Raw genomic sequence first — 56,247 nt, 5'->3', positions numbered from 1 at the left:
CGTGAACGCGCTTTTCCTTGGCGCTGGGGCAAAGGTTTGGGGCTATTCCAACGCGCTCTGGGCCGGGTTGATCTTTGCGGCGCTGATCCTGCCGGTCTTCTACTGGCGGCATTACATCGTCGACAAAGGGCATTTCCCGAAAGAGGCGATGGAAGATCTGGGTCTGAGCGATCACGGCGATCTTGGGCCGCGTCGCGCCGGGATCTGGCCCTACATGGCGCTGATCGCCGGGGCGGCGGTGGTGCTGTGGTCGAACTGGTTCTTTGTTTTGCCCGGCTGACGGCTGCGGCAAGGAACGAAATGGAAAGGGCGGCCTTGTGGCCGCCCTTTTGCTTTGGCGTCAGAGAATCGGATTTTTCCATCTGTCAGTCGGGCGCGGGCAGATCTGCCCAATCACCGGGCGGCCAAGAGGCGCCCCTTGCCTGAATCCTGGGGATGGGCGGCAACCTGCAGCAAAGTTTCCCTGAGAGGAAAACTTTTTGCACATGAAGGTTGATTTCAAGGGGGGATGGTTGGAAGGTAGAGGAAAGATAATGTCCAACGGGAGGGACAGGAATGACGAACTCTTGGCGCTTTTCAACGCTGGGTGACCGGCACCGCGCGCTCGGCTCGAATCTCGAGGACTGGAGCGGGATGGGAACGGCCTGGTCCTATGACAGTGATCCGGATGCCGAATACATGGCCATTCGCACCAAAGCCGGGCTGATGGATGTGTCGGGGCTGAAGAAGGTGCATATCACCGGCCCCGCAGCCAGCCATGTGGTGGAGCGTGCGACGACACGTAACATGGAAAAGCTGATGCCGGGCCGGTCGGTCTATGCGACCATGCTGAACGATCAGGGCAAGTTCATCGACGATTGCGTGATCTATCGCCTTGCGCCCAATGCCTTCATGGTGGTGCACGGGTCGGGGCAGGCGCATGAGCAGCTGACAATGGCCGCAACGGGGCGTGACGTTTCCGTCCGGTTTGACGACAACACGCATGACCTGTCGCTTCAGGGGCCGCTGGCGGTGGATTATCTGGAAAAGCACGTCCCGGGCATCCGGCAGCTGCCCTATTTCGCGCATATGCAAACGAGCCTGTTCGGCAAGCCCGCGATGATTTCGCGGACGGGATACACGGGCGAGCGGGGGTATGAGCTGTTCGTGCGCGGGCAGGATGCACCGATGATCTGGGATCGCATTCTGGATGAAGGCAAGGGGATGGGGATCATCCCCTGCCGGTTCACCACACTGGATATGCTGCGGACGGAAAGCTATCTGCTGTTTTTCCCCTTCGACAATTCCGAGATGTACCCGTTCGAGGATGAGGGCCCCGGCGATACGCTGTGGGAGCTTGGCCTCGATTTCACAGTATCCCCCGGGAAGGTGGGTTTCCGTGGTGCGGAAGAGCACTATCGGCTGAAGGGCAAGGAACGGTTCAAGATCTGGGGCCTGAAGCTTGATGGCACCAATGTGCCGGGCAACGGCGCGCCGGTGTTCCGGGATGGAAAGAAGGTGGGGCTGGTGACGCAGGCGATGTATTCGCCGCTGAACAAGCACAACATCGCCATCGCCCGCCTGCCTGTGGATTGCGCCAACAATGGCACCAAGCTGGTGGTGAACTGCGCTACCCATGGCGAGATTGCCGCAGTGACCCATTCGATGCCCTTCTACGACCCGGAAAAGAAGCGGCGGACTGTGAAGTAATAAGACAAACTGACAGGGCGCACGGCAGAGATGTCGCGCGCCCTTTCCACAGCCGGGGATAAAGCCGGGACTGACAGGGCAATGAGCAAGACCGTATTCGAAAAATCGATCCGCAGCCGCCCGGTTTATGGCGAGTTGCAGCCGCGTCCGGGAACGGCGCATTTGTGCGTGGCCGATGGCGAAGGGGCCGAGGCTGTCTGTGACCTGTTTGCCAAGGCTGGGGCGGATGCCGCCGCGATGTTGGCAAAGACGCATATCATCTATGTGCCCGGCCCGACCGGCACCGATCTGTTCGGCAGGCTGGAAGCGTTGGGCGCAGCCCAATGCCATCGCAGCCCCAGCTTCTGGGCCGCCGAGTCACGGCTGCGCAAGGTGCTGGCGGATGCGCATATGGGCTTGCAAGTCTATCTGGCGGGCACGGAAACGCTGATCGGGCTGGCGCAGCGCGATGTGATGGAGGCGGGGTTGCCGCATGATGCGGTGCAGACCGAACATCGCGGGTCGCTGTCGCGCCGGGTGCAATGCGTGCATTGCAAGGGCATCACAGAGAATGTGACGACCGATCCTTACACCTGTTCGCATTGCGGGCTGAACCTGTTCGTGCGCGATCACTATTCCCGTCGCCTTGCCGCATTTCAGGGGGTGAACATTGACGCAGAAGATCCGGGCACTGTGCCCCCGGCCGTGGAGCGTTTCAAATGAGCGTCGGTGCACCCAGAATTGATGTCACCGTGGCCGAGGTGGTGCAGATCAACGAGTTGATCACGCGGTTTCGGTTCGTGCGCACGGATGGTGGGCCGATGCCCACCTTTTCGGGCGGCGCGCATGTGGTGATCGACATGGACGATCACGGAACGCGGCGGATGAATCCCTATTCGCTGATGTCCGATCCGGGCGATGCTTCGGGCTATGAAATCTCGGTCCGGCGCGATGATGCGGGGCGGGGCGGTTCGCTTTACATGCACCGCCATGTGGTTGCGGGCATGCAGATGCAGATCAGCTATCCGGTCAACCTGTTTCCAGCGGACGCGCGGGCGAAAAAGCATCTGTTCCTTGCAGGGGGCATCGGGATCACCCCGTTCATGTCGCTGATGGCGCAATTGGCCCCGATGGGGCAGCGGTTTGAGTTGCATTATGCGGTACGGTCGCTGGCGCTGGGGGCCTATGTTGACCGGCTGCGCGCTGCCTATGCCGACCGCGTTCACATCTATGTGGATGAAAAAGGCGAGGCGATTGATCTGAAAACCCTGCTATCCACCCAACCTCTGGGCACGCATCTGTATGTCTGCGGGCCAAAGGGGATGATTGACTGGGTGAAGTCCACCGCCGCGGCTATGGGCTGGCCAAAGAACACGGTGCATTCCGAGGAGTTCCTTGCTCCGCCCGTGGGCCAGCCATTCGAGGTAGAACTGGCCGCCTCTGGCAAGACAGTGAAGGTGGGGGCTGCGCAGTCGATCCTTGAAGCGATTGAGGCAGCCGGGGTTGACGCGCCCTATCTTTGCCGTGGCGGGGCCTGCGGGCAATGCGAGACGGCGGTTGTCCGTTGCGACGGCCATATTCACCACCACGACCACTGGCTGTCGGATGACGAAAAGGCCGGACAGACCAAGATCATGCCATGTGTGTCGCGGTTCGAGGGCAGGTCCCTCGTCCTGGACCGGTAAGGAGAGAGCCGATGGGTTTCGAGTTCAACACCGAGACGTTCCGCAACGATTTCACCTTCCGCAACTCGCCCCGCGCGATTGCGCGCTTCCCGTTCCCCTTTGACCGCGACGATTACATGTATTCGGTCAACATGGAGCCGCACGTGCCCGGCCGCCCCGGATCGGTGTTTGAACATGCCTTTGATGTGGATGAACATTATCTGGCCGAGATGCGCGACCGCGATCTGGTGCTGAAGGAAGATCCGCTGCGCTGCCAATCCCTGCCGCATATGGAAATGGCGGGCTGGGATCTGCTGGAGCTGATCATGGAGAGCAAGGCGCGGGATTACCCCGACTGGTTCGAGCTGCATCGGCAGGGCAACAAGTGGCATTGGATCAACAAGCCGATGCAGATTGAGCAGAAGTTCACCTTCCTTGACTCCTCGACCCTGCCTTACGGCCCGATGGAATATATCACCCGTCAGACGCAGGGGGATTTCACGCTGCAGGACCAACGCGACGAAAACCTGTGGATCGAAGCCGGGATGGTGACCACGCAGGCGGATTGGTCGCTGGATTTCGACATCGGGATGGGGTTCCACGAATGGCACGCGCCGGTTCCCTTGGCGCATGAAAAGGGCGTGTTTGACCGGGCGCTGAAATTCCTGCTGAAATTGCAGCACGGCGCACCGGTGCGGCGGTTCAACTGGACGATGACGGTGGACCCGCTGCTAGACACCAGCCCCGAGAACTACCCCAAATGGGGACCGACGCGGGCCGAGATCACGCCTGAAAACGTTGGCCAGCGCATGCATCTGCGGGTGGAGTTGCAGACGCTGTGGCGGCTGCCCCGATCCAATGCCATCGCCTTTCCGATCCGCTGCTATCTGATCAAGTTCGACGAATTGGTCACGCAGCCGAAATGGGCGCGACGCCTGCACCGGGTGGTGCGCGACATTCACCCTGATCTGGCCGCCTATAAGGGCTTTTTGCGCAACCGCGAGACGATGGTGGCCTTTCTTTCCCAGTTCGATGATGGCGCCCCAACCTCGCCGGGCTGGTGGCCGGAAGACTGACGGAGCGCGGGGTGATGTCTGATCTTGCGGGGCCGACGACGCTTGGGTTTCTGCTGTTCCCCGGCTTTCCGATGGCCTGCCTGACATCGGCCATCGAACCGCTGCGGGCGGCGAATGAGATTGTCGGGCGCAAGGAATTTGCCTGGACGCTGATCGGAGAAGAGGCCACTCCGATCCGGTCCAGCGCCGAGGTGCGGTTTGATCCCGACGTGACTCTGACTGAGGCGCAGGGGATGGATTACCTGTTCTTCCTGTCGATGCCGCAATCACAGTTTGTCCATCCGAAGCGGTCCAATGCACAGGTGCGCTGGATGGAACGCTGCGGGGTTGTGTTGGGTGGGTTTTCAGGGGGCATCTTCCCGCTGGTGCGGTCGGGTGTGATGGGCGGTCATGTCTGTTCGGTGCATTGGTGTTATGATGCGGCATTCAAGTCCGAGTTTCCTGAAATGGCGGCCAGCCAGTCCGTGATCATCCGCGACCGCCGCCGCCATACGGCCAGCGGCGCCGGGGCGGTGTTCGACATGATGCTGCGGATGATCGAAGACAAACTTGGGCGCGACACGATGACAGAGGTGGCCTGCTGGTTTCAGCATCCGTTCGTGCGGACCGAGGATGTGGTACAGAAGGTGCCGGTGCAAAAGCAGGGTGGCACGGATGACATGTTGCCTGATGCGATCCGGCAGGCGATCCGTGTGTTTTCGGATCATATTGAAGACCCTGTGCAGATTGGGGATGTCGCTGAATCTCTTGGGATATCTGAGCGCCATCTTGAACGCAGCTTCAAGCAGGCGACAGGGCAAAGCCCGTTGAAATACTATCGTCTGATGCGGTTGAAAAAGGCACGGCAGAAGGTGCTCTATTCCACCCAGTCGATCACTGAGATTGCGCTGTCGGTGGGTTATGCAAGTTCCACCCCGATGACGCGGCATTATGCCGAGGCGTTCGGCGTGAACCCTGCGGATGAGCGGCGGCGGTTGGTGGGATTGCGTGGGTTGACGGGGGCTTTGCCTCCGTCGGAATGATCATGCCAACCCCAACGTGGCAATCCCGGCAAAGACCAGAGCAACGCCTGCCCATTGGGAAGGGCGCATCGGTTCATTTAGGAATCTCCACGCCAGCAGAATGGTGACGATCCCGAAGATGGACGAGGCGACGGCTGCAAACTCGGCATTGGGCAGCCCGCCCGCCAGAGTGACAGCGGTCAGGGCGCCGACATCAAGGCAGCCCATCAGGAACAGCGCCGGCCAGATGCCAGCTATTCCGCCAAACCCGGGGCGGCGCTGAGCGAGCCAGATCAGCGCGATGCCCAGCGAAGTGATCCTCGTGATGGCGGCGGCAGGCAGATGCGCGCCCGTTTCCGCGGACCATTGCGCAAGGCCGAAGGTCAGGGCGAAGCTGACACAGGCCAGCGAAGCCCATGCGGCGGCGGCAAGGCGGCTGCCTGAGGATGTGCCGCCTTCGCCGCGCGCGACGGTGGAGACGCCCAGAACGACGGCCAGCACTGCCAGCCAAACAAGCGGGCCGCTGTCCTGTCCGCGGGCGATGGCGAACAGGACCGACAGCACCGGATAGGCCCCGCAGATCGGGGCGACAAGACTGACCGGGCCGATGGTGAAGGCGCGGTAAAGGCCCAAATTGGCCACCACTGCCGTTACTCCGGCGGCACAGGCAAGGGCGGCTTGTTCAGGGCCGATTGCATCCCATCCGCCGGTCCAGAGTGCGACGGGCAACAGTGGTATCAAGCCAAAGGCCGTGACCACGGCGACCATGACCGCCACATCGGCCCGACCGCCGATGCGGCGCACGGTGAAATCGTGCAAGCCCCAGAACAGCGCGGCCAGAAGCCCGAGCGAGAGCGAGATCATGGCCTGTTCCCGTTGGATTGCATAAGATGCTCCGTGATGGTGCTTGCCCGATTTGACCGCTGTCGATATTCTTTTTGTGAAACAGTTTTTACGCTGATGCAACTCTGGTGCAGGAGAGGGCGATGCTTGATCTTTACCCCAAGGTGATCCCCGGCCCTCCGCGCCCGAGCCGCATCCTTACGCCCCTTTCAGCGCAGCCGCATTCTGGGCAAGAACGCTATGAGGTGCCGGGAAATGGCGCAATCCTGATCCGGCTGGGCGCGGGGGATCGGGTGACGGTCGGCAATCCCGAAGGCGGCCAGCGGGCGGAACTTGTGGCGGCTGATGACACGGGGCGGATCGACGCCGGTGTTCTGGGCGTCGCGGGCAATTCCGATGCGGCGGGGCTGAAGGCGCTGCTGGCAGCGGGGCCGCGGCTGGGCAGCGGAATGGGCGGGTTACGCCTTGGGCTGGAACGGCGCGGGATCGATCTGGCCAAGGCGGGGGCGATTGCGCTGTTTGCGGCGGATACGCCCGCCGGAACGGAGGAGAGCTTTACCGCCACCCGCGACGGCGCGTTGGTGATCGCCGCACCGGGGAGCGACATGGCACCCGATGCGCAAGACAGCGCCACGCCCATCACTGTGACGGTTCGCCGATCGACGTTGTTGATGGTCAAGCAGTTTGATCTGCCCGATCCGCTGGCCGATCCGGTGTTGGATCTGCGGGTGAAATCAGCCACCGCCGAGGCCTATTTCGTGAAGGCGGGCGATTATATCCAGATTATCGATGTGGATGGTCGCCAATGCACCGATTTTCAAGCCTTTGCCGCGCGGAAGCTGGACAAGGGGATTGAGCATGCGCTGGACGTGACCACGTCACGCACGTTGATGGGCCATGCCTATTCGATGCCGGGCCTGCATTCGAAATACTTCGATCAGGACATGCTGCCGCTGCTGGAGGTGGTGCAGGATACCGTCGGACGCCATGACGCTTTCGCCATGGCCTGCGCGGCGAAATACTATGACGACATTGGCTATCCAGGCCATGCGAACTGTTCCGAGAATTTCAACGGTGCCTTGGCAGAATATAACGTGGCGGCGCGTCCCGGCTGGATGGCGGTCAACCTGTTCTTCAATACAGGCATCGACGGGCACGGCGTGCTCTATACCGATGAGCCATGGTCGCGTCCGGGTGATTATGTGCTGTTTCGCGCGTTGACGGATCTGGTCTGTGTGTCTTCGGCCTGCCCGGATGACACGACGCCTGCGAATGGCTGGTATCTGAGTGATATTCATGTCCGCACCTATCCGGGGGCGGAAAAGTTCAGCCGTGCGATTGCATGGCGCGCCACCCCAGAGTCGGAGCCGAAGATGACCAAGGACACCGCGTTTTCCGAAAAGACCGGGGCGCTGACGCGCAATGTGGTGGAGTATAAGGGGTATTGGCTCCCGCAGGTCTATTCGTCCAATGGCGCGATCGAGGAATATTGGGCCTGCCGCGAAAAGGCGGTGGTGCTGGACCTGTCGCCTTTGCGGAAGTTCGAGGTCACGGGACCGGATGCCGAGGCCCTGATGCAATACACCCTGACGCGGGATGTGAAGAAGCTGAGCATCGGGCAGGTGGTCTATTCCGCCATGTGTTATGAGCATGGCGGGATGATCGATGACGGCACGCTGTTCCGCCTGGGACGCGACAATTTCCGCTGGATCGGTGGGGATGATTACGGCGGCATCTGGCTGCGGGAACAGGCCGAAAAGCTGGGTCTGAAGGTGATGGTGCGGTCATCGACAGACCAGTTGCACAACCTTGCCGTTCAGGGGCCCAACAGCCGCGAGATCATCCGCCGCATGATCTGGACCGCCGCGCATCAGCCCACAGTGGATGAACTGGGCTGGTTTCGTTTCACCATCGGCCGTGTCGGCGGGCCGACCGGTGCGCCGGTGGTGGTGTCGCGCACGGGTTACACCGGCGAACTGGGGTTCGAGGTGTTCTGCCATCCGAAGGACGGTACCGAACTATATGATGCTATATGGAACCATGGGCGCGATCTGGGGCTGCGGCCCATGGGCCTTGCTGCGCTGGATATGGTGCGGATCGAGGCCGGGCTGATTTTCGCAGGTTACGATTTCAGCGACCAAATCGATCCGTTCGAGGCCGGGATTGGGTTCACCGTGCCGCTCAAATCCAAGACCGATGATTTCATCGGGCGCGACGCGCTGATCCGGCGCAAGGAAAACCCGCGTTGGAAATTCGTGGGGCTGGAGATCGACGCCGCTGTCGATGTGGGCCATGGCGATTGCATCCACATCGGCCGGGCACAGGTGGGCGAGGTGACCTCTTCCATGCGTTCGCCGCTCTTGGGCAAGAACATCGCGCTGGCGCGGGTGGATGTGGCCCATGCCGAGGTGGGAACGGCGGTCGAGGTGGGCAAGCTGGACGGCCATCAGAAGCGCCTGCCAGCGGTGATCGTGCCGCTGTCGCATTACGACCCGAAAAAGACCCGGCCGCAAAGCTGAACGGCCAGCTTTTCCAGTGGCAGCGAGGCAGGGATTGCGGTAATCGGCGCCTATCCCGCTGCCATTTCCGAAAGGATGCATGATGAAGGCTGCTGTCGTTACCTTCCCCGGTTCCAACTGTGACCGTGATCTGGCGGTGGCCTTTGAACGGGCAGGGTGGGATGTGGTGCGGGTTTGGCACAAGGATGCCGATCTGCCGAAAGGTGTTGATGTGGTGGGCGTGCCGGGGGGCTTTTCCTTTGGCGATTACCTGCGCTGCGGCGCGATTGCCGCGCAATCCCCCATCGGTGCAGCGGTCAAGGCCCATGCCGCGCGCGGCGGCTTTGTTTTGGGCGTGTGCAACGGGTTTCAGGTGTTGACCGAGATGCAGCTTCTTCCCGGTGCGCTGATGCGGAATGCGGGGCTGAAATTCGTCTGCCGCATGCAGAAGCTGCGCGTGGAAACCACCGACAGCGCCTTTACAGCCGGTTATGCGCGCGGGTTGGAAATCACGGTTCCGGTGGCGCATCACGATGGCAATTTCACCATTGATGCCGATGGGCTGAAGCAGTTGCAGGATCAGGACCGCATTGCATTCACCTATGCAGGCAACCCGAACGGGTCGATGGCCGATATCGCGGGCATCCTGTCCGAGAATCACCGCGTGTTGGGAATGATGCCCCATCCGGAGCGGGTGGTGGATGCGGCGCAGGGCGGAACCGATGGCACGGCGTTGTTCACGGCGCTTTTGGGCGGGTTGGCGCTTGCCTGACGGGGGCTTCTGGCCCCTCTGCTTGAAGCGGGGGGCTGGGCGGGCCTAGATTACCGCCATGAGCGATGGCACCCATCCGATCCCTGATACCGAGGCCGCGCCGGGCATTTCCTGGCGGGTGAAACTGGCGATTGGCCTGATGGTGATTCTGGCGGTCGGCATCGTGCTGGTGACCAATCGCTGGCTGTCGGATCGGTTCACCGAGACGACCCGCAACCGGGCGGAATTGCGCATCGCACTGTATTCCGGGAACATGGTTTCCGAATTGCAGCGCACGTCGGTCGTGCCTTTGTTGCTGGCGGGCGATCCGGCGCTGATCGAGGCACTGCGCGCGCGGAACTATCCTGACACATCCCAAAAGCTGATCCGTGTGCAATCCGAGATCGGCGTTGCGTCGATCATGCTGATTGATGCGGATGGGCGCACCGTGGCGGCGACGAACCGCAACCTGTTGGGGACGAACCACCGCGCAGGAGCCTATTTCGTGGAAGCGGTGCGCAACAAGGACACGGTGTTTACCGCGCAGGCGCGGGAGGGTGGGGGGTTCGACTTCACCTATTCGCGGGCTGTGATGATGGATGGCAAGGCCGGCGGCGTGATCGTTGTGGCGGTCGATCTGATGAAATACGAACGCGCCTGGGCCGGATTGCAGGATGCGGTGATGGTCACCGACAGCGAGGGGACTGTGATCCTCGCGACGGAGCCACGCTGGCGTGGCCTGCCCATGGAAGAGGCTTTGGCGGTGCGGGATGCGCCATCGGCTTTGAGCCGGGCCATTCAGGCCACGGCGGATTGGGCGCAATCGCCGCCCGATGCCTATGTGCGTGGCGAGGCCGTGATGAAGACCGAGGCGCGGGTGCCATTCCGGGGTTGGCGGATGGTGACGTTCACGGCCTATGACTCGGTCCGGGAACGGGTAAACGGGATCCTCGCGCTGGAGATCATGGGCTTTGCCATTCTGATGGCGCTGACCTTCTACTTCCTGTCGCGCAAGGCCTGGTCGCAAAGCATGAGCTTTCAACGGGAGTCGGCGGAACTGCGGATGCTGAACGCGCGCTTGCAGCGCGAGATTGCGGAACGCGAAAAGGTGCAGAAAGACCTTGCCGTGGCGGAACTGACGCTGGCGCAATCGTCCAAGCTTGCCGCACTGGGCGAGATGTCGGCGGCGGTAAGTCATGAATTGAATCAACCTCTTGCAGCGATGAAGACCTATCTGGCGGGCGCGCGGCTGTTGTTGCAGCGCAAGCGTCCCGAAGAGGCGCTGTCGTCGTTCCAGCGGATTGATGATCTGATTGAACGCATGGGCGCGATCACGCGGCAGTTGAAATCCTATGCCCGCAAGGGCGGTGAGGCGTTTGAGCCGGTAGACCTGAGGGCCTGTCTTTCCAGTGCCTTGTCGATGATGGAGCCGCAGTTGAAGCTGCGGGTGGTCAAGATCACCCGGACCTTGCCGCGCACGCCGGTGATGGTGATGGCGGATCGGATCCGTTTGGAGCAGGTGATCATCAACCTGTTGCGCAATGCGCTGGATGCGACGCGGGACCGGTCGGACGCGCAGATCGACCTGATCCTGTCATCGGGCGATGTGGCGCTATTGGCGGTGCGCGACAACGGCACCGGGATCGTCGATCTGGATAACCTGTTTGAGCCTTTCTACACGACCAAGAAGCCGGGCGAGGGGGTGGGGCTGGGCCTTGCGATTTCGTCGGGGATTGTGACCGACCTGGGCGGGCGCCTGATGGCGCGCAATGCCGAGGGCGGCGGTGCGGTATTTGAGATGCAGTTGCCCCTTTTGGGCAGAGAAGTGGAAGCAGCGGAATGAGGATGGCATGGCGCGGGCAATGAAAGTGGCGATCGTCGATGACGAAGCGGACATGCGGCAATCCATCAGCCAGTGGCTGGCGCTTTCGGGTTTTGATACAGAGACTTACGCGAGCGCCGAAGATGCGCTGCGCGGCATCGGGCCGGAATTTCCCGGCGTCGTGGTCAGCGATATCAAGATGCCGGGCATGGATGGGATGGCGTTCCTGAAACGGCTGATGGGCATGGATTCCGGCCTGCCGGTCATCATGATCACCGGGCATGGCGATGTGCCGATGGCAGTGGAAGCGATGCGGGTCGGGGCCTATGATTTTCTGGAAAAGCCCTTCAATCCGGACCGGATGACGGAACTGGCCAAGCGCGCGACGCAGGCGCGGCGCATGACGCTGGACAATCGGGCGCTGCGCAAAGAGCTGTCGGACGGGTCGATCCTGATGAAGAAGCTGATCGGATCAAGCCCGGTCATGGAGCGGCTGCGCGAGGATATTCTTGATCTGGGTCAGGCAGATAGCCATGTTCTGATCGACGGGGAAACCGGCACGGGCAAGACGCTGGTGGCGCATGCGCTGCATGCCGTTGGGCCGCGCGGATCGAAGAAATTCGTGACCATCTCTTGTGCGGCCTGGTCCGAGGATCAATTGGCAGCCAAGCTGTTCGGGCCCAGCGAGGATGGGCAGATCCCGCTTGTGGAAGAGGCGCGGGGTGGGACGCTGTGCCTTGAGGATGTGGAAGCGCTGAGCCAGCCGTTGCAGGCGCGGCTGTTGACGGTGATCAACGATCAGGGCACGCCGCCCGAAACCCGCATCATCGCGATCTGCAACGAACATGCGCCGGACAAGACGCTGGAGGATCTGCTGCGGTCGGACCTCTACTACCGGTTGGGGGCAATGACGATCCTTTGCCCACCCCTTAGGGTGCGGGGCGAGGATATCCTGACGCTGTTCACCCGGATGTCAGAGCAGTTTTCCGAGGAATATGGCTGTGATGCGCCGCAGGTGACGGCGCAGGAGGCGGCGCAACTGTTGCAGGCGCCATGGCCGGGAAATGTGCGTCAGTTGGTCAATATTGCCGAGCGGGCGGTGTTGCAGAACCGGCGGGGATCGGGGTCGATTGCGAGCCTTCTGATGGCCGACAACGAGGCAACGGGGCCTGCCATGACGACGGAAGGCAAGCCGTTGAAAGAATACGTCGAAAGCTTTGAGAAGATGCTGATCGACAATACGATGCGGCGCCACAAGGGCAGCATCGTCGCGGTGATGGATGAGCTGTGCCTGCCGCGGCGGACGTTGAACGAGAAGATGGCGAAGTATGGCCTGAGCCGGGCCGAGTATACCTGAAGCCGCTTTAATCATTGGGAAAAACCGAAAATGGCTGTGCAGCGCGTGGTGCAGCGTGCTGTGCAGCAAACTGTATGCACGCAGCGCACGCTGGTATCGCATTAAGGTTAACTTTCGGTTGAGTAATTATTTCTGTTGGCAACCCCAGATGTTCAGTCTGCGCCCTGTGTGAAATTCACCCATTGTGTTTTCCGCTGCTTTGCCCCTAGGGTCACAGCAAGCGGGGTTTGCCCTGCCGTGGAATTCTCTGCCCCTATCGCCGGTGCCTGTTAGCGCTGCCGTGCCGGGTGGCAGTCGGATCGGCCGAGAGGTCGTCAATTTGCCCGTCATGTCTTTCGACGCAGCGGGCTTAATCAGGTGGGTGCCGCGAGGTGCCCGGAAGAGAACCGCGATGACGCGCGCGAATTTGATGACGAGAACCGAGGGATGCCCACAGGGCATGGCCCGGCTTTTCGCCCCGCGCCGTCTTGCCCAGACAAGCCGTCCTGTCCCGTCTGACCCAGATCCCGGAGCATGCTCTGGGCCGGATCGGCCGCGCCGGGGCGCATCAGGACATCATGGCAAAGAAAATGCTTATCGACGCCACCCATGCGGAAGAGACCCGCGTTGTGGTGGTGGATGGAAACAAGGTCGAAGAATTTGACTTTGAAACCCTGAACAAGCGTCAGCTTGCGGGGAATATCTACCTTGCAAAGGTGACGCGGGTCGAACCTTCGTTGCAGGCGGCCTTTGTGGATTACGGCGGGAACCGCCATGGATTTCTGGCATTTGCCGAAATCCACCCGGATTATTACCAGATCCCCGTCGCAGACCGTAAGGCGCTGCTGGATGAGGAACGCGCCTATAACCGGGCGCAGGACGAGGAAGACAACCGCCGGTCGCGCCCCAAGCCGCGCCCGCGCCCCGAAGCATCCAAGCCCGACTCGGTGAAAGTCTCCGAGATCGGCGGCATGGATGTTGTTGATCTGGATGAGGACGGGGAAGACGGCGACGGCGGCACGATGCTGGCCGAAACCGCTGCCCCGACAACGGCCCAACATTCGGAACATTCGCATGATCATGCACATGATCATTCGGGCGAGAATGGTGATGACAATGGCGCGCGCACCTATCGCGCCATGGACCATGCCAGCGACACCGATGACGAGATCGAGTCGGTGGCCGAAGAGGACGTGGCCGAGGAAATCAGCGCGCCGCGCAAGCCGCGCCCGCGCCGTTACAAGATTCAGGAAGTGATCAAGGTCCGGCAGATCATGCTGGTTCAGGTCGTGAAGGAAGAACGCGGCAACAAGGGTGCAGCACTGACCACCTATCTGTCGCTGGCTGGCCGCTATTGCGTGCTGATGCCCAACACGGCGCGGGGCGGCGGGATTTCCCGTAAGATCACCGTCGCGGCGGATCGCAAGAAGCTGAAGGAAATCGCGGGCGAGATTGAGGTGCCAGAAGGTGCCGGCCTGATCATCCGGACAGCGGGTGCCAAGCGCACGAAGCCCGAGATCAAGCGCGATTATGAATATCTGATGCGGCTGTGGGAACAGGTCCGCGAATTGACGCTGAAATCCATCGCGCCTGCGGCGATCTATGAGGAAGGCGATCTGATCAAGCGGTCGATCCGGGACCTTTATTCCCGCGAGATCGACGAGGTTCTGGTTGAAGGCGAGGCCGGCTATCGCACCGCCAAGGACTTCATGCGCATGATCATGCCCAGCCATGCCAAGATGGTGAAGCGCTATGACGAACAGATGCCGCTGTTCGCCCGGTTCCAGGTGGAAAGCTATCTGAGCGGGATGTTCAACCCGACGGTGCAGCTGAAATCCGGCGGGTATATCGTGATCGGGATCACGGAAGCGCTGGTATCGATCGACGTGAACTCGGGCCGGTCGACGCGGGAAGGGTCCATCGAGGACACGGCGCTGAAGACGAATATCGAGGCGGCGGAAGAGATTTCGCGCCAGTTGCGGCTGCGCGATCTGGCCGGGCTGATCGTCATCGACTTTATCGACATGGAAGAGCGGAAGAACAACGCTGCCGTCGAGAAGCGTTTGAAAGAAAAGCTGAAAACGGATCGGGCGCGGATTCAGGTCGGCCGAATTTCCGGGTTCGGTCTGCTGGAAATGAGCCGTCAGCGGTTGCGTCCGGGGATGCTGGAATCCACCACGCAGCCCTGTTCGCATTGCCATGGAACCGGGTTGATCCGGTCGGATGACAGCCTTGGTTTGCAGATCCTGCGGGCGCTTGAGGAAGAGGGAACGCGGAAGCGGTCGAAGGAGGTGCTGCTGAAGGCGCCTGTGGGGATCGTGAATTTCCTGATCAACCAGAAGCGCGAGCATATTGCGCTGATCGAGGCGCGTTATGGCATGAGCGTGCGGATCGAGGGCGATCCGATGCTGGTGAGCCCGGATTTCGTGATCGAGAAGTTCAAGACGGCCACCCGTGTGGTGCCGGAGATTTCGTCGGTGATTTCGGGCCATGCCGGGTTGATGGGCGCGCCTGTCGATGAGGATGAAGACGAAGATCTGCCGCTGGACGAAGAGCTGGACGAGGCCGAGGAGGCAGCGGAAGAGGCTGTGGCCGAGGGCAAGGCGGACGGGCGCGGTGAGCCGCGCGGCGACGGTGCGCCCAAGAAGAAGCGGCGCCGGCGTCGGCGCAAGAAGGGCGGGTCCGGCACAGGGGCCAATGCCACGAATGGTGAGTTCGAGGCAGCCGATGGCGAGGATGACGGCGACGACGAGGACGAGGATGACGACGCGGCCGATGAGGCCGTGAACGACACCCCGGCTGCTGTGGCGGAACCGGTGTCTGCGCCGGTGGTTGAGGCGGATGTCGAGGCTGTGGTTGCCGAAGCGGGACCGAAGCCGAAAGTGACGCGGTCGCGGGTGGGAACCTCTCCGTCGCGGGCGAAGAAGCCGGCGGCTGCCAAGGATGCGCCGAAGGATTCGGCAGAGGCCCCGGTGGCCGAGGCCGTGGCCGATGCGCCGTCTGAGGAAGAGAAGCCCAAGGCCAAGAAGCCCGCAGCACCCCGCACGCGCAGCACCTCTGCCGCCGCGACGGCCAAGCCCAAGGCGGCCCCGGCTGCGAAGGCAGGGACGAAGGCCAAGGCCGCGCCAGTGGCCGAGGTGTTCCCGGCTGATCCGGGCACCGCACCGGTGCAGCAGGAAGCGCTGGTTCCCGATCCGGGCGAGGCTGAGGTGGCGGCGATTGCGGCACCTGCTGCCCCCGCAGCGCCCGAGGCCAAGGATGACCCGAACAAGCCCCGGAAAAAGGGCTGGTGGTCGCTGGGCCGCTGAGGGGTTTCTGATGTTTTTGCGCGGGCCGGGGTTATTCCCCGGCCCGTTTGCTTTGGCGACAGGCGTGGTCAGCCGCGACGGATGCGATAGGCGGTGACACCGTTTGGCAGCGGGGTGGCGTCAAGGAAGCCATGCCCGGACTGGGTGCAGAAATGCGGCAGGTCGATTGCGGCCATGCGGTCGGTGGCGCGCAGGCGCAGGATTTGACCGGGTTGCATCGTGATCAGCCGCTTGCGCGCGCGCAGCACGGGAAGGGGGCAGAGCAGCCCTTCACAGTCAATCTCGATGTCCCAATCCTGTGTCATGGCGGGGAGATAGCGCAAGCGTTGCAGCAGGGCCACGGCAATGTGACAAACGGGCGTGGTGACGGGGCGCTGTGAAGCGGGTATCACGGGCGCATGTTCGGGTTTGACATCATAGATGCGGGATTGCTGCCTGCCATGCTGGTGGCGCTGACGGCGGGGGTTCTGTCGTTCCTCAGCCCCTGCGTGTTGCCCATCGTGCCGCCCTATCTGGCCTATATGGGCGGGATCAGCATGAGCGAGATGACCGGTGGCGCGGCGGCAGCGCGGCGGCGGGTGATGCTTCCGGCGCTGTTCTTCGTGCTGGGCCTGTCGACGGTGTTCCTTTTGCTGGGGTTCACGGCCAGTGCCTTTGGGGCGTTCTTTCTGACCAATCAGGAGATTTTCGCGCAGATTGCCGGGGCGGTGGTTCTGGTGTTCGGGCTGCATTTCTTGGGTGTGTTCCGGATCAGCTTGCTGGACCGCGAGGCACGGCTGGATGCGGGGGATCGGGGCGGATCGGCCTTTGGGGCCTATGTGCTTGGCCTGGCCTTTGCCTTTGGCTGGACACCCTGCATCGGGCCGCAGCTGGGCACGATCCTTTCGCTGGCCGCGCAGGAGGGATCGGTGCAGCGGGGCACCGTGCTGCTGGGCGTGTATGCGGTGGGGCTTGGGCTGCCGTTTCTGCTGGCCGCGCTGTTCATCGAACGGGCGATGGGGCTGATGCAGCGGCTGAAGCCCTATATGAAGTGGATCGAGCGGGCCATGGGCGCGCTGCTGGTGGTGGTGGGTCTGGCGCTGCTGACCGGGGCTTTCACCGATTTCAGCTGGTGGCTGCTGGAAACCTTTGACCGGTTCGGCATTCCCCTCTTGGGCTGAGGCATTCGACGCGGCATAGTGCCGGCGTAACGGGTGCGGGGTGTAAAATGGCGGGGCTGACGGCGAGGGATACGGGGCAGGTGCGCCGGCGGCGCGTGTTCTACATTCCCGGTTTCGATCCTTTGCAAACCCGGCGCTATCGGCAGTTCTATCGTACGGAAGGCCCGGCGCAGGCGGCGATATCCGGCTATGCGCTGGAGATCGGGCGCAAGCGCGAAGATGCTGCGCATGGCTGGTCGGTGCGTGCGCAGATCGATGGAGAAGGCGTCACGGCAGATGTCGAGGTGCTGGCCTGGGCCGATATCATTGGCGGGTCGATGCGGCGGACAATCCCGGCAACCTATGGGCAGATGCTGCGAACGGCTTGGATCTATGTGGCGTCGGGCGCGCTGTTCCGGTTGGGGCGTTTGCGCAAGGGGCCGACGCTGGCGGCGCTGTATCCGGTGGTGATGCTGACCTTGCAGGCGGTGCTGGCAGGGCTTTCGGGATGGGGGATCGGGCAAGGGGTGGCGATGCTGCTGCCGGGCTGGGTGGGCGTGGCAGGGGGCTGGGTGGCAGGGTTGGCGCTGGCCTGGGCCATGCTGCGGCTGTTCCAGCGGCTGGATCGCCGGTTTCTGGCCTATTACCTGATGCACGACTACGCGTTTTCTGCGGGCCTTTGGGGGGCCTATCCGTCGGTGCTGGAGGCGCGGTTGGCGGTGTTTGCTGCCCGTATCCGCGCGGCGCTGGAGGAGGAGGGGGATGAGGTGCTGGTGGTGGGCCATTCTTCGGGCGCGATCCTCGGTGTATCGATTCTGGCCGATCTAATCCGGGCGGGGGTGCCTGCGCGGGGACCGGTTCTGTCCTTTCTGACCTTGGGGCAGGTGGTGCCGATGGTGTCTTTCCTGCCCGAGGCGAAACGGCTGCGCGCCGATTTGGCCTTTCTATCGACACGGGAAGAAGTGACCTGGGTCGATGTGACCGCGCCGGGGGATGGCTGCGCCTTTGCCCTATGTGATCCGGTGGCGGTGAGCGGGGTTGCGCCAGAGGGCAAGCGCTGGCCTTTGGTGATTTCCTGCGCCTTTACCCAGACCTTCAGCCCCGAGCGGTGGCGGAGGATGCGGTTCCGCTGGTTCCGGCTGCATTTCCAGTACATGTGCGCCTTTGATCGGCCGGGGGAATACGACTATTTCCGCATCACGGCGGGGCCTTTGACGCTGCGCGCGCGCTATGCCGGGCGGGCGCCTTCGAAAAGCCGGATCGAGCGGGCGATGTCGGGCCATCGGAGCATGGCATGAAGGCCCCAAAGCCAGAGCCGAGACCGGACCGTGTGTCGCTGTGGCGATACCTGCGGCTGTTTAGAGAGGATATTCTGTCGGCGCAGCCTGCGCGGCTGTATCGCGCCTGGATGGCCGAGTTCCGCACGCCGTTCTTTCGCAGTTACATGTGCAATGATCCCGCGCTGGTGCGGCGGGTGTTGCAGGAGCGGCCGGATGATTTTCCGAAATCCGACCGCATCCGAGAGGGGTTGGCGCCGCTTTTGGGGCAGTCGGTTTTCGTCACCAATGGCGAGATGTGGAAGCGCCAGCGCCGGATCATTGACCCGGCCTTTGAAGGGGGGCGGTTGAAGGACACGTTCCCTGCCATGTGGGCGGCGGGGGAGGCGGCGGTAGCGCGGATGGGTACGGGTGTGGTGGAGGTGGAGGAATTTGCCAGCCATGCGGCGGCGGATGTGATCTTTCGGACGCTGTTTTCGCTGCCGATCGAAGACCGGGATGCGACGGCGGTGTTTCACGCCTTTCGCGCCTATCAACGCACCCAGCCGATTCTGAACCTTGCGGCCTTTGTGCCGTTGCCGCGCTGGATGCCGCGCCTGCACAAGGGCCGCACGATGCGGGCTGCGGCCGAGATCCGGCGGCTGATCACGCGGATGACCGAGCGGCGGGCAGGGGAGATTGCGGCAGGGACGGCACCCGACGACCTGGCCACAAAGATCATGGTGACTGTGGACCCGGTGACCGGAGAGCGGTTCGGCACCGAAGAGATGGTCGATCAGGTGGCGATCTTCTTTTTGGCCGGCCATGAGACCAGTGCGAGCGCTTTGGGCTGGGCGCTGTGGCTCTTGGCGGCGAACCCGGACGTGCAGGATCGGGTGGCGGCTGAGGTGGCGGGGCTGGAGAACGATTTCGGCGCCGTGGCGCGGTTGCGGTTCACGCGCGACGTGTTCCGCGAGGTGCTGCGGTTGTTCCCGCCGGTGCCAATGATGGTGCGCGAGACGACCTGCCCGGAAGAGTTTCGGGGGCGGGCGGTGGCGCCGGGCGCACAGGTGGTGTTGTCGCCCTGGCATTTGGGGCGGCATGAGCGGATCTGGGACACGCCGGATGAGTTCGACCCGGATCGTTGGGCGCGGGAAGAAACGAAGGTTGCGGCGCGGGATGGGTGGCTGCCGTTCTCCAGCGGGCCGAGGGTCTGCACGGGCGCGGGGTTCGCTATGGTGGAGGGGGTGCTGCTGCTGGCGCAACTGGTGCGGGCCTTCCGGTTCGAGGTGGTGGAAGGGCGGGTGCCGGTACCTGTGGCGCATCTGACAGTGCGGGCGCGGGACGGGGTTTGGCTGCGGGTTACCCGTCGGTGAGGCGAAATCTGACGCAGATTTCGCGTCGATTTCTGCACGCAGAAATCGTGTGAGCAGCAATCGGTTTGCCAGGCGGAATTTGCGTCAAATTCCGCTGCGATTTCTGCGTGCAGAAATCGTCAAACCACGCGACGGATGGGTTCTTGGTTGCAGATGATGATGAACTGGCCTGCATTTTCGAGAACTGTGAAGCCGCGGCGGCGAATTTCGGCCAGAAAGACATCCCTGCCAACATAGCGTTCCACGTCGCGCACCTGTCGGCGGATCACGCCGCCATCTCGTGCGGCCTGTGAATTGAAGAGGTGGGATATCCATCCTTCGGTCGTGTAGGGCAAAAGATTGCGGTTCATACCGGCATTTTGCCTCAGACCCGTAAACGCCCGGTTAACCGCGATAGCGGTTCAGCACGAAGACCCGGATCGCGGAAGCAAGGCCGACATCACCGTTGCGGCTTTCGTCCACTGCGATGGCAAGCTGGTTCAGCGTGACCCCACGCTCGGTCGCGATGTCGCGGAAAGCCTGCCAGAATTCAGCCTCCAGCGACACGCTGGTACGGTGGCCGCGCAGGGTGAGGGAGTGTTTGACGGGGCGGGCGGTCATATGCCGTCCTTGCCCGGGGTGTCATCCTTGCGGTGGGCGTCAAGGTCGCGGGCGGCTTTTTCCGCCCGCGCCTGACCCAGATCGCGTTCGGCCCTTGTCTGGCCGAACTTGGCGGCATTGGCGTCAGCCTGCGTGCGGGCGGCCTTGCGGGCCGCCTCTTTCCGTTTTGCGCGCAGGTTGACGATTTCGGCCATCAGCCTTTCGGTCCGATCATGTCTTCGGGGCGGACCACGCGGTCGAAGGTTTCGGCATCGACGAAGCCCAGCGCGATCGCCTCTTCCTTCAGGGTGGTGCCGTTCTTGTGGGCGGTCTTGGCGACCTTGGTGGCGTTGTCATAGCCGATGGTGGGGGCAAGTGCCGTGACCAGCATCAGCGATTCCTTCATCAGCTTGTCGATGCGCGGGATGTTGGCCTGCGTGCCCACGACCATGTTGTCGGTGAAGCTGCCGGCCGCGTCGCCCAGAAGCTGCATGGATTGCAGGACGTTGTAGGACATCATGGGGTTGTAGACGTTCAGTTCAAAATGCCCCTGTGAGCCTGCGAAACCCACGGCCGCATCATTGCCCATGACATGGGCGCAGACCATTGTCAGCGCCTCGGCCTGAGTCGGGTTCACCTTGCCGGGCATGATGGAGGAGCCGGGTTCGTTTTCGGGCAGGATCAACTCGCCCAGGCCGGAGCGGGGGCCGGAGCCGAGAAGGCGCAGGTCGTTGGCGATCTTGAACAGGGAGGCGGCGACCGTCTTCAGCGCGCCGGAGAACATGACCATGGCGTCATGGGCGGCGAGCGCTTCGAACTTGTTCGGGGCGGTGACGAAGGGCAGGTCAGTGATCTCGGCAATGCGCGCGGCGACGCGGGTGTCCCAGCCGACGCGGGTGTTCAGACCGGTGCCGACGGCAGTGCCGCCCTGGGCCAGTTCATAGATATCGGGCAGGCAGGATTTCACGCGGGCGATGCCCTTTTCAACCTGCTTGGCATAGCCACCGAATTCCTGCCCGAGCGTGAGGGGCGTAGCATCCTGCGTATGGGTGCGGCCGATCTTGATGATATCCTTGAATTCTTCGGATTTCGCGGCGAGCGCGGCGTGAAGTTTTTCCAGACCCGGCAGCAGCACATCGCGCGCCATCATGCCGATGGCGACGTGCATTGCGGTTGGGAAAGTATCGTTGGAGCTTTGCCCCATGTTGACGTGGTCGTTCGGGTGGACGGGCTTTTTGGTGCCCATCACGCCACCCAGCATTTCGATGGCGCGGTTCGAGATCACTTCGTTGGCGTTCATGTTGGACTGGGTGCCGGAACCGGTTTGCCAGACAACGAGGGGGAAGTTGTCGTCGAATTTGCCTTCGATCACCTCTTGCGCGGCGGCGGCGATGGCGTTGCCCAGTTCCGGTGTAATGTCACCCTGATCGATGTTGACCAAGGCGCAGGCCTTCTTGATGACGCCCAGAGCGCGGATGATGGCGACCGGCTGGCGTTCCCAGCCGATGGGGAAATTGATGATCGACCGCTGGGTCTGTGCGCCCCAGTACTTGTTGGCGGGAACCTCAAGCGGGCCGAAGCTGTCGGTCTCGGTACGGGTCGCGGACATGGGCCAAGTCTCCTGATTTCGCTGATGCCGGATTAGCGGCAGGGTGGGGCAAAATCAATCGGCATACCGTCGCATACCGTGCATTTGGCTGATCTTTCGGCGCGGGCCTGCCGTGCCAAAAGGGTCAGTGCTTGCGGAACTTGTCGAGGCTGACGATCTGCGCGTCCTGCTGGGGCGGGGGATCATCGTCGCCGTCATCGTCGCTGTCTTCGCTGTCATCTTCTTCGTCATCATCGCTATGGGTTTCGAAGCGCAGGCCGAATTCTACGGAGGGATCCACGAAGGTGCGGACGGAATCGAATGGGATGACCAGCGGTTCGGGCTGATTGCCGAAGTTCAGCGTGACGGAAAAGCCCTCATCCGTGACGATCAGGTTTTCGAACCAGTGCTGGATGACCACCGTCATCTCGGCCGGATAGCGGGCGCGAAGCCAGTCCGCGATGGCGACATCGGGATGGGTGGTGTCGAAGGTGATGAAGAAGTGATGCGCGCCGGGCAGGCCGTCGCGGGCAACATCTTGCAGGACATTCTGGATCAACCCGCGCATCGCCCGATGCATCAGATTGCCGTAGTCGATGGAACGAGCCATGCGCTGTCCTTTCCGCTGCCTGGGTTCATTTACGGGGGATTCGGCCCAGAAGGGAAGGGGGCCGATCCTTACGGCGGGTGGTTTGCGTCAAGACGCCACCGGGATGAGCAATCCGGCGGCTTGCAGGCCCAGGCCGCCAAGCGCGGCCAGCCCGAGGACAAGGGGAAGGGGCATATGGCGGCGCAGGAGGAGCCAGCCCGCCACCAGCGCCAGAGCGGCCATCGCGGGGCGGAAACTGCCCGGATCGGGGGTAAGCAGGTCGAGCGGGCCAAACGTAGTGCGCCCAACGGTGCCGAAAAAGACATGCGCAGCAAACCAGACCGACAGGTTGGCGATCACGCCCACAACGGCGGCCATGATGCCGGACAATGCGCCGGCAAGGCGTGGTTCGGCGGTGATGCGGGCGATCCAGGGCGCGCCTGCGAAGATCATCATGAAACTGGGCACGAAGGTCGCCCAGAGCGTGACGGCAGCGGCGGCAACGCCCATGGTCCAGCCGCCCTGACGGTGGCCGGCAAGGTATCCTACGAATTCGGTCACAAGGATCAGCGGGCCGGGGGTGGTTTCGGCAAGACCGAGGCCATCCATCATCTCACGCAGGGTGAGCCAGCCTTTGTCTTCGACCACGGCCTGCGCCATCCAGGCCAGCACCGCATAGGCACCGCCGAAGGTGAGGATCGCGAGTTTGGAGAAGAAGAGGCCGATCTCGGCCAGCAGGCCCGCATCCATGACCCAGAGCGTTGCGATTGGCGTGAGCCAGATTGCCAGCCAGAGGGCGAGGGTTTGAACGGTGCCGGTGGCCTGTGGGGCGGTGGGCAGCGGGTCGGTTGAGGCGGTTGTGCCGCGGGCGTTGATCCAGCCCCAGAGACCAGCGGCAAGAATGACCAAGGGGAAGGGCGCATTGGCGAGGAAGAGGGCGAGGAAGGCGAGCACCGCCACGATCAGCGCGGCGCGCCCCTTGAGCGCGCGTTTCGACACGCGCAGAAGCGCCTCGATCACGATCACGGCGACGGCGGCCTGCACGCCCATGAACAGCGCCTGCATCAGGGGAACGGTGCCATAGGCCGCGTAAAGCGCGGCGAGGGCGAGGACGACCAGCGCACCGGGGGCAACGAAGAGGCCGCCCGCGATCAGCCCGCCCAGCGTGCCGCGCAGCCGCCAGCCGGACCATGTGGCAAGCTGCATCGCCTCGGGCCCCGGCAGGAGCATGCAGAAGGAGAGGGCGGAAAGGTATTCCTTTTCCGTGAGCCAGCGTTTTTCATCGACCAGAACGCGGTGCATGAGCGCGATCTGGGCGGCAGGACCGCCAAAGGACATCAGGCCGATATGGCCGAAGGTGCGGAAAAGTTCGGAAAGCGGTGTCATGATCCGGACTTAGCCCGCCCGAAGTAACGGGACAATGACCAAGAAGAAACCCCGCCGGGGTGAACCGGCGGGGTGGGGTGGGGTGTGTGGTCTTTGCAAGCAGCGCCGGGGTGGGTTGCCCCGACAGAATCGGTTCTAGGCGCTGGAGGTTAAGGAAGGGTTAGCGTGATCCGCCGCATTACAGACCTTCAAAGGCGCAGAGGGCGTGGACTTCCATTCCCATCGCCTCGAGCCGTTTGCGACCGCCCAGATCGGGCAGGTCCACCACGAAGGCGCAGCCGACGACCTGCGCGCCCAGCCGTTCGATCAGGCGGATGCCTGCCTCGGCGGTGCCGCCGGTGGCCAGAAGGTCATCGACGAGAAGCACCTTTTCGCCCGGCTGCATGGCATCGTCATGCACCTCGACCACGGCTTCGCCGTATTCGAGGGTGTAGCTTTCGCTGATCGTGGCGCCGGGGAGTTTGCCTTTCTTGCGGATCGGGATGAAGCCGGTGGAAAGCTGATGTGCAACCGCGCCGCCGAGGATGAAGCCGCGCGCTTCGAGCCCGGCGACTTTGTCTATCCTGAGGCCTGCATAGGGGGCGAGGAGCTGGTCGACGCACATGCGAAAGCCGCGTGGATCGGCAAAGAGGGTGGTCACGTCGCGGAAGAGGATCCCTTCATGCGGGAAGTCGACGATGGTGCGGATGTAGTCCTTGACGGTTTTGGTCATGCGCTGGCCCTGCCGGAATGCTGTTCGCCTTGGTCTAACGCCCCGGGGCGGGGGCGTCGAGGGGGCGGTGCTTGCTGAGCGCAAGCGGCCCCCCCTTCAGCTATCCCCTGATGCCGGCGGATCGTGTGGACATGGGATTGAGTATCTGAGCCAGTATAAACGGGACTGGGTTGGATGGGTGCGGGGGTCAATCCGGGCGCGCGGCTTGGACGTGCATCCAGTCGTAGTTTTTCGCGCGGCCGAGCGAGACCCAGCCTTCGGCCTCCCATATCTCCCAGAAGGGGCGGTATTCGGGGCGGGCGAGGCGGGCGCGGTCGGCCCCCCAGTTCAGGCGGTTTTCGGTGTCGTCGAAATCATAGGCGATGCCCCAGGCGTGCATGGACCATTTCGACAGGCTGCCGCGCATCAGGCGGGGGTCGTAATCGCCGGAAAAGATATCCAGCCGGAGGTCGCGTATCTGTGCCTCACCATAGTGTTGGTGGATGCGCGCGAGGATGCGGGTCAGGCTGGCGGCGGTCTTTTCGTGGGCCCAGAGGAAGCTGCGGGTCTGGGACAGGTTCCAGGCGATGCGGAACGTCCAGGGGGAGGGCACCTTGACCAGGGGCGGACGGTGGCCTTCGGGCGTGCCGTGGGGGCCGTAAAAGGCGGTGACGGCGGATTCGGTCGGCCAGCCGTTTGGGTTCGCTGTGCCGGGGCGGATGTCGCGCCAATCAGGCAGGCGGCCCGTTGTGGCGCGCGTCATCAGGGAGGTGACGGCGTAATCGGTCTGCGGGCCCCACCAGCCATCTATCGCACCGGGGTTAAGGCCATCGGCCCGCGCTATCATTTGCAGCGCGGCGGTGGCCTGACGTTTGGCTGTCCAGCTTTGCCAATCTGGCGGGAGCGGTTGGCCGAGGAGGGGCAGCGCCTTGAGGACGGCGGCGTCGGTCAGCGGGCCGCGCTGGCCGTCGATCGCGCCTGTGTAGTGACCAAGGGCTGCGAGACGGGTTTGCAGGAAGCGGATATGGGGGGTGAACATCGGTCGCTTGGCTCCACGGATGACCGGGGGCCGGATGCGCCCCTACGGGCGTGGATTGCGCACTCTGTACGGTTAACCAGTGGTGAAGTCGGCGCGCGATCAGACGTTCAGGACGCGGCCTGCGACGGCATCGAGCATCGCCAGCAGGTCGGGATCGCGTTTGTCGGGCGCGGTCATCAAGGCCATGTCGAGCGCGCGGTCGCAGCCATGCGGGCAAGGCGCACGGTCGGGGCCCAGGAGAGCGGGCAGAGCTGCCACCAGCGCGCGGGCATTGCCCGCATTGGCGGTGAGTGTGCGGATGACGGCGGCCACATCCACCGCATCATGGCCGGGATGCCAGCAATCGTAATCGGTGACCATGGCGACGGAGGCGTAGCACAGTTCCGCCTCGCGCGCGAGTTTGGCCTCGGGCATGCCGGTCATGCCGATGACATCCGCGCCCCATGAGCGGTAGAGGCGGGATTCGGCCAGAGTCGAAAATTGCGGGCCTTCCATGGCGATGTAGGTGGCCCCCTGATGCACGGTCACGCCAGCCTGACGCGCGGCCTGGGCGCAATGGGCCGACAGGCGGGGGCAGGTGGGGTGGGAAAAACCCACATGGGCCACGCAGCCCGCGCCGAAGAAGGATTTGGGGCGGGCGAAGGTGCGGTCGATATATTGATCCACGATGACGAAATCGCCGGGGCGGTAATCTTCGCGCAGGGACCCCACGGCCGAGACGGCGATGAGATCGGTACAGCCCAGCCGTTTGAGCGCATCGATATTCGCACGGTAAGGCACGTCACTGGGCGCATGGACATGGCCGCGCCCATGGCGGGGCAGGAATGCGATGGGGAGGCCGCCCAAACGGCCGACCAGAACCTCATCCGAGGGTTTGCCCCAAGGGGATTTGACCTTGACCCAGCTTGCGCCTTCCAGACCGTCGATCTGATAGACCCCGGAGCCGCCGATGACGCCGATCATGGTTTGCATGGATGTCCCCGCCTGTTGCCGCAGCGCAGCTTAAGCGGTGGCGGTAGAGTGGGGAAGGGGGGAGTGGTTCAGGGACGGAGCAAGGGCGTTCCGCGCCGATCAAGCCAGACCATCAGCGCCCCGACAAGCACGAAGCTGAGCCAGAGGAGGCCGAGGTTTGCACCCGTCCGCCCCGCGCCGATCTGGGCGATATCGAGGAAGGGGTAGGGATAAACTCCATCCACCGCGCCCCGCGCGATGGCATAGACTGCATAGGCGAGCGGATAGAGCGACCACAGGACAGGATCTCGGTACTGCAGCGCACCGCGTGGGCGCAACAGCAGCCAGAAGGCCAGCATCGCGACCGGTGTTACATAATGCAGCAAGAGATCAGCGATCAGGTCACTGCGGCCGAGGTTCAACCATCCGTGCAGCAGGGTCACGTTGACAACGCCAACAAAAACCAAAGCCAGCGTCACCCCACCCAACAGGCGCGGCGACCCAAAGGCTGGTCGGCCAAGGGCAATGCCCGTCATCACCACGGCAAGCAGAAGATTTGTGGTGATGGTGAAGAAGCGCAGCATCGTCCAGACGGCCCAAATCAGCGATGCGCTGCGCGGCAAGACCCCTGCCACCTGCAGGACAAGGCCTGTCCAGGCGATCAGGGCAAGGATTGCGGCGGCCTTGCGTGCGGATGCAGATACGATGAGCATGGCCCCTCCGGTATGGCACAGAGTTAGCCGGGACGGTTGGAAAGCCAAGCCGGAATGCAGGCCGAGGTTAACCTTCGTCAGGGCGGCGGAGTTCCACCAGATCGCGCACGACGCTGTAGTCGCGATAGCCCAGCCGGGCGACAGGGTGGAAGCGGGTCACATCGAAGCGGCCATCGACGAGGCAATCGTCGCGCAGGTGGATGCCTGTCACCTCGCCCAAGATCAGGAAATTGTCGCGTCCGCGCAGGGCGATGATGTCGATCAACTCGCATTCCAGCGTGGCGGGGGCATCTGCCACGCGAGGGCAGGGGATGGTGGCGCATTCCGCCTTGGCCACCCCTGCATGAACGAATTCGTCCACCTCGGGCGGCAGGTCGGCGGATGTGGCGGACATGGCGTGAAACATCGCCTCGGCCACCACATTCACAGCAAAGACGCGGGTGTCGCGGATGTTGGTGAGCGAATCCTTTACCCCGGTCGAGGCAAAGGTCACCTGCGGCGGGCTGTAGGCGGCGGCGTTGAAGAAGGAATAGGGGGCGAGATTGTCGCCTTTCGACCCGCGTGTGGAGATCCAGCCGATGGGACGGGGTGTCACGATGGCGTTGAAGGGATTGTGCGGCAGGCCATGGCCTTGGGCGGGGCGGTAGAACATGGCGCGGCGCTTCCCGGTCGTGGTGATTTGATCCTGACGTATTCGCATGTTAGGCGCGTTTCCAGCAGATTCGGAGGCGCCCGCTTGTACCGTCTGGAAGAGGAAACCGAAGCCGACTGGTGGGAGGTGGAGGCGCTGTATGACCTGTGCTTTTCGCCGGGGCGGACGGCGCTTTCTTCGTACCGTTTGCGCGATGGCGTGCCCACCGTGGCGGCGCTGTGCCTGACCCTGCGCGATGGGGATGGCATCATGGCGGCTGCGATCCGCTATTGGCCGATCGAGGTGGGGGGGCAGGATGCGCTTTTGCTGGGTCCGGTGGCGGTGCACCCCACCCGGCAGGGCGAGGGGCTGGGGGGGCTTTTGATCAACGAAAGCCTGGCCGAAGCGCGGCGTCTGGGCTGGGAGCGGGTGATGCTGGTGGGCGATGCGCCCTATTATTCGCGCTTCGGGTTTTCCAAGCTGGACGGGGTGGAGATGCCGCCCCCCACCAACCCTGACCGGGTGCTGGGCTTTGCGCTGAAGATCGGGGCCTGGGACGGTGTGACAGGTGCGGTGACGAAGGCGACCTGAGGCTTGCGGTGGGGCGCGTGCAGCCCCACATTCACAGCATGGAAAACCTGCCCGCGATTGCCGCCCCTGACCGCAGTGCCGAGATCAAGGCGCTGGCACGCCGTTACCGCCGCGCCAACGGGCCGGTGATGACACTGGTCAACAAGTTGGGCGGGTCGCTGGAGGACAAGCTGGGGGCGCTGCCCGAAGGGGTGCGCGCGCAGATTGCTGCGGTGACCGAACGCGCGCTGCTGGCTGCGCATGGCATGGCCGGGGCCGGCGACCGTGCGCCTGATCTGGGACGGCAGGGGCCGATGGCGGCGGCGATGCTGACGGGTGCTGTGGGCGGCGCGGGGGGGCTGGCCACATCGGTGGCGGAACTGCCTGTGACCATCACGGTGATCCTGCACGCCATTCGCCGCGCCGCGCGAGAGGCGGGGTATGATCCGGACGATCCGGCGATCCGGGCGGAATGTTTGCGGGTGTTCTCGGCCGGCAGTCCGATGGCATCTGATGACGGGGTGAATACGTCTTTCCTGTCGGCGCGGCTGACGGTGACGGGACCGGCCATCGCGCAGGTCGCGCGCAGCGTGGCACCGCGTCTTGCTGCCGCGCTGGGGCAGAAGCTGGCCACGCAGGCGGTGCCGGTGCTGGGCGCAGTGGCGGGGGCAACGTTGAACGCGGCCTTCCTGCGCTATTACCGCGAAATGGCTGAGATCCGCTTTGCCCTGCTGCGTCTGGCGGAACAGCACGGCGCGGAGCCGATCCTGTCGGCCTTTGCCGATGCGGTGACACCGCCCAAGGTGACGAAAGCCTGACTGCCCTGCGCGCCTTTGGAATTCTTCTCTGTCCAAATATCCTCAGGGGGTGAATTGGCGCGGAACGCGCCAAGAGGGGGCGGAACGCCCCCTTGCTTTCTCACCCTCATTCCGGCCGGTTTGACAGCCAGTCCATCAGCGCCGGGCGCACGCTTTCGGCCCCGTCGGCAATGGCGCAGTCGATCACAGCGCGTGCCTCGGTCAGGTCCACCCGTCTGAGCAGCGCCTTGACCGGCCCGATGGAGGCAGGGCGCATCGACAGGGCGCGCAGGCCAAGGGCGGCGAAGGCCAGCGCTTCCACCGGGCGGCCGGCATCTTCGCCGCAGAAGGAAAGCGGCGTGCCGGTTTCCGCGCAACGCGCGATGATATGGGTCAGGAACTGCAGGAACGACACGTTGAGCGTGTCGTAGCGGCGGCGGACGCGTTCGTTTTCGCGGTCGGCGGCGAAGAAGAACTGTTTCAGGTCATTGCCGCCGATCGACACAAAATCCGTCAGCTCGAAAAACGCGCGGGGCGCGTAGGCGAGGCTTGGGGTTTCCAGCATCGCGCCGATTTCCACCCGCTGCGGCACGGGATGGCCCAGGCTGCGTTCTCGGTGCAATTCGTTAAGCACCTGCGCGCGGGCGGTCTGGAATTCCGACAGTTCGGTGATGAAAGGGAACATTACTGTCAGCGGGCGGCCTTTGGACGCGCGGATCAAGGCCTGCAACTGCATCCGCAGGACGCCCGGCTTGTCCAGCCCCACGCGGATGGCGCGCCAGCCCATCGCAGGGTTGGGTTCATCCTGCGGCTTCATATAGGGAAGCACCTTGTCGGACCCGATATCCAGCGTACGGAAGGCCACCCGCTTGCCATGCGCGGCATCCATGACGCGGGCATAGAGGGCGGCCAGTTCGGCGCGCTGGGGCATCTTGTTGCGGACTAGGAATTGCAGTTCGGTGCGGAACAGGCCCACGCCTTCGGCCCCTGATCCATCCAGGCTGGGCAGATCGGCCATGAGGCCCGCATTCATCATCAGCGTGGTGACCGTGCCGCAGGTCGACAGGGCCGGCAGCCCACGCAGCGAGGCATAGCGCTGCTGGGCGGCGGCCTGCATGGCGATCTTGTCGCGGAAGGCGCGGGCGACGGTTTCCTCGGGGCGCAAATGCACAATACCCTGATCGCCATCGACAAGGATCTGGTCGCCATTGAGCGCCTCTGTCACGATCCTTCCGGCATGGATCACGAGCGGGATGGCCAGCGCCCGCGCCACGATGGCGGCGTGGGAACCAACGGAGCCTTCCTCCAGCACCACGCCCTTCAGCTTGCGGCCATATTCCAGCAGTTCCGCCGGGCCGATGTTGCGGGCCACCAGAACCGGGTTGTCGGGCATCTCTGCGCCGGTGTCCGCGCCTTGACCAGTCAGAATGCGCAAAAGGCGGTTAGAGAGGTCATCCAGATCGTGCAGGCGTTCGCGCAGATAGGCATCGGGCACCTGTTCCAGACGGGCGCGGGTGGCGGATTGTTCCTTTTCCACCGCCGCCTCGGCGGACAGGCCGCGCGCGATGTCATCTTCCATCCGCTTGAGCCAGCCGCGCGAATTGGCGAACATGCGATAGGCTTCCAGAACCGCCTTCTGATCCTTGTCGAGGCTTTCTGCGGAGAGCAGGTCATCCACCGATACGCGCAGTTTGCCCACCGCTTCGCGGATGCGGTCAATCTCGGTCAGCGGGTCATCGGCCACAGGGTTGGTGACCACGACGCGGGGTTCGTGCAGCCATACGCGGCCTTCCGCCGCGCCTTCCTGCCCGGTGCCGCCCCGGATCATCACCGATTGCTTGTGCAGGGCGCGCATCCCGTCGACATCGCCGTTGAAGACGCCAAGCTCGGTCATTTCGGCCAACACCATGGCCACGACTTCGAGGGCGTAGATCTCATCCTCGGAAAACTCGCGCGCGGTCTTGGATTGCACGACCAGAACGCCCAGCTTTTCACCCACCCTTTGGATCGGCACGCCGAGGAAAGAGGAATACAGTTCCTCGCCCGTTTCGGGCATGTAGCGGAAGCCCTTCTCAGACGGGGCATTGGCGGTGTTGATGGGCAAACCGTTGCGGGCGACGCGACCGACCAGCCCTTCGCCCAGCTTCATGCGGGTCTGGTGGACGGCCTCTTTCTTCAGCCCTTCGGTAGCGCAAAGCTCCAGCGTTTCGGGATCGCGGAAAAGGTAGATTGAGCAGACCTCTGTGCCGATGGAATCCGCGATCAGATGGGTGATGCGGTCCAGCCTGTCCTGCCCGCCGCCGGTGGTGGCAAGCGTGTCGCGCAACCGGCGCAGGAGTTTGCGGCTTTCGCTTTCGGTCCGTTCTGGCATCACGGGGTGTCCCTCTTGCCCCTTATAGAGCACAGGGCCGGGGGAAATGGAAACCCCCCGGCGGTGCGGGCCGGGGGGAGGGTCATGCGGGTGTGTCAGGCCGGGGTGAGACGCCTGAAAAAGAGGCGAGTCCTTGTCCGTTTCAGCCGGGTTTGAGCCCCCGGTTTTAACCTTTGTCGAGTTCGAACACGTCGTGCAGGGCCTGCACGGCAAGTTCCATGTATTTGCGGTCGATCAGGACTGAGATCTTGATCTCGGAGGTGGAGATCACCTTGATGTTGATATTCTCGGCCGAGAGGGCCGCGAACATGCGGGCGGCAACGCCTGTGTGCGAGCGCATCCCGATGCCCACGACCGAGACCTTTGCCACGTCGGTATCGACGATCAATTCGTCATAGTTGATCTTGCCTTCGGCCTTGGCGTCTTCCATCGCCTTTTTGGCGCGGTCCACCTGATTGATCGGGCAGGAAAAGGTCATGTCAGTGACAGCGCCGGGATGGGCGTCGTCATAATCCTTTTCGCTGATGTTCTGAACGATCATGTCGACGTTCACGCCTGCATCGGCCAGCGGGCCGAAGATGGCGCTGGCCACGCCGGGGCGGTCTTCGATGGTGAAGAGGGTGATCTTTGCCTCTTCGCGGGAAAAGGCGACGCCAGAGACGACTTTCGATTCCATGATTTCCTCCTCGTCGCAGACCAGGGTTCCCGAGGTCTCGTCGGTATCTTCAAAGGATGACAGCACGCGCAGGCGCACCTTGTAGCGCATCGCCAATTCGACAGAGCGGGTTTGCAGCACCTTGGCCCCGAGCGAGGCCAATTCCAGCATTTCCTCGAAGGCGATCTTGTCGAGCTTGCGGGCCTTGCTGCTGACGCGGGGGTCGGTGGTGTAGACGCCGTCGACATCGGTGTAGATGTCGCAGCGTTCTGCCCCGAAAGCGGCGGCGAAGGCGACGGCGGTGGTGTCGCTGCCGCCCCGGCCCAAGGTGGTGACGCGGCCTTCTGCCGAGACGCCCTGAAAGCCCGCTACGACGGCCACTTTGAAGCCTTCGGCGAACTTCGCGTCGATATTGGCGCGGGGGATGTCCACGAAGCGGGCCGACCCATGCTGCGCGGTGGTCTGGATCGGCACCTGCCAACCCTGCCAGGACCGCGCGGGGATACCCATTTCCTGAAGCCGCAGGGCCATCAGCCCGGCGGTGACATTTTCGCCGCTGGCAACGACAGCATCATATTCGCGGGCGTCGTAAAGTTTGGACGTGCCTTCGACATAGCCGACAAGGCGGTTCGTCTCGCCCGACATGGCCGAGACGATGACAATGACGTCATAGCCGCGGGCGACCTCTTTCTCGACCTTTTTCGCAGCGTTTTCGATGCGCGCGAGGTCGGCCACCGAGGTGCCGCCGAATTTCATCACGAGAAGCGGCATGGTTTCCCCCGCAAGGCCCGATTTCCGCGCGCTTCTTATGCGGGGCAGGGGCAGGGTGCAAGGCCTGTCAGGGGGGCGCGCGGGGGGCGGTTGCCCCCCACACATTGCAGGTCAGCCGCGGCGGCCGCCACGGCGTTCGCGGCGGGGGGCGCCTGCATCATCGCCGGTGCCATCGGACGTGGAGGAGAAGCCGCCCAGCTTTTCCGAGATCAGGTCCAGCGTCGGATGCGGGCCGCGCGGGGTGCTTTCCAGTGCCGCGCGCATGGCGCGCAGGTGTTCGGGCATGGTGCCGCAGCAGCCGCCGATGATCCGCACGCCTGCATCGCGGGCCAGCACCGCATATTCTGCCATCAGTTCCGGGGTGCCATCGTAATGGATATGCCCGTCATGGTATTTCGGGATGCCCGCATTGCCCTTGGCGATGATCGGGCGTTCCGTTCCGGTAGAGGCAAAGCCCAGAACCGTGCGCATCAGATCGGACGCGCCGACGCCGCAATTCGCGCCAAAGGCGATGGGCGGGTTGGGGAGCTTTTCAACCAGTTCGGCAAGCGCGGCGGAGGTGACGCCCATCATGGTGCGCCCCGCCGTGTCAAAGCTCATGGTGCCGCACCAGGACAGGCCTGCAAGCTTCGCGGCCTCGGCCGCGGCGCGGTATTCTTCTGGGGCGGAGATGGTTTCGATCCAGAGGACATCGACGCCGCCCTCTTTCATGCCTTCCATCTGTTCATGGAACATCTCGACCGCGTCTTTGTGGGTGAGAGTTCCCATGGGTTCAAAGATTTCGCCCGTGGGGCCGACGGAGCCTGCCACCACGACCTTGCGGCCCGACGCATCGGCGATTTCGCGGCCAAGTTCCACGCCCACGCGGTTGAGTTCGCGCACGCGGCCCTGCGCATTGTGCAGCTTCAGCCGTGCGGCATTTCCGCCGAATGTGTTGGTGAGAAAGATGTCCGACCCCGCCTCGACCGCGCCGCGATAGAGTTTGCGGATGTTGTCGGGTTCATCCACGTTCCAGAATTCCGGAGGCTCGCCCGAAGAGAGGCCCATGTTGAACAGGTTGGTTCCGGTGGCACCATCGGCCAGCAGCCAGTCACGGGTGGAAAGAAGCTCGGTCAGCGCGTCGGCCATGAAGGGATACCTCTTTGGGGTTCGGGACTGTCGCCCGCTTTGCCCCGGTCTGCCATGCGGGGCAGGGGTGAGGCAATTCGATATTGCGCATGATGATCTTGAAGCGAATGCAGGGATCGTCACGGTCTATTGCAAAAGACACCCCGCAGGGTGCCGATTGTCAGCGGCGCGAAGGTGACCTTAGAGTTCCGACATAAGCTGCGCTTTGGCGACCGGCAGCAATTCCGTCATCTTTGCGCGCACGTCATCGGCGCTGGCATGGCCAGCCAGATCGGCGGCAACCTTGCGGACCACATCCTCGATCCCGGCTTCTTCGAAATCGGCGGACACCACGCTCATGGCGTATTCGGCAGCGGCGTCATCGGATTTGCCCAGCAGACCCGCGGCCCAGAGACCCACCAGCTTGTTCCGGCGCGCTTCGGCGCGGAATTGCATGTCGGCGTCATGAGCGAATTTGGATTCGAATGCGCGTTCGCGGTCGTCGAAGGTGGACATGTGGGGCCCCTTGATCCTGAGTTGCTTGCCCCTTCATATGCCCGCAGCCTGCCCGCGCTGCAAGGGGGCGGGGGGTGGTTTGCCCGTTGCGGTTTCCGTGGGTCCGCTTGCGGCGAAGGGCGGCTTGGCTTATAGCCGCGTGAAGCAGGCGGGGAACCATGGGGTGACCCCGCCATCGGCATTTCCGGCGGAGAATTCATGGCGCGTCGCAAGAAGGTTTACGAGGGCAAGGCGAAGATCCTGTATGAAGGGCCGGAGCCGGGCACTCTGATCCAGTATTTCAAGGATGACAGCGCGCCGACTGCCGCCATTCCGTCGCCTGCCGCTGTTGAAGGCAAGGGTGTGCTGAACAACCGGCTATCGGAATTCTTCATGACCGGGCTGAATTCCATCGGGGTGCCCACGCATTTCATCCGCCGTCTGAACATGCGCGAACAGCTGGTGCGGATGGCCGAGATCATTCCGCTGGAGGTGGTCGTGCGGAACTTTGCCGCAGGTGCGCTGTCCGAACGGTTGGGCATTCCCGAAGGCACGCCGCTGCCGCGCCCGATTGTCGAATACTACTACAAGGACGAACGGCTGGGCACGCCCATGGTGAGCGAAGAGCATATCATCGCGTTCAACTGGGCCAGCCAGCAGGACCTGGATGACATGGTGGCGCTGGCGCTGCGGGTGAACGATTTCCTGTCGGGTGTGATGATGGGCGTGGGCATCCGGCTTGCGGATTTCCGGCTGGAAGTGGGCCGGGTCTGGGAGGGCGATTACATGCGTCTGATCGTGGCCGATGAGATCAGCCCTGATTCCTGCCGCTTGTGGGATGTGCGCACGGCATCCGAGGCGATGGAGCGCGAGGGGCTGGTGCGCGAACCCGGCCCGATGGCGGATGTCTATACGGAACTGGCGCGGCGGTTGGGTGTGTTGCCGTCGAATGTGACGCACAAGCCCAAGCCTACGCTGATCAACTGAATGCGCCGATCTGGTGCCTTGCCCCGGACGGGGCGGGGCGCTAGGACGGGCCAAGAATTTCTGCCCCGGGGGATGATATGAAAGCGCGCGTGACCGTCATGCTGAAGACCGGCGTTCTGGACCCGCAGGGTGAGGCGGTGCGCCACGCGTTGGGCACGATGGGCTTTGCCGGAGTGAATGGCGTGCGGCAGGGCAAGGTGATCGAACTCGACCTGGCCGAGACGGACCGCGCCAAGGCCGAGGCTGACGTCAAGGCGATGTGCGAAAAGCTGCTCGCCAATACGGTGATCGAAGGCTACCGGGTCGAGATCCTCTGATCGGCCGAAGCCGACGGGCGGTGTCGGGTTCTGTCTAGACCTGCGGCCTTTGCTGGCATCCCTTGATCCTGACGAAGCGGGGGGATGCGATGCGCGCGGCAATTCTGAAAGCCTATAACAGCGATCTGGTGATCGAGACTGTCCCTGATCCGGTTTGCGAGCCGGATGGCGTGGTGCTGCGCGTGCTGGCCTGCGGGATTTGCCGCAGCGACTGGCACGGCTGGGTGGGTGAGCACCCCAAGGTGAAGCCGGGCGCCATTCCGGGGCACGAATATTGCGGCGAGGTGGTGGAGGCAGGGCCGCTTGCCCGCTGGCAGGTGGGGGACCGGGTGATCGCACCCTTTATCCTCGCCTGTGGCGATTGCCCGGAATGCCGGGCGGGCCTGTCCAACACCTGCAAGACGCAGCGCGTTCCGGGTTTCGGCGAGCCGGGGGCATATGCCGAATACATCTCGGTTCCCCATGCCCATAACCTTGCGCGGTTGCCGGAAAGCATCACGCCTGTTCTGGCGGCGGGGCTAGGCTGCCGGGTAACGACCGCGTGGCATGCCTTGACGGGGCGGGCCGATCTGCGGGCGGGGGAGTGGCTGGCGGTGCATGGCACGGGCGGGATCGGGCTGTCGGCGCTGATCCTTGGTCGGGCGCTGGGCGCGCGGGTGGTAGTGGTGGATGTGGTGGCGGAAAAGCTGAGCCATGCTTTGGCGCTGGGCGCTGAGGCGGCGATTGATGCGCGAGCGGGCGATGTGGCGGCCCGGATCATCGAGGCGACTGGCGGTGGCGCGCATGTGTCGATCGAGGCGCTGGGGATCGAGGCCACGGCGAATGCGTCGATCGAGGGGCTGCGGACTTTGGGGCGCCATGTGCAGGTGGGCCTGCCCGTGGGCCATACCGCCCGGATGGAGATCAACATGAACGCGGTCTACATGAAGCAATTGGCGCTGTTTGGCACGCGCGGGATGCCGTCGTGGAAGTACCCGTCGCTGCTGGACATGATCACGCGCGGCGTTGTTGACATGAGCCCGCTGATTGCGCGGACGGTGCCCCTGTCGGGCGCTTCGGCCGAATTGCGCGCCTTTGGTGGCCCGATGCCGCCCGGCGTAGCGGTGATCGACGATTTCAGCCGCTAAGGAGTTTTCCCGGAGGCGCATTTTTCTGTGAAAGGGGGCTACACACCGCGCGAGAGGGGTGCTAATAGCCCGCCACCAAGCCGCTGTAGCTCAGCTGGTAGAGCACGTCATTCGTAATGATGGGGTCGGGGGTTCGAGTCCCTTCAGCGGCACCACTTCCTTTCACAAACATATCAGGATTGATCCGGAAATACCCGTGATGGAAGGGTTTTCCGGTCAGGCCCGGCTGTGGGTGTGGTCTGCCCAGACCGCGCTGTGACTGTTGGCTCGCGCCTTCCTTTGGGGTCGGGCTATGCCAAAGTTCATAGGGGTTCCAAGACGAGGGTGCCTGCGAAAACCTCGCGGGCGACGGTCTGGATCAGGCGGGCGATGCGGGGGGCGGCGTCATCGGCGCTGTTGCTGCGGGTGACGAGGCCGACCGAGCGCAAGGTGCGCGGGCCTTCGAGGGAGACGACCGCGACGTCACGGTCATCCGGGCCGATTTCGGACCGGACATAGAGTGCAGGCAGGAAAGCGATACCCATGCCCATGCCGGCCATGAGGCGTATCGCATCAAGGCTGGTGCCTTCGTAATCCGCGCGCAACCTTGCGCCCAGTGTTTCGCAAAGGTCTGCCACCTGCTGGCGCAGGGCGAAGGCGGGCCCGAGCGCGAGCACCGTCTGGCCGCGCAGTTCTTCGCGCGGGATGCGGTCGCGGCCCGCGAAAGGGTGATCGCGGGCCACCACGATTTCCAGCGGTTCGCGAAACAGCCGGATGGGCGTGACATCGCCGCGCACCGGCAATTGCACGAGGATCATGTCGAAATCACCGCGCGCCAGGCCGGCGGCCAGCGCCTCGGGCGGGGCTTCGCGGATGAAGAGCTGCAGGTCCGGGTGGCGGGCATGTAGCCGCGCGATGACATGGGGCAGCAGGTAGGGGCCCAGCGTTCCCGAAGCGCCGAAGCGGATCGTTCCCGACAGGCCCGTGCGCGGCAGGTCGAAGCGGTTGACCAGGGTCTGTGCCGCGTCAAGGATAGCGCGGGCGCGGTCGTGAACCTCGCGCCCGGCCAGAGTTGGTATCACGCCCGTGCGGCCCCGTTCCACCAGCCGCTGGCCCAGCCGCTTTTCCAGCGTGGCAAGCTGGACCGAAAGCGAGGGCTGGCTGATGCCGCATTGGTCGGCGGCGGCCTTGAAGCTGCCGGTGTCGACAAGGGCCACGAAGTATTCAAGCTGCCGGAGGCTGGGAAGATCGCGCATCGGAGGCTTACAGGAATTCATCCTCGCCACCGCCTTCGTCGAATGAGGGCGGTGGGGGTGGGGCATCTTCGGTGCCAGGCGCATCCGAGCGGAACAGTTCGTTCGGAAGCCAGGTGGCCATTTCGGGGAACATCCAAAGCACGGCGAGGGCGATAAGCTGGATCACGATGAAAGGCACGACCCCACGATAGATCATCGGTGTGGTGATCGTGCGTGGTGCCACCCCGCGCAGGTAGAAGAGCGAGAAGCCGAAGGGTGGTGTCAGGAAGGAGGTCTGCAACAGCAAGCCGATCATCACCCCCAGCCAGATTGGATCCACCCCCATGATCAGCAGCACCGGGGCGGTTATCGGGATCACGATGAAGATGATCTCGAAGGTGTCAAGAAAGAAGCCCAGCACGAAGATGATCAGGAAAACGACCAACAGAGCGCCGAACTGACCGCCGGGCATCTGTTCGAGGAAGCCGCGCACCATATCGGTGCCGCCAAGTTGGGTGAACACCAAGGCGAAGGCCGTGGCGCCAAGCAGGATGATGAAGACCATCGAAGTGATCGACATGGTGGAGATCGAAGAGCGGAAAAGCGTTTGAACATAGCTGCGCCGCAGGTCGCCGCGGATCAGAATGACAAGAAGGGCAAGACCCAGCAGAACCAGCATTGTGTTGAGCAGGCCCGCCGCGCCAAAGAGCCAGGCCGTGGCGGCAAGCGCGATGAGCGCCACCAACCAGAACCAGAACAGACGGATGTCGCGGCGCGGGTCGCCCTCGGCCCCGAGATAGGCGTCGGCGAACAGTTTGACCGCGGCGAGGAACAGCGCCCCAACCGCGCCGACACTTGCGCTTTCCGTAGGCGTTGCGACACCCGCGACGATGGACCCCAGAACCGAAACGATGAGCAGAAGCGGCGGGATCAGTGCGCCGACGATCCGCAGGCCGAGCCCGGCCTTTTCGGCTGCCGTCATCGCGACCGGGGGGCATGTCTCAGGATGGAAGATCGCTTTCCAGACAATGTAGAGGATGAACATGGCCACGAGTACGAGGCTGGGCAGGATTGCACCGGCAAACAGGTCTCCGACCGACACGGTATCCGGAGCGAAGTTCCCGAGCGACAGTTGGGCGGCGGAATTGGCGCCCTGCAGGATGTCGGCTAGGAAAATCAGCACGGTAGAGGGTGGGATGATTTGGCCCAGCGTGCCTGCCGCGCAGATTGTGCCGGTGGCGAGTTTCGGATCATAGCCTGCGCGCATCATGGCAGGCAAGCTGAGCAGGCCCATGGTGACGACGGTTGCCCCGACGACACCCGTGGCCGCAGCGAGCAGCGCGCCCACAAGGACCACCGACAGGGCAAGACCGCCCCTGAGCGAGCCGAAAAGTTGCCCCATGGTGGTGAGCAGGGATTCCGCGATGCCCGATCGTTCCAGTACCACCCCCATGAAGACAAAGAGGGGCACGGCTACAAGGACCGGATTCGTAATCACCCCCCAGAAGCGGTTTGGCAGGGCGGCGAAAAGGGATTGATCGAATGCCCCGACGGCGATGCCCGCAAACCCCACGAGGATCGCGAGACCGCCAAGGGTGAAGGCCACGATGTAGCCCGACATGAGGAAAAAGATGATGAGCAGAAACAGGCCTGCTGCCATCAGCTGGCCAAGAAGTGCCGCGTCCATGGGTATCTCCTATGGCCTAAAGGGTCTGGTCGGCGCCGTGGCCGCCGTGGTTGAGCGCGTGGCGTTCATGCCCCGCAAGGACCATCAATCCGCGCAGCACGAAGGCCGCGCCCTGTAGCCCGACAAGCAGGATGAAGCCCAAGAGCGTGGCCTTCAGGATCCAGTAGTTGCCCATGCCGCCGGGGTTGAGCGACCCTTCGTCGGCCGCATAAGACGCTGTCCAGAACGTCCATACCCCGTAGCCGAAGATCAGCAGGAAGGGCAGCAGCAGGAGGAGCGTCATCATCATGTCTGACAACGCCCGGCGCCGGACGGACCAGTGGGAATAGAACACGTCCACCCGGACAAAGCCGCCGCTCATCATCGTGTAGCCCGCGCCCATCACGATCACGACGACATGGGTCCAGATATAGGCTTCCTGCAACCAGATCAGGCCGGTGCCCATGACGTAGCGCAGGTAGACTGTGGCAAAGCACAAGATCACCGTGGCCAGCGTCGCCCAGGCGACAACATAGCCGCTCCAGCGGCATAGACCGTCAATCACGCCCACGACACGCGCCGCAGCACGTACCCAGCCGGGCTCTGGCCCGGCATACACTGTTGCCATTCCTTGCTCTCTCCCTGTCGCGTCAATGGCCCGCCGGTCTTGGCCGCGATGCCACCCACGCTGTCCCTGTTCGTCTGTGCGATCGGGTTTGGTCCCGGCACATTTGCGCTAGATTGCCGCCGTTTTCGGGAATGCAAGGGCGACGGATAGGTTTTTTTAAACGGAATAGTTAGCGCCGATAGCTTTCGATAGTTTTCTCCTAAAAGACCATTTTCCGCGGCTTTGCCTGTTGCTCTGTGACGAACCGTCTCCAATTCCAACGCCACTGCGGCGGGTCCGGGAGCGGGTTCCGCCGCCAATGCAAATGGCAGCGGGAGGAACGAATGAAGAGACGCGACTTTCTGACGAAAACTGTTCTGGGGGGCGGGGCGGCCGTGGCAGCGGCAGGGCTTGCCGCGCCCGCAATCGCGCAGGGCACCATCGAATGGCGTATGGTCCATTCCTGGCCCAAAGGGCTGCCGGGCGTGGGCGTGGGGGCCGAGCGGCTGGCGCGGCGGATCGAGGCGATGTCGGGCGGGCGGCTGAAGATCAACGTCTTTGCCGCAGGTGAGCTTGTCCCCGCGCTGGGCTGCATGGACGCGGTGATGGATGGCACGGCCGAGATGGGCCATGACGCATCGTTCTACCATGTGGGCAAGCATCCTATGCTGGCGGCCTTTTTCGCGGTGCCTTTCGGGATGACAGGGGATGAACAGGCGGCGTGGCTGTTGCATGGCGGCGGGCAGGCGCTTTGGGATGAGCTGAACAGCCAGTTCGGAATCCTGTCGCTGCCAGCGGGCCAGACTTCGGCCCAGTCCTTTGGCTGGTTCAAGAAAGAGATCAACACCCCAGAGGATTTTCAGGGTCTGAAAATCCGGATGCCGGGTCTGGGCGGCGAAATGGTCAAGAAACTGGGCGCGACCCCGGTGCTGCTGCCGGGTGGCGAGATCTTCGCGGCGCTGCAATCGGGCGCCGTGGACGCGGCAGAATTCATCGGGCCGGTGAACGACCTGCCGATGGGATTCCATCAGGTTGCCAAGCTGTCCTATGGCCCCGGCGTTCAGGAACCCGGCGGCACGGTGCAGCTGATGCTGAATACCGCCAAGTTTCAGGAATTGCCCGCCGATTTGCAGGAAATCATCCGCGCTGCTGCCCATGCGGGACATGAGGATATGAAGGTGGAATACGACCTGCAATCCGGCCGCGCGATGGAGACGCTGCGGGTGGAGCATGGCGTCGAGTTCCGCCGTCTGGAGCGGCCGGTGCTGGAGGCGCTGGGCAAGGCTGCGGGCGAGGTGATCCAGGAAAGCTATGACGCGGGTGACGATCTGACCCGCCGCATCTGGGACAGCTATCTGGCGTCGCGCGCCGATACGATGCGCTTCCTGCGGTTCAACGAACAGGCGTTCCTGAACGCCCGCACGCTGGAATTCCCGTTCCCGGGTCCGCAGGCGACCTGAGAACGGGGCCTTATCCCCGGTCTGGCAGTTGCCGGGTTTGGGGCTGACAAAGGAAGACGGCGCGCCTTTGCAGGGCGCGCCGCGTTCATTTGGACCTGTTCCGTTTGACGGTGTGTTGAAGTGGCCGCGTGTTGCGGGCTGTGCTGCGAAGGCCCTGCAGGGATAGTATCCCGTTGTCTCGGCCATGGCGCTCAGGGGGATGGCAAGGTCTTTGTGAGATCAGGCTGATGAGTGGCCGGGTTCGTCTTTGGTGGGCCAGACTTCGAGAAGTCCGCAGAGGATGACCAGCGCGCCGCCGATCATTTCGCTGGTCGACAGGCTTTCCCCGGCAAAGATCGCCGCGGTGATGGCGCCGAAGATCACCTCGGTCATCAGCAGGATGCCCACCCTTGCCGGGTCGAGGCGCAGGGTTGCCCACATCAGCGCGGCGATGGACGCGCCCCACCAGAGCCCGCCCGTGAGCAGGACCTGCGCCGAGAGGAGGGGCAGATCGGAGAGTGCGATCGTAGGAAGCGGTTCAAGGAAAGGCGCGAAGGCGAAAGAGGTGATGGTTGCACCGATGGCGAAAAGGAAGGCGGCGGGCAGGGGGGGCACGTCGGATTTCAGGCGCATACCCGCCGTCGCCAGCGCCCAGATGAGACCGCCGATGAAGGCCATCCATTCCCCAAGGCTGCCGGGAACGGGAAGGCCCCCGTCGCCACCCAGCATGATGAACAGCCCGGCCAAGCCCACGGCGATGGCAACAAGGCGCAGCTTTGGCACGTGCCAGCGCAGGAGATACTTGGCGATCAGCACGCTCCAGACCGGGCTGAAGAACCACAGCAGCACGACGAGGGCGACCTTGCCGTAGAGAAAACCGATGGAATAGAGCGCGAAGGCCGCGCCGCCCAAGGCGATGGACGCCATGCCGATGGCGTTGGCGCTGCGCAAGGTGCTGGCCCGTGCCAGGACGACGGGAAACAGGAACAGTGCCGCAGCGAGCGTGATCGCCCCGGTGCCCCAAGCCCCGTCAAGGCCCAGATCGGCGATGGCGCGCACGGGCAGCCAGTAGACCCCCCAGAAGATGCCAGTGATCAGGACGATGGCCGAGGCGAGGGCGGGGGTGCTCATGTCTTTGGGGCCTTTGGGAGCGTATGCATCAGCCGGGTGGCTGCGCTTTACACATCTTTGGTACGGGAAGGCGGCGGATTGCTCAACTCTTCCCCTGTGGGTGTCACGGAGAAAGCCAAGTTCCGGCCCAGCCGGTGGCCCGGTCAAACGCGGCGCGGCGGTGTTCGGGGCCGAGATGGAGGATATCCATGGCCTGCACCGTGCAGCGCAGCACGGCGAAGAATGGCTGGTCCGAGGTTGATTGATAGTTCAGCGCCGTGGGGATCGGATGGCCAGGGGCGGGTGTCATGGTATAGGCGCGACGCGAGGTTTCAGGCACCTTTGCCCATGTGGCTGCCACGCTGTCACCGGTCAGGATCGTAACATCGGCCATGAGGCGGATTTGCAGATGCGCGGTCTGATCCCAGATGTGCAGGGCGGCACGGGGCATCGCCTGTAAGGCGGCCACCTTGGCAGAGCGCAAGTCTGTGTGCAGGTCCAACGTGGCGGTGACGGGGTCTGCTGCGCGCAGGACGACGGTCCGCGCCTCGGGCCAGCCATCGGGCGAGACAGTGGCAAGGGTCGGGTGGCGTGCCGGTGCGCGGCGGTCAGCCACCCCGCGTACGAGACGCAGCCAGACTTGCGCGTGCAGCCCGTCCAGCGTGGTGGCCCAGGGGTGGGGATCAGTCGTCATAGCCGGTCATTTCCAGATAGCCGACGCCTGCATGGCTGCCGGACAAGGTGACTGGACCTTCCCAATAGGGGACAGACGTCGCCATCCAGGCATCGGGGTTCAGCGCGGTGACGGTGACATCGACGCCCTTTTCGGGAAGGCGGACCTGCCAAGTCGTGGGCACCGTGCGCCCAGCCACGCTGTGGCGCGACAGCGGGGTGGCGGTGAAGGCCCCATCGGGCAGGGCGGTGGTCTGGCCATCCGGGGTGATCCAGGTGGCGGCAGTGTAATCCGTGCTGCCGCGCAGGACGAAACCCATCAGCTTGTCGCCGCTGTCAAAGGACAGCGAGAACCAGTCCCAGCCTGTTTGATCGGCGGCAAGGGGTTGCGAGGACCATTCCCTGTCCAGCCAGGCGGTGCCGGTGACGGGGATATCCCCTTGCGGCAGGGTCAGCGTGCCGGTCAGGGCAAAGAACGGCTGTGAATAGTAATAGCTGGCCTGTCCGGCGGCGGATTTCACCGAATAGCCATCCACCCCGTGTTTCACCAACGGGCCCGTCGCACGCAGCTGCACGTCATAGGCAAAATCGCTGCCTGTGGCGGTGAGGCGGAGGGTGTCGAGGTCCGGCCCCTGCATCGCCCAATCGTCGATCCAGGCAGAAAACGGCGTGGCGGTGACACCGGCCTGACCGATGCCGCCGCGTGCGAGGCGTTCCGCCACATGGTGAGCATCGGCGGTGGTGACGGCGGCGTGGCCCATCCAGAGTTGCGGTGTGTTCCAGCCCGTGCCATCACGCGGGGCGAGGGCAGAGCGGAACAGCGTCCATTGCAGGCCATAGGGGGTGCCGTCCGGACCTGTCATGTTGGCGGTCAGATACCACCATTCGATGCGGTATTCGGGATGCGCGCCGTGATCGGCGGGAAAGTCAAATGCGCGCCCCGGCACAGGCTGTGCGAAATCCCCGGAGTCGGTTCCCAGACCGGCAAAGCCCTGCGCCTGAGCCATGAGGGGAAGCATCAGTGCCAAAAGGATTGCCTTAACGTTCATGGCGGAAAACCCCAAGAAGTTGCGCGGGCGGCGTGCGGGACAGCCGCCACGCGGGCCAGGCGGCGGCCAGTGCCGCGGCTGCAAGCGCCAGCAGCGCCAGCCGCAGATAATCCAATGGGAACAGATACATGGGTAGTCGCCAACCGAATGCCTCGACATTAACGACGGCGAGCAGTGCCCAGGCCAGCGCCAGCCCGAGCGGCAGCGCCAGCGCCGCGGTCAGCAAGGCCAGAACCACCGCGCGCAGCAGATCAAGCGTGGCAAGCCGGCGCCGTGTCAGGCCAAGCGCCCAGACCGGGGCCAGCTGCGGCAGGCGCATGGCGGCGAGGGTGAGCAAGCTCATCAGGATGGCGAAACCCGCGACGGCCAGTGTCAGCACGTTCAGAGCGGTGGTCACGGTGAAGGTGCGTTCGAAGACGGCCAAGGACAGAGCCTTGATCGCCGCCTGATCAATCATCGCGCTGTCCGATAGCCCGGCTTTGTCGCGAAGACCTTCCTTCAAGGCTTCGACACGGGCCGGTTCTACGCGCAGGCCAAAGCGCAGGGCGGTCACTTCGGGGAACAGGCGCCGGAACACCGGTTCGGTCACGATGACCTGTCCGACGGGGTTGCCGTAATCGCCATAGATGCCCAGCACCGGCAGGCTGACGCTGGGGGCAAGCGGGACGAGTGACCCCAGATCGAGACCGGCCCGGCGGAAAAGTTGTTCGTTGATCAGGACACCTTCGCCTGCGGCGAGTTGGTCCCAGACATCCGGCGTGGCGCGCAGGAAGCGCCAGTTGTCGCGATAGGTGGCATGGTCGCGGGCGGCGTAGATCTGGGCGGGCAGGGTAGCGATGGGGCGGTCGATGCTGAGGAGCGGCAGGGCGGCATCGGCCTGTTCGTCGGCCACGGCAAGGATGGCATCGGCCTGCGCGCTGTCCGTCGCGGTGACGTAAAGTTCGGACGCGAGGCGTTGGTCGAGAAAGCCGATGAAGGTGAGCCGGAAGGACGAGACCATGGTCGATACGCCGACATTTGCCGCCATGGCAAGGAGCAGCGCCATGAGGGCAAGCGACAGGCCTGGCAGCTGTTGGCGCGTGTCGGCGAAGAACCACTGGGCCACCGGAGCGCGTGCCCGCGCCTCGGCCCCCGACAGGAGCAGGGCCAAGAGTGGCGGCAGGGACAGCGCGCCACCGATGAGCAAGGCCCCCAGCATACCGAAACCCGCGAGAAGCCCTTGCCCCCAGAGCGCCAGACCCGCCGAGAACGCCAGAAGGCCGAAAGCGAGCGCTGCCTGAAGGCCCCAGCGGCGTGACATGCCCGAGGCCCAGGCCTGCGCCCCGGTCAGCAGGGGCATCCGCGCCAGCGACCAAAGCGCGCCGCCTGCGGCAACGGCCGTGCCGCCCATCGCGATGGCAAGTCCCGACAGCCACCAGACCGGGCGTAGCGTTAGCTGGCCCGAGACATCGGCCCCGTAAAGGCCGCGCAGGGTAGCGGCCACATCCGGCATCAGCGCGGCGGCCATGATGTAGCCAAGTATGACGCCAATTGCCCCTGCCAAAAGCGCCAGCAGGGCCAGTTCTGCCGCCATCAGTGCGATCAGCCGCGCAAGGGGCGCGCCCAGAGCACGCATCGTGCGCACCATGCTGCGGCGCTGCTCAAACGCGAGGCCGATTGCGCCATGGACAATGAACAGGCCGACGGCAAAGGACAAAAGGCCAAAGGCCGTGAGGTTGAGGTGGAAGCTGTCCGTGAGCCGCGCGACATCGCCGCTATCCTGTGCGGGGGTGAGCATCAGATCGGGGGCCACGTTTTCCAGCGGCGGGCGGTTGAGCGGTTGTTGCGGGGCAAGGATCAGACGGTCGATCTGTCCATCGCGCTTCAGCAGGCGTTGCGCCACCCCGATATCGGTGATCGCGGTATTGGCGGCGATGTCGGGTGAGGCTATGCCTTCGATCCCGGTTTCGGGCAGGCGCGCCAGTGTATCGGGACGGGCGAAGATTTGCCCCTCCCCGGCGAGAAACCGCCCCAGATCGGCCCCCTCTGCCGGGGTGACGGGGCCAAGGCCGCCCGGCGCGGTGAGCGGGTCCAGCCCGATGATCCGCACGCCGGACAAACGCCCTTCTATCACCGGAGAGACGAGCCAGCCTACCCGACGCAGCGCGACATAGGTTTGTTGCGGGATCACCGCGCCGTCGCGCCCGGTGATCTGGGCGTATTGCCCTTCGCCCAAGGTGGCGGCGGCGGCGTCATAGCTGGCGCGCGCTTCGGCGTTGATGGCCTGCACGCCCGACCAAAGCGCGGTGGCTAGGGCCAGCCCAGCCAGCAGTGTAATCAGTTGCAATTGGTTGCGCCGCCAGTGCGATGCGAGGGCCGAAAGGATCGCTGCGTTCACGCCAGTTGCCCCGCGCGCAGATGCAGCCGGCGGGGCAGGCGGGCGGCCAGCCGTTCGGAATGGGTCACCATGATCAGGCCCGCGCCCGTTTCGGCGACCAGTTCTTGCAGCAGGGTCAGGACGGTGTCTGCCGTTGCCTCGTCCAGATTGCCGGTTGGTTCATCGGCCAGCACCAGATCGGGCTGCGGGGACAGGGTGCGCGCGATAGCAACGCGCTGTTGCTGCCCGCCGGAGAGTTGTTCGGGGTATTTGGCCAGTTGGTCCGTCAGCCCAAGCCGAAGGGCGAGGCGTTGGTCGCGATCGGGGTCATGGCGGCCTGCAAGCCGGGCCTGAAAGGCGATGTTGGCGGCCACGGTTAGCGAGGGGATCAGGTTGAATTGCTGAAAGATCACGCCCACGGTGCCGCGGCGCAGGGTGGCGCGCCCGGCATCATCAAGCGGTGTCAGGTCAACGCCATTGATTGCGACCGCGCCGCTGTCAGCGGTGTCCAGCCCCCCGATCAGGTGCAAGAGCGTACTTTTGCCCGACCCGGATTCGCCGGTAAGGGCCAGCATTTCGCCCTTGGCCAGATCGAAGGAAACCCCGCGCAGAACGGCGGCGGCGGCGTTGGGATAGGTTTTGGTCACGTCGCGCAAAGCAAGCAGCATAGGGGCCTCCAGGCACGGGAGATAAGGCTGAGGTCGCTGACGGAAAGGCGCGACAGAATGACGGGGCGCGGCTGCGATGCCGATCATGGCGTTGCGGTCATGGCCTTGGAGCGCGGGCCTATTTCAATTGATCCGCGACACGATCTGCCGCCTCCAGCGCGCCTTCGAGATAACCACCAAAGTCGGTGGCAGTTTCGGTTGAGCCGAAGAGGAGGGTGTTGTCCCAAAGGCCGCGCAGGGGGGCGGTTAGCCCGTAGGCCGGGTGATGGCCCGGCGTCGTGAGGTCAAGCGCAGTTGCGGTATGGGGCTGGCGCGCCCAATCCATCATCTGGATCATCAGCGGCTGTGCCATGTCGGGCCCGAACAATTCCTGAAGCTGTGTGAGGGCGAGGGCTGTCACCTCATCAGCGTGGCTGGCCCGCACGGCGGGGGGAAGGCCGACAAAGCCGAACAGGGCAAAGGGCGCGCCATCCATCGGCGAGGCGTCATGGATTTCGACCATGGGGCCCTTTCGGCTCATGGCCGTGCCGGAAAGGCCTGCCCTGCGCCACGGGGCATCGGCATAGACGGCGAGGATCTTGGCCTGACCTGCCATCCAGGTGGGTATGGCGCGGGCGGCACTTTGTGCCGGATCGGGCAGTGCGGGTGAGAATGAGATGATTGCCGTCGCCACGCGGGGTGGCAGGGCCAGCACCACCCGCCGTGCCCTCACCTCGCCCTGTGCATGGGTTGCCGTGATGTGGGTGCCGGATCGGTGGAGCGCGGTGACAGGGCTGTCTGACGTGATCCGATGGGGCGGTAGGGCCTGCGCCAGCCCGTCGATCAAGGCCCCCATGCCGCCCACGATGCGGAGCGATCCCTGCATGGGAGACGGGCCGTGATGCGCCTGCACCGCACCGTCACGGTCTTGCAGCAGAGTTGCGCCCTTGCTGTGTTGGTCAAAGACCGGAAGGTTCAGTCTTTGCGCCAGCGCGGCCAGTCTGGCCTGCCCCGGCCAAAACCATGCGGGGCCAAGATCGAACCTTGCCCCGGCAATCTCGGGCGAAAGGACACGCCCGCCCAGCCGGGATTGTGCCTCGACCAGAAGCCAATCTCGGCCCTGCGCCTGAAGCCGGTCAGCAAGGGCGAGGCCCGCCAGACCGCCGCCGATGATGAGAATTTCGGTGTCCATTGGAACGCCCCCCAAGACTGCCTGCATGGCAAGGCCGCAGATGCGGCGCAAGGGGCGATGCGGCGGGGGCTTTCCTGAACTGAATCCTGACAGTGGGCCTGAGAGGATGCCCATACGGGCATGACGGACCGGTCACGCTGTTGCTACGCCTTTCCCTGCGGATCGGTCGTGCAGGCGATCAGCAGACCTGATCCAGCCAGTCGCGGAAGCCTTCGACAACTTCGGCGTCGCAATCCACCAGATGCTGGGGAGCGGGATAGCTGCCCGAGTGCACGTCCTGCGCGAAGGATCCCATCGCTTGAACCCGCATCTCTTGCAGGCGGGCCTGTTCGGCGGCGAGATTGGCGTAGACCTTGGCGTGGCGGGGGATGTGGCCGGTGTTCTGGCCCAGTACATCATCGCTGAACAGGTATTGCGCATGGCCCCCGGCGCCCGCGCCCATCGAGATGAGGAACAGGCTGGTCTTTTCGGCGATGGCGGCGGTGATCGAATGGGGGACGACCTCGACCTCGGCCGCGAAGGCGCCTGCGTCTTCCAGCGCCTTGATCTGGTTCCAGACCAGTTTGGCGCTGTCGAGCGTCTTTCCCACGGCCTTGAATCCGCCGGTCCATGTGCGTTTTGATGGGATCAGCCCGACATGGCCGCAGACCGGCAAGGCGTGATCGGCCATCGCGCGGATCGTCTGCAACGAACCGGAGCAATAAAAGCCGTCAGCCCCATGCTTGAACAGCGGAAAGGCCCATTTCAGGAAGTCGGCGGTATCCCCTATTTCGTAGAAGTTGTCGCCCGGAAAGGCGAAAGCCGAAGGGGCCACCTCGCGGAAGCGACGATCAAGGATCATGGCGGGCGGGATGGAAAGGAGTTCCACACCGGCGCGATGCGCGGCCTCAGCCTCATCCAGGGTTTCGACGCGCAGCATGGCGAACTGGTGCTTGCCGCGCGCATCCAGCAGATCGCGGACGGTGGGGGGACGAGGCATGTCAGGGCACCTCGATATAGACGTCGCCGCCATCAACCCGGACAGGATAAGTGCGCAGGTTCACGCAGACGGGGGCGCGTTTCGCCTCGCCCGTGCGATAATCAAACTGGCCGTTATGTTTGGGGCATTCGATCAGGTGGCCCATCACCAGCCCGTCGCAGAGATGCACCTCTTCATGGGTGCATTTGCCAGCCGTGGCGAAGAAATCGCCTTCGGGAGAGTGATAGATGGCATAGGTGGCACCGGCGTGATCGAAGCGGATCAGATCCTCTTCGTCGATATCATCGGTGGCGCAGGCGCGGATCCATTGGGGCATCTGTCAGTCCTTATTCGGCGGGCAGGGCATCGGGCAGGTCACCCAGAGCATCGCGGTGGAAATCTTCGCGGTAGGGTTTGGCGCTCGGCGGCAGGTCCCGGCGCAGGAAGTAATCTTCATAGGCCAGTTGGCGTTTCAGCGCGGGCCACATCTCGGCGAATGCCGCCGGGATGGAGGGGTTCGGGGCAGGCAGGTCATGCTTGATCGTGTCATGCAGGCGCGGCAGGGCGTGGTATGGCACCATCGGGAACATGTGATGTTCCACGTGATAGTTCATGTTCCAGTAGATGAAGCGGCTGATCGGGTTCATGTAGACGGTGCGGGAGTTCAGGCGGTGGTCGATGACATTGTCGGCCAGCCCGCCATGTTGCAGCAGCCCAGTCATCACATGGTGCCATGCACCGTACATCCGGGGCAGGCCGATCACCATCAGCGGCAGGATGGACCCTATCCAGACGGCCAGCGCCAAGGTGGATGCGTAGATCGCGGTATAGATGATCGCGACACGCTGCACCTTGGCCCATTCGGATTGCGGCACGAAAGTCCGTTCCTCCACAGTGGGGCCGGACAGGGCGTTGCGGATCATGCGGGGGAAGAAGTCGATCACTTCGGGGATGCCGAAGAAACTGCCGATCAGCTTGACGAAGGCCGGGGGGCGCATGATCGCAATCTCGGGGTCGCGGCCCACGATGTAGGTGTCGGTATGGTGGCGGGCGTGGCTCCACCGCCAGGTGGCGGAGTTGCGCATGATCATGAAGGACGCGATTTCATAAACGGCGTTGTTCATCCAAGCCGTCTTGAAGGCCGTGCCATGGCCGCATTCATGCCAGCGCGAATCTGACGCCGATCCGTAGAGAACGCCGTAGGCGAGCCAGAAGGGCAGCGACCACCAGCTTGGCCAAAGGGCAACGCCGATGGCGGCGAAAGCGATCATGCAGCCATAAAGAATTACCGTGTCACGGATGGCGGGTTGATCGGATCGCTGCATCAGGTCTTTCATCACCTTGCGCGGCACATCGGTGTGATACCATTCGGCGGCGGCAAGCCCGGTTTCGAGAGCGCGCGCCCCATCCGGGCCAAGCAGGCTGTAGTTGCGTTCCGTCATCTTTTCCCCCGTCGCAGTCTGCGCCCGTTCCTGACAGCAAGGATAGAACGAAGATTCCACATGCCGAAAGTGGGCGCTGGTGTTTTTCGTCAAAAATCGTCACACTTGCGGTGGGATTGACGAGAACGCATCGCGGAGGGGGTTATGGCGCGGCGGGTCGGGATGGCAGAGCTTGCAGCGGCGGCAGGGGTTTCAATCGCTTCGGTCGACCGGGCGCTGAACGGACGGGAGTCCGTATCCGCCGAGACGCGCGCGCGGATCGCGGCGGCGGCGGAGCGGATCGGGCATCCTGCTCTGCTCCGTCTGAGTGGCGGCGCGGCGCCGCGCGATTTGCCCGAGGTGCGCTTTGGCGTGGTGCTGCACAAACAGGGGCAGGATTTCTATAAGGCTTTTGCTGAAGAGTTGCACCGGTCGCTGGCTGAGGTGACGAATGTGCGGGGGCGGCTGGTGCTGGAGTTTTCCGCCTCGCAGGGGCCATCGGAAATGGCGGCGCTGCTGCGGTCAATGGTGGGGCGGTGTGACGTGCTGGCGGCGACTGCAGTGAACCATCCCGAGGTGACAGCGGCGGTCGAAGAGGTGCGCGCGCAGGGACTGCAGGTGTTCTGTCTGCTGTCGGATTTCGCGCAGGGCATGCGGTCAGGCTATCTGGGATTGAACAATCTGAAGGTCGGGCGCACGGCAGGATGGATGACGGCGCTGTCGGCCAAGGCGCCCGGCAAGGTGCTGTTGTTCGTGGGCGGGCATCGCTGGCATGGGCACGAACTGCGCGAGACGGGGTTCCGTTCCTATTTGCGCGAAACCGCGCCGCAACTGGAGGTGCTGGAAACCATCGTCAACCTGGAGACGCGGCAACTGACCTATGAGGCGGTGTTGGCCAAGCTGGCGGTGCATCCCGATCTGCGCGGTATCTATGTGGCCGGGGGTGGGATGGAGGGCGCGATTGCTGCGCTGCGTGAAAAGCGGCGGCCGGGAGAGGTGTCGCTGGTGGTTTCCGCCCTGACTCCCGATTCGCGGCGTGGGCTGGCCGAGGGGGTGGTCACGCTGGTCACGGATACGCCGCTGGAAAAGCTGTGCCGGGTGCTGTTCCAACGCATGACGCAGGCAGCTTTGCAGAAGGGCGAACTGCCGGAAAACGCGCAGGTATTCCTGCCGCCCGACCTGCATGTGGCAGAGTCGATCTGACGAAAAATCGTCAATCGCAGGGATGGTGTGGAATAAAGCGGTTGAGTTTTGGATAAAATAGAACAAGCATTCCATCAACAACGTGCCTTGTGATGGAACCCGATGCTGCCTTTTGCACTAAACCATATGACAACCCCGAACCTCGATTGGCTGGCCTTTGCCGATTTGGCCGCGCGCCTTGGCTGTGTGGGCGTGGAGTATCGCAACGATCTGGCCGGGCCGCTTTTTGGCGGCGAGGCCCCGGAAAAAGTGGGCGCGGCGTTGGAAGCGCGAGGTTTGCGTTTTCTGGCGCTGGCCGAGGTGAAGATGTTCAACGACTGGTCAGATGCCAAAGCCGCCGAGGCGGAGGCATTGATGCAGATCGCGGTCGCGGCGGGGGCCGAGGCGATCAGCCTGATCCCGCGCAATGATGGTGTGGCGACGGATCGGGGTGACAGCCGCAAGGTGACCGAAACCGCGTTGCGGGAAGTGCTGCCGATGTTGCGGGCGCATGGGTTGAAGGCGATGGTGGAACCGCTTGGCTTTGCCGTCTGTTCATTGCGTTACAAGGATGTTTTGGCCGATGCGATAGAAGCGGTGGGCGGCGAAGGCACGTTTTTCATGGTGCATGACACGTTTCATCATGCCTTGGCCGGTTTCGGGCCGATCTTTCCTGATCTGACGGGGATCGTGCATGTGTCGGGCGTCAAGGACATGATCGCGCTGGATGACATGCGCGACCCGCATCGCGTGCTGGTGGATGCGGATGATGTGCTGGGCAATGTCGCTCAGATCCGGGCCTTGCGGGCTGCGGGTTATGCTGGGCCGATCAGTTATGAGCCCTTTGCGCCATCTGTTCACGCGCTGAGCGATCCCTTTGCGGCACTGTCGGCAAGCATGGAGTTTATGCGCAAGGGTGTTGTGTGACGGAGTGGGTGAAAGGTTCTGCACCCGGCACTGATTTGCAACCGGTTGCAAAAATCGGTTGACGGTAAAGGTTAACTTCTTCAGCCTTGGGGCGCGGGTGTGGAGGACGCCCGTTGCTGCCACAAGACCGAAGCCAAGGACGACGCGATCTCGCCCGCCATGAAATCATGGGGGCATCAACTGGGAGGAGAGAGAGACATGAAAAAAACCCTTATCGCCGCAGGCTTTGCCTGCCTGATGGGCACAACGGCGATGGCGCAGGACATCGGCGTTTCGATGGCTGCGTTCGACGACAACTTCCTGACCGTGCTGCGCAACGGCATGATCGCACAGGGCGAGTCGCTGGGTGTGAACCTGCAGGTCGAGGATGCGCAGAACGATGTGGCCAAGCAGTTGGACCAGATCAACAATTTCATCGCGAGCGGTGTTGCGGCCATCATCGTGAACCCGGTGGATACCAATGCGACTCAGGCCATGTCGGATGCAGCGGCCGCTGCGGGTGTGCCGTTGGTTTATGTGAACCGTCAGCCGATCAACGTGGATTCGCTGCCGGACAATCAGGCCTTTGTCGCATCGAACGAGACGGACTCCAGCTCGCAGGGTGTCAAGGAATCCTGCCGGCTGTGGGCCGAAGCGGGCGAGACGGCGGTGGATGTCTATGTCCTGCAGGGCGAGTTGTCGAACCAGGCCGCCGTGCAGCGCACGCAGAACATCTATGACGTGATCGAGGCCGGCGAATGCCCGGTGACGATCAACGTGATCGATCAGCAAACCGCGAACTGGTCACGTGACCAGGCGCAGTCGTTGATGACGAACTGGTTGTCGGCTGGCGCGGAATTCGACGGCGTCATCGCCAACAACGACGAAATGGCCATCGGTTCCATTCAGGCGATGAAGGCTGCAGGCATCGACATGGCAACGGTCATCGTCAGCGGTGTGGATGCGACGCAGGACGCGCTGGCGGCGATGCAGGCAGGCGATCTGGACATCACGGTGTTCCAGGATGCGGCCGGTCAGGGCGCGGGTGCGCTGGATGCGGCGATCAAGCTGTCCAAGGGCGAAACGGTGGAGCAGAAGGTTTACATTCCGTTCCAGCTGGTGACCCCGGCCAATATCGGCGACTTCCTCGCCAAGAACTGAGGTCTTTGACCGGATCGGGGCGGCCTTTGAGGGCCGCCCCCTTTCTTCTTGCCGGTGCGAAGCGCCGGGGAGAAGCTTTGCAGCAGAATTCGTTGGGAGGGGATGGCCGTGTCAGAGGCATCGCATGGGCTGGGCGGGCTGAAATACGACCCGCGCAAGAAAGAGCGCCCGCAGGAATTGAACGTGTTCCTGGCGCTGGTGCTGATTGTCGTCACCTTTGAATTGATCGGTCGGCTGTTCCTGGGGGACAGCTTTCTGTTCAACACGCGTGAGAATGTCGACACGCTGTTCAACAATCAGCGGCTGTCGATCATCATTCTTCAGGTGTCCATCGTTGGCATAATCGCGCTGGGCGTGACGCAGGTCATCATCACCGGGGGGATTGATCTGTCATCCGGCTCTATCGTCGGGGTGACGGCGATGGTGGCCATGAGCTTTGCCCAGACGGCGATGGTGAACGGCAACCCGAACCCCAAGGCCATCTTTGGCGAGGCGTTCATGGACCTGCCCGTGATCGTGCCGATTGTTGTAGGGCTGGCCTGCGGGTTGGCAGCGGGGCTGATCAACGGGGCGTTGATCGCCTATACGCGCATCCCGCCCTTCATCGCCACGCTGGGCATGATGGTCACGGCGCGGGGGGCCGCGAAATGGTGGTCGAAGGGCAATCCGATTTCCTTTCCGACTGAACAGTATTCGGCCATCGGGCAGGGTATGATGCCGGTGCTGATCTTTGCGGTTTTGGCGATCCTGTTTCATTGCGTGATGACCTACACGCGCTATGGCAAGCACTGCTATGCCATCGGATCGAACGAGGCTGCGGCGCGAATGTCGGGGATCAACGTGAATTCCCACAAGGTGCTGGTCTATGCCATTGCGGGCACGCTGGCGGCGCTGGCCGCCGTGGTGTTGTCATCCAAGAACCTGACCGCGCAGGCGGGCATGGGGGTGATGTACGAGCTTGATGCCATCGCGATGGCGGTGATCGGCGGCATTTCGCTTTCCGGTGGGCGCGGGTCCATTCTGGGGACCGTGCTGGGGGCGCTGATCTTTGGGGTGATCATTTCGGGTTTCACCTTCCTGAAGCTGGACGCCTATTACCAGGAAATGGTGAAGGGCATCATCATCGTGGCGGCGGTGGTTCTGGATCAATGGCGGCAACGCAGCCGGGTGCGGGGGTAATCACATGGATGACATCGTTCTGGAAACGCGCGGGTTGACCAAGCGCTATGGCGGGGTGCACGCGCTGGAGGATGCAGATTTCATCCTGCGCAAAGGGGAACATGTGGCGGTGGTGGGCGATAACGGGGCGGGGAAATCCACCTTTGTGCGCCAGATCACGGCGGTGGAGCAGAAAAGCGCCGGGCAGATTTTCTTTGATGGGCGCGAGGTGAACTTCGCCGGGCCATTGGAGGCGCGCGAGGCCGGGATTGAAACCGTGTTCCAGACGCTGGCGCTGGCCGATGATCTGGACGTGCCGTCGAACCTGTTTCTGGGGCGCGAACTTTTCCGCTTTCGGCTGGGGCCGTTTTCCATTCTGGACCGCAAGGCGATGCGCGAACGCACGC

The 56,247-nt window shown here is 63.6% G+C and carries 54 protein-coding genes and 1 tRNA gene (2 of these 55 cut by a window edge); 26 read left to right on the top strand and 29 right to left on the bottom strand.

Going from position 1 to position 56,247, the window contains the following annotated elements:
* The 6 genes from RSE12_15705 to RSE12_15680 form a co-directional block, all read left to right on the top strand.
* Positions 1-280, top strand: partial view of an APC family permease gene (locus tag RSE12_15705; GenBank protein ID WRH61800.1) — the end only. Its footprint begins 1,487 nt before the window's first position; 280 of the gene's 1,767 nt are visible here — the last part of the coding sequence; its start codon lies off the left edge, out of view; its stop codon occupies positions 278-280.
* Positions 281-555: 275 nt separating this feature from the next.
* Positions 556-1,689 carry an aminomethyltransferase family protein gene (locus RSE12_15700; GenBank protein ID WRH61799.1) on the top strand — a complete coding sequence of 378 codons (1,134 nt, stop codon included), beginning with the start codon at positions 556-558 and terminating at the stop codon, positions 1,687-1,689.
* Between the two features lie 81 nt (positions 1,690-1,770).
* A complete protein-coding gene (locus RSE12_15695; protein ID WRH61798.1) occupies positions 1,771-2,391 on the top strand; it encodes a dimethylamine monooxygenase subunit DmmA family protein in 621 nt (206 codons plus the stop codon).
* Entirely contained in the window at positions 2,388-3,353 is a 966-nt protein-coding gene (locus tag RSE12_15690) for a PDR/VanB family oxidoreductase (GenBank protein ID WRH61797.1), read from the top strand. Before RSE12_15695 ends, RSE12_15690 begins: the two co-directional genes overlap by 4 nt.
* Positions 3,354-3,364: 11 nt before the next feature.
* On the top strand, positions 3,365-4,408 hold the full coding sequence (locus RSE12_15685) for a DUF3445 domain-containing protein (GenBank protein ID WRH61796.1): 1,044 nt from the start codon (positions 3,365-3,367) through the stop codon (positions 4,406-4,408).
* 14 nt (positions 4,409-4,422) lie between these two features.
* Positions 4,423-5,430 (top strand): helix-turn-helix domain-containing protein, encoded by a 1,008-nt coding sequence (locus tag RSE12_15680; GenBank protein ID WRH61795.1) that lies wholly within the window; start codon positions 4,423-4,425, stop codon positions 5,428-5,430.
* Here the strand turns inward: RSE12_15680 and RSE12_15675 are convergent, their stop codons facing one another.
* Positions 5,431-6,273: a DMT family transporter gene (locus RSE12_15675; GenBank protein ID WRH61794.1), complete on the bottom strand. Its 843-nt coding sequence runs from the start codon at positions 6,271-6,273 to the stop codon at positions 5,431-5,433.
* Positions 6,274-6,395: 122 nt separating this feature from the next.
* Between RSE12_15675 and RSE12_15670 the strand changes: the two genes are divergently transcribed.
* The 5 genes from RSE12_15670 to RSE12_15650 all read left to right on the top strand — a co-directional run bounded on the left by RSE12_15670 (position 6,396) and on the right by RSE12_15650 (position 15,967).
* Positions 6,396-8,771 carry a DUF1989 domain-containing protein gene (locus tag RSE12_15670; protein ID WRH61793.1) on the top strand — a complete coding sequence of 792 codons (2,376 nt, stop codon included), beginning with the start codon at positions 6,396-6,398 and terminating at the stop codon, positions 8,769-8,771.
* Between the two features lie 82 nt (positions 8,772-8,853).
* Positions 8,854-9,522, top strand: a complete 669-nt coding sequence (purQ, locus tag RSE12_15665; protein WRH64842.1) for a phosphoribosylformylglycinamidine synthase subunit PurQ — start codon at positions 8,854-8,856, stop codon at positions 9,520-9,522.
* Between the two features lie 58 nt (positions 9,523-9,580).
* A complete protein-coding gene (locus RSE12_15660; GenBank protein WRH61792.1) occupies positions 9,581-11,344 on the top strand; it encodes an ATP-binding protein in 1,764 nt (587 codons plus the stop codon).
* Positions 11,345-11,351: 7 nt separating this feature from the next.
* Positions 11,352-12,680, top strand: a complete 1,329-nt coding sequence (locus RSE12_15655) for a sigma-54 dependent transcriptional regulator (GenBank protein WRH61791.1) — start codon at positions 11,352-11,354, stop codon at positions 12,678-12,680.
* A gap of 557 nt (positions 12,681-13,237) precedes the next feature.
* Complete coding sequence (locus RSE12_15650) at positions 13,238-15,967, top strand: ribonuclease E/G (protein WRH64841.1); 2,730 nt, start codon at positions 13,238-13,240, stop codon at positions 15,965-15,967.
* Positions 15,968-16,035: 68 nt separating this feature from the next.
* On the opposite strand, the gene RSE12_15645 is transcribed toward RSE12_15650, so the two are convergent.
* On the bottom strand, positions 16,036-16,272 hold the full coding sequence (locus RSE12_15645; protein ID WRH61790.1) for a sulfurtransferase TusA family protein: 237 nt from the start codon (positions 16,270-16,272) through the stop codon (positions 16,036-16,038).
* A 93-nt stretch (positions 16,273-16,365) separates the two neighbouring features.
* Here RSE12_15645 and RSE12_15640 point away from each other — a divergent pair, with 93 nt between their 5' ends.
* Genes RSE12_15640 through RSE12_15630 form a run of 3 tightly spaced genes read left to right on the top strand, consistent with a single transcriptional unit; the run spans position 16,366 to position 19,738 of the window.
* On the top strand, positions 16,366-17,127 hold the full coding sequence (locus tag RSE12_15640; protein ID WRH61789.1) for a cytochrome c biogenesis protein CcdA: 762 nt from the start codon (positions 16,366-16,368) through the stop codon (positions 17,125-17,127).
* Positions 17,128-17,174: 47 nt separating this feature from the next.
* Positions 17,175-18,404, top strand: coding sequence for a hypothetical protein (locus tag RSE12_15635; protein WRH61788.1), 1,230 nt, complete (start codon positions 17,175-17,177; stop codon positions 18,402-18,404).
* Positions 18,401-19,738 (top strand): cytochrome P450, encoded by a 1,338-nt coding sequence (locus RSE12_15630; protein WRH61787.1) that lies wholly within the window; start codon positions 18,401-18,403, stop codon positions 19,736-19,738. The genes RSE12_15635 and RSE12_15630 overlap by 4 nt, the downstream gene beginning before the upstream one ends.
* A 119-nt stretch (positions 19,739-19,857) precedes the next feature.
* Here RSE12_15630 and RSE12_15625 read toward each other — a convergent pair whose 3' ends face one another.
* From RSE12_15625 to RSE12_15575, 11 genes are all read right to left on the bottom strand, one after another.
* Positions 19,858-20,088: an N-(5'-phosphoribosyl)anthranilate isomerase gene (locus tag RSE12_15625; GenBank protein WRH61786.1), complete on the bottom strand. Its 231-nt coding sequence runs from the start codon at positions 20,086-20,088 to the stop codon at positions 19,858-19,860.
* A 34-nt stretch (positions 20,089-20,122) separates the two neighbouring features.
* Entirely contained in the window at positions 20,123-20,338 is a 216-nt protein-coding gene (locus RSE12_15620) for a ribbon-helix-helix domain-containing protein (protein ID WRH61785.1), read from the bottom strand.
* On the bottom strand, positions 20,335-20,532 hold the full coding sequence (locus tag RSE12_15615) for a DUF4169 family protein (protein WRH61784.1): 198 nt from the start codon (positions 20,530-20,532) through the stop codon (positions 20,335-20,337). Before RSE12_15615 ends, RSE12_15620 begins: the two co-directional genes overlap by 4 nt.
* Positions 20,532-21,926: a class II fumarate hydratase gene (gene fumC, locus RSE12_15610; protein WRH61783.1), complete on the bottom strand. Its 1,395-nt coding sequence runs from the start codon at positions 21,924-21,926 to the stop codon at positions 20,532-20,534. Before fumC ends, RSE12_15615 begins: the two co-directional genes overlap by 1 nt.
* A 124-nt stretch (positions 21,927-22,050) precedes the next feature.
* On the bottom strand, positions 22,051-22,515 hold the full coding sequence (locus RSE12_15605; protein ID WRH61782.1) for a ClpXP protease specificity-enhancing factor SspB: 465 nt from the start codon (positions 22,513-22,515) through the stop codon (positions 22,051-22,053).
* Between the two features lie 87 nt (positions 22,516-22,602).
* Positions 22,603-23,880: a chromate efflux transporter gene (gene chrA, locus RSE12_15600; GenBank protein ID WRH61781.1), complete on the bottom strand. Its 1,278-nt coding sequence runs from the start codon at positions 23,878-23,880 to the stop codon at positions 22,603-22,605.
* A gap of 178 nt (positions 23,881-24,058) precedes the next feature.
* Positions 24,059-24,592, bottom strand: a complete 534-nt coding sequence (locus tag RSE12_15595) for an adenine phosphoribosyltransferase (GenBank protein ID WRH61780.1) — start codon at positions 24,590-24,592, stop codon at positions 24,059-24,061.
* A 187-nt stretch (positions 24,593-24,779) separates the two neighbouring features.
* A complete protein-coding gene (locus RSE12_15590) occupies positions 24,780-25,610 on the bottom strand; it encodes a M15 family metallopeptidase (protein WRH61779.1) in 831 nt (276 codons plus the stop codon).
* A gap of 99 nt (positions 25,611-25,709) precedes the next feature.
* Positions 25,710-26,582 (bottom strand): S-methyl-5'-thioadenosine phosphorylase, encoded by an 873-nt coding sequence (locus RSE12_15585; protein WRH61778.1) that lies wholly within the window; start codon positions 26,580-26,582, stop codon positions 25,710-25,712.
* A 68-nt stretch (positions 26,583-26,650) separates the two neighbouring features.
* Complete coding sequence (locus RSE12_15580) at positions 26,651-27,274, bottom strand: Pr6Pr family membrane protein (GenBank protein ID WRH61777.1); 624 nt, start codon at positions 27,272-27,274, stop codon at positions 26,651-26,653.
* Positions 27,275-27,341: 67 nt separating this feature from the next.
* Complete coding sequence (locus RSE12_15575) at positions 27,342-27,926, bottom strand: flavin reductase family protein (protein ID WRH64840.1); 585 nt, start codon at positions 27,924-27,926, stop codon at positions 27,342-27,344.
* Between the two features lie 84 nt (positions 27,927-28,010).
* On the opposite strand from RSE12_15575, the gene RSE12_15570 reads away from it, so the two are divergent.
* Together RSE12_15570 and RSE12_15565 are read left to right on the top strand one after the other, a co-directional pair.
* Positions 28,011-28,496: an N-acetyltransferase gene (locus RSE12_15570; protein ID WRH61776.1), complete on the top strand. Its 486-nt coding sequence runs from the start codon at positions 28,011-28,013 to the stop codon at positions 28,494-28,496.
* Positions 28,497-28,534: 38 nt separating this feature from the next.
* Positions 28,535-29,293 (top strand): EcsC family protein, encoded by a 759-nt coding sequence (locus RSE12_15565; GenBank protein WRH61775.1) that lies wholly within the window; start codon positions 28,535-28,537, stop codon positions 29,291-29,293.
* Positions 29,294-29,399: 106 nt separating this feature from the next.
* On the opposite strand, the gene ptsP is transcribed toward RSE12_15565, so the two are convergent.
* The 4 genes from ptsP to RSE12_15545 all read right to left on the bottom strand — a co-directional run bounded on the left by ptsP (position 29,400) and on the right by RSE12_15545 (position 34,692).
* Positions 29,400-31,643 carry a phosphoenolpyruvate--protein phosphotransferase gene (gene ptsP / locus RSE12_15560; protein WRH61774.1) on the bottom strand — a complete coding sequence of 748 codons (2,244 nt, stop codon included), beginning with the start codon at positions 31,641-31,643 and terminating at the stop codon, positions 29,400-29,402.
* 166 nt (positions 31,644-31,809) lie between these two features.
* The gene (locus RSE12_15555; protein WRH61773.1) at positions 31,810-33,069 is read right to left on the bottom strand and encodes an aspartate kinase; all 1,260 of its coding nucleotides are present in this window, start codon (positions 33,067-33,069) and stop codon (positions 31,810-31,812) included.
* 111 nt (positions 33,070-33,180) lie between these two features.
* Positions 33,181-34,197: a betaine--homocysteine S-methyltransferase gene (gene bmt / locus RSE12_15550; GenBank protein WRH61772.1), complete on the bottom strand. Its 1,017-nt coding sequence runs from the start codon at positions 34,195-34,197 to the stop codon at positions 33,181-33,183.
* Positions 34,198-34,377: 180 nt separating this feature from the next.
* The gene (locus tag RSE12_15545; protein WRH61771.1) at positions 34,378-34,692 is read right to left on the bottom strand and encodes a DUF1476 domain-containing protein; all 315 of its coding nucleotides are present in this window, start codon (positions 34,690-34,692) and stop codon (positions 34,378-34,380) included.
* Between the two features lie 198 nt (positions 34,693-34,890).
* Here RSE12_15545 and RSE12_15540 point away from each other — a divergent pair, with 198 nt between their 5' ends.
* The 4 genes from RSE12_15540 (at position 34,891) to RSE12_15525 (ending at position 37,257) form a co-directional block, all read left to right on the top strand.
* Positions 34,891-35,658, top strand: a complete 768-nt coding sequence (locus tag RSE12_15540) for a phosphoribosylaminoimidazolesuccinocarboxamide synthase (GenBank protein ID WRH61770.1) — start codon at positions 34,891-34,893, stop codon at positions 35,656-35,658.
* Positions 35,659-35,735: 77 nt separating this feature from the next.
* The gene (gene purS, locus RSE12_15535; GenBank protein ID WRH61769.1) at positions 35,736-35,975 is read left to right on the top strand and encodes a phosphoribosylformylglycinamidine synthase subunit PurS; all 240 of its coding nucleotides are present in this window, start codon (positions 35,736-35,738) and stop codon (positions 35,973-35,975) included.
* 89 nt (positions 35,976-36,064) lie between these two features.
* A complete protein-coding gene (locus RSE12_15530) occupies positions 36,065-37,102 on the top strand; it encodes an alcohol dehydrogenase catalytic domain-containing protein (GenBank protein WRH64839.1) in 1,038 nt (345 codons plus the stop codon).
* A gap of 79 nt (positions 37,103-37,181) precedes the next feature.
* A tRNA-Thr gene (locus tag RSE12_15525) sits at positions 37,182-37,257 on the top strand.
* Between the two features lie 147 nt (positions 37,258-37,404).
* On the opposite strand, the gene RSE12_15520 is transcribed toward RSE12_15525, so the two are convergent.
* Genes RSE12_15520 through RSE12_15510 form a run of 3 tightly spaced genes read right to left on the bottom strand, consistent with a single transcriptional unit; the run spans position 37,405 to position 40,610 of the window.
* Positions 37,405-38,337, bottom strand: a complete 933-nt coding sequence (locus tag RSE12_15520; GenBank protein ID WRH61768.1) for a hydrogen peroxide-inducible genes activator — start codon at positions 38,335-38,337, stop codon at positions 37,405-37,407.
* Between the two features lie 7 nt (positions 38,338-38,344).
* Positions 38,345-40,003, bottom strand: coding sequence for a TRAP transporter large permease subunit (locus RSE12_15515; GenBank protein ID WRH61767.1), 1,659 nt, complete (start codon positions 40,001-40,003; stop codon positions 38,345-38,347).
* 16 nt (positions 40,004-40,019) lie between these two features.
* Positions 40,020-40,610 carry a TRAP transporter small permease subunit gene (locus RSE12_15510; protein ID WRH61766.1) on the bottom strand — a complete coding sequence of 197 codons (591 nt, stop codon included), beginning with the start codon at positions 40,608-40,610 and terminating at the stop codon, positions 40,020-40,022.
* A 323-nt stretch (positions 40,611-40,933) separates the two neighbouring features.
* Here RSE12_15510 and RSE12_15505 point away from each other — a divergent pair, with 323 nt between their 5' ends.
* Positions 40,934-42,049 carry a TRAP transporter substrate-binding protein gene (locus RSE12_15505; protein WRH61765.1) on the top strand — a complete coding sequence of 372 codons (1,116 nt, stop codon included), beginning with the start codon at positions 40,934-40,936 and terminating at the stop codon, positions 42,047-42,049.
* A gap of 219 nt (positions 42,050-42,268) precedes the next feature.
* Here the strand turns inward: RSE12_15505 and RSE12_15500 are convergent, their stop codons facing one another.
* From RSE12_15500 to RSE12_15460, 9 genes are all read right to left on the bottom strand, one after another.
* Positions 42,269-43,159 (bottom strand): DMT family transporter, encoded by an 891-nt coding sequence (locus RSE12_15500; GenBank protein WRH61764.1) that lies wholly within the window; start codon positions 43,157-43,159, stop codon positions 42,269-42,271.
* A 103-nt stretch (positions 43,160-43,262) separates the two neighbouring features.
* Positions 43,263-43,832 (bottom strand): pyridoxamine 5'-phosphate oxidase family protein, encoded by a 570-nt coding sequence (locus tag RSE12_15495; protein WRH61763.1) that lies wholly within the window; start codon positions 43,830-43,832, stop codon positions 43,263-43,265.
* Positions 43,822-44,859: a lipocalin-like domain-containing protein gene (locus RSE12_15490; GenBank protein WRH61762.1), complete on the bottom strand. Its 1,038-nt coding sequence runs from the start codon at positions 44,857-44,859 to the stop codon at positions 43,822-43,824. The genes RSE12_15495 and RSE12_15490 overlap by 11 nt, the downstream gene beginning before the upstream one ends.
* A complete protein-coding gene (locus tag RSE12_15485; GenBank protein WRH61761.1) occupies positions 44,849-47,236 on the bottom strand; it encodes an FtsX-like permease family protein in 2,388 nt (795 codons plus the stop codon). Before RSE12_15485 ends, RSE12_15490 begins: the two co-directional genes overlap by 11 nt.
* On the bottom strand, positions 47,233-47,883 hold the full coding sequence (locus RSE12_15480) for an ABC transporter ATP-binding protein (protein ID WRH61760.1): 651 nt from the start codon (positions 47,881-47,883) through the stop codon (positions 47,233-47,235). The genes RSE12_15485 and RSE12_15480 overlap by 4 nt, the downstream gene beginning before the upstream one ends.
* Positions 47,884-48,001: 118 nt before the next feature.
* On the bottom strand, positions 48,002-49,054 hold the full coding sequence (locus RSE12_15475) for an NAD(P)/FAD-dependent oxidoreductase (protein WRH61759.1): 1,053 nt from the start codon (positions 49,052-49,054) through the stop codon (positions 48,002-48,004).
* A gap of 178 nt (positions 49,055-49,232) precedes the next feature.
* Entirely contained in the window at positions 49,233-50,033 is an 801-nt protein-coding gene (locus tag RSE12_15470; GenBank protein WRH61758.1) for a 3-methyl-2-oxobutanoate hydroxymethyltransferase, read from the bottom strand.
* 1 nt (position 50,034) lies between these two features.
* A complete protein-coding gene (locus RSE12_15465; protein WRH61757.1) occupies positions 50,035-50,349 on the bottom strand; it encodes a MocE family 2Fe-2S type ferredoxin in 315 nt (104 codons plus the stop codon).
* Positions 50,350-50,359: 10 nt separating this feature from the next.
* The gene (locus RSE12_15460; protein WRH61756.1) at positions 50,360-51,454 is read right to left on the bottom strand and encodes a fatty acid desaturase family protein; all 1,095 of its coding nucleotides are present in this window, start codon (positions 51,452-51,454) and stop codon (positions 50,360-50,362) included.
* 144 nt (positions 51,455-51,598) lie between these two features.
* Between RSE12_15460 and RSE12_15455 the strand changes: the two genes are divergently transcribed.
* From RSE12_15455 to RSE12_15435, 5 genes are all read left to right on the top strand, one after another.
* Positions 51,599-52,636 carry a LacI family DNA-binding transcriptional regulator gene (locus RSE12_15455; protein ID WRH61755.1) on the top strand — a complete coding sequence of 346 codons (1,038 nt, stop codon included), beginning with the start codon at positions 51,599-51,601 and terminating at the stop codon, positions 52,634-52,636.
* Positions 52,637-52,762: 126 nt separating this feature from the next.
* Positions 52,763-53,542: a TIM barrel protein gene (locus RSE12_15450; GenBank protein ID WRH61754.1), complete on the top strand. Its 780-nt coding sequence runs from the start codon at positions 52,763-52,765 to the stop codon at positions 53,540-53,542.
* 198 nt (positions 53,543-53,740) lie between these two features.
* Positions 53,741-54,682: a substrate-binding domain-containing protein gene (locus RSE12_15445; protein ID WRH61753.1), complete on the top strand. Its 942-nt coding sequence runs from the start codon at positions 53,741-53,743 to the stop codon at positions 54,680-54,682.
* Between the two features lie 102 nt (positions 54,683-54,784).
* Positions 54,785-55,861 carry an ABC transporter permease gene (locus RSE12_15440; protein ID WRH61752.1) on the top strand — a complete coding sequence of 359 codons (1,077 nt, stop codon included), beginning with the start codon at positions 54,785-54,787 and terminating at the stop codon, positions 55,859-55,861.
* 4 nt (positions 55,862-55,865) lie between these two features.
* On the top strand, positions 55,866-56,247 hold the 5' portion of the coding sequence (locus RSE12_15435; GenBank protein ID WRH61751.1) for an ATP-binding cassette domain-containing protein. 380 nt of this gene lie beyond the right edge of the window; only the first 382 of its 762 coding nucleotides appear in the window; the start codon lies at positions 55,866-55,868; the stop codon falls past the right edge of the window.

Source organism: Fuscovulum sp. (genome assembly GCA_035192965.1).
Lineage (GTDB): Bacteria > Pseudomonadota > Alphaproteobacteria > Rhodobacterales > Rhodobacteraceae > Paragemmobacter.
The sequence above is the reverse complement of the archived record's forward strand: the minus strand, read 5'-3'. Positions and strand labels throughout refer to the sequence as shown.

Coding starts and splice junctions, on each gene's coding strand:
- RSE12_15465 (WRH61757.1), bottom strand. CDS start 50,349: ATGCCCCAATGGATCCGCGCCTGCGCCACCGATGATATCGACGAAGAG.
- RSE12_15515 (WRH61767.1), bottom strand. CDS start 40,003: ATGGACGCGGCACTTCTTGGCCAGCTGATGGCAGCAGGCCTGTTTCTG.
- RSE12_15520 (WRH61768.1), bottom strand. CDS start 38,337: ATGCGCGATCTTCCCAGCCTCCGGCAGCTTGAATACTTCGTGGCCCTT.
- RSE12_15680 (WRH61795.1), top strand. CDS start 4,423: ATGTCTGATCTTGCGGGGCCGACGACGCTTGGGTTTCTGCTGTTCCCC.
- RSE12_15615 (WRH61784.1), bottom strand. CDS start 20,532: ATGGCCGAAATCGTCAACCTGCGCGCAAAACGGAAAGAGGCGGCCCGC.
- purQ (WRH64842.1), top strand. CDS start 8,854: ATGAAGGCTGCTGTCGTTACCTTCCCCGGTTCCAACTGTGACCGTGAT.
- RSE12_15695 (WRH61798.1), top strand. CDS start 1,771: ATGAGCAAGACCGTATTCGAAAAATCGATCCGCAGCCGCCCGGTTTAT.
- RSE12_15645 (WRH61790.1), bottom strand. CDS start 16,272: ATGACACAGGATTGGGACATCGAGATTGACTGTGAAGGGCTGCTCTGC.
- RSE12_15490 (WRH61762.1), bottom strand. CDS start 44,859: ATGAACGTTAAGGCAATCCTTTTGGCACTGATGCTTCCCCTCATGGCT.
- RSE12_15540 (WRH61770.1), top strand. CDS start 34,891: ATGGCGCGTCGCAAGAAGGTTTACGAGGGCAAGGCGAAGATCCTGTAT.
- RSE12_15655 (WRH61791.1), top strand. CDS start 11,352: ATGGCGCGGGCAATGAAAGTGGCGATCGTCGATGACGAAGCGGACATG.
- RSE12_15565 (WRH61775.1), top strand. CDS start 28,535: ATGGAAAACCTGCCCGCGATTGCCGCCCCTGACCGCAGTGCCGAGATC.
- purS (WRH61769.1), top strand. CDS start 35,736: ATGAAAGCGCGCGTGACCGTCATGCTGAAGACCGGCGTTCTGGACCCG.
- RSE12_15595 (WRH61780.1), bottom strand. CDS start 24,592: ATGACCAAAACCGTCAAGGACTACATCCGCACCATCGTCGACTTCCCG.
- RSE12_15475 (WRH61759.1), bottom strand. CDS start 49,054: ATGGACACCGAAATTCTCATCATCGGCGGCGGTCTGGCGGGCCTCGCC.
- RSE12_15555 (WRH61773.1), bottom strand. CDS start 33,069: ATGCCGCTTCTCGTGATGAAATTCGGCGGCACCTCGGTGGCCGACCTC.
- RSE12_15455 (WRH61755.1), top strand. CDS start 51,599: ATGGCGCGGCGGGTCGGGATGGCAGAGCTTGCAGCGGCGGCAGGGGTT.
- RSE12_15650 (WRH64841.1), top strand. CDS start 13,238: ATGGCAAAGAAAATGCTTATCGACGCCACCCATGCGGAAGAGACCCGC.
- RSE12_15620 (WRH61785.1), bottom strand. CDS start 20,338: ATGACCGCCCGCCCCGTCAAACACTCCCTCACCCTGCGCGGCCACCGT.
- RSE12_15690 (WRH61797.1), top strand. CDS start 2,388: ATGAGCGTCGGTGCACCCAGAATTGATGTCACCGTGGCCGAGGTGGTG.
- RSE12_15460 (WRH61756.1), bottom strand. CDS start 51,454: ATGACGGAACGCAACTACAGCCTGCTTGGCCCGGATGGGGCGCGCGCT.
- RSE12_15685 (WRH61796.1), top strand. CDS start 3,365: ATGGGTTTCGAGTTCAACACCGAGACGTTCCGCAACGATTTCACCTTC.
- RSE12_15630 (WRH61787.1), top strand. CDS start 18,401: ATGAAGGCCCCAAAGCCAGAGCCGAGACCGGACCGTGTGTCGCTGTGG.
- RSE12_15505 (WRH61765.1), top strand. CDS start 40,934: ATGAAGAGACGCGACTTTCTGACGAAAACTGTTCTGGGGGGCGGGGCG.
- RSE12_15440 (WRH61752.1), top strand. CDS start 54,785: ATGGCCGTGTCAGAGGCATCGCATGGGCTGGGCGGGCTGAAATACGAC.
- chrA (WRH61781.1), bottom strand. CDS start 23,880: ATGACACCGCTTTCCGAACTTTTCCGCACCTTCGGCCATATCGGCCTG.
- RSE12_15635 (WRH61788.1), top strand. CDS start 17,175: ATGGCGGGGCTGACGGCGAGGGATACGGGGCAGGTGCGCCGGCGGCGC.
- RSE12_15495 (WRH61763.1), bottom strand. CDS start 43,832: ATGACGACTGATCCCCACCCCTGGGCCACCACGCTGGACGGGCTGCAC.
- RSE12_15470 (WRH61758.1), bottom strand. CDS start 50,033: ATGCCTCGTCCCCCCACCGTCCGCGATCTGCTGGATGCGCGCGGCAAG.
- bmt (WRH61772.1), bottom strand. CDS start 34,197: ATGGCCGACGCGCTGACCGAGCTTCTTTCCACCCGTGACTGGCTGCTG.
- RSE12_15575 (WRH64840.1), bottom strand. CDS start 27,926: ATGTTCTACCGCCCCGCCCAAGGCCATGGCCTGCCGCACAATCCCTTC.
- RSE12_15480 (WRH61760.1), bottom strand. CDS start 47,883: ATGCTGCTTGCTTTGCGCGACGTGACCAAAACCTATCCCAACGCCGCC.
- RSE12_15445 (WRH61753.1), top strand. CDS start 53,741: ATGAAAAAAACCCTTATCGCCGCAGGCTTTGCCTGCCTGATGGGCACA.
- RSE12_15670 (WRH61793.1), top strand. CDS start 6,396: ATGCTTGATCTTTACCCCAAGGTGATCCCCGGCCCTCCGCGCCCGAGC.
- RSE12_15580 (WRH61777.1), bottom strand. CDS start 27,274: ATGCTCATCGTATCTGCATCCGCACGCAAGGCCGCCGCAATCCTTGCC.
- RSE12_15660 (WRH61792.1), top strand. CDS start 9,581: ATGAGCGATGGCACCCATCCGATCCCTGATACCGAGGCCGCGCCGGGC.
- RSE12_15585 (WRH61778.1), bottom strand. CDS start 26,582: ATGCAAACCATGATCGGCGTCATCGGCGGCTCCGGGGTCTATCAGATC.
- RSE12_15590 (WRH61779.1), bottom strand. CDS start 25,610: ATGTTCACCCCCCATATCCGCTTCCTGCAAACCCGTCTCGCAGCCCTT.
- RSE12_15545 (WRH61771.1), bottom strand. CDS start 34,692: ATGTCCACCTTCGACGACCGCGAACGCGCATTCGAATCCAAATTCGCT.
- RSE12_15510 (WRH61766.1), bottom strand. CDS start 40,610: ATGGCAACAGTGTATGCCGGGCCAGAGCCCGGCTGGGTACGTGCTGCG.
- RSE12_15500 (WRH61764.1), bottom strand. CDS start 43,159: ATGAGCACCCCCGCCCTCGCCTCGGCCATCGTCCTGATCACTGGCATC.
- fumC (WRH61783.1), bottom strand. CDS start 21,926: ATGTCCGCGACCCGTACCGAGACCGACAGCTTCGGCCCGCTTGAGGTT.
- ptsP (WRH61774.1), bottom strand. CDS start 31,643: ATGCCAGAACGGACCGAAAGCGAAAGCCGCAAACTCCTGCGCCGGTTG.
- RSE12_15605 (WRH61782.1), bottom strand. CDS start 22,515: ATGGCTCGTTCCATCGACTACGGCAATCTGATGCATCGGGCGATGCGC.
- RSE12_15640 (WRH61789.1), top strand. CDS start 16,366: ATGTTCGGGTTTGACATCATAGATGCGGGATTGCTGCCTGCCATGCTG.
- RSE12_15450 (WRH61754.1), top strand. CDS start 52,763: ATGACAACCCCGAACCTCGATTGGCTGGCCTTTGCCGATTTGGCCGCG.
- RSE12_15700 (WRH61799.1), top strand. CDS start 556: ATGACGAACTCTTGGCGCTTTTCAACGCTGGGTGACCGGCACCGCGCG.
- RSE12_15625 (WRH61786.1), bottom strand. CDS start 20,088: ATGAACCGCAATCTTTTGCCCTACACGACCGAAGGATGGATATCCCAC.
- RSE12_15675 (WRH61794.1), bottom strand. CDS start 6,273: ATGATCTCGCTCTCGCTCGGGCTTCTGGCCGCGCTGTTCTGGGGCTTG.
- RSE12_15530 (WRH64839.1), top strand. CDS start 36,065: ATGCGCGCGGCAATTCTGAAAGCCTATAACAGCGATCTGGTGATCGAG.